At 68.4% G+C, this 48,994-nt stretch carries 37 protein-coding genes, 1 tRNA gene and 7 pseudogenes; 17 read left to right on the forward strand and 28 right to left on the reverse strand.

Going from position 1 to position 48,994, the window contains the following annotated elements; genetic code table 11:
• Positions 1-200: 200 nt before the first annotated feature.
• From ACFYXB_RS38315 to ACFYXB_RS38325, 3 genes are all read right to left on the reverse strand, one after another.
• Positions 201-2,051: a hypothetical protein gene (locus ACFYXB_RS38315; protein WP_389589610.1), complete on the reverse strand. Its 1,851-nt coding sequence runs from the start codon at positions 2,049-2,051 to the stop codon at positions 201-203.
• Between the two features lie 65 nt (positions 2,052-2,116).
• Complete coding sequence (locus ACFYXB_RS38320) at positions 2,117-2,329, reverse strand: hypothetical protein (protein ID WP_389589611.1); 213 nt, start codon at positions 2,327-2,329, stop codon at positions 2,117-2,119.
• Between the two features lie 44 nt (positions 2,330-2,373).
• On the reverse strand, positions 2,374-2,589 hold the full coding sequence (locus ACFYXB_RS38325) for a hypothetical protein (protein ID WP_389589612.1): 216 nt from the start codon (positions 2,587-2,589) through the stop codon (positions 2,374-2,376).
• Between the two features lie 358 nt (positions 2,590-2,947).
• Here ACFYXB_RS38325 and ACFYXB_RS38330 point away from each other — a divergent pair, with 358 nt between their 5' ends.
• Together ACFYXB_RS38330 and ACFYXB_RS38335 are read left to right on the forward strand one after the other, a co-directional pair.
• Positions 2,948-3,190 carry a hypothetical protein gene (locus tag ACFYXB_RS38330; protein WP_389589613.1) on the forward strand — a complete coding sequence of 81 codons (243 nt, stop codon included), beginning with the start codon at positions 2,948-2,950 and terminating at the stop codon, positions 3,188-3,190.
• Positions 3,191-3,583: 393 nt separating this feature from the next.
• Positions 3,584-3,907 (forward strand): hypothetical protein, encoded by a 324-nt coding sequence (locus ACFYXB_RS38335; RefSeq protein ID WP_389589614.1) that lies wholly within the window; start codon positions 3,584-3,586, stop codon positions 3,905-3,907.
• 408 nt (positions 3,908-4,315) lie between these two features.
• Here ACFYXB_RS38335 and ACFYXB_RS38340 read toward each other — a convergent pair whose 3' ends face one another.
• The gene (locus ACFYXB_RS38340; RefSeq protein ID WP_389589615.1) at positions 4,316-4,786 is read right to left on the reverse strand and encodes a class I SAM-dependent methyltransferase; all 471 of its coding nucleotides are present in this window, start codon (positions 4,784-4,786) and stop codon (positions 4,316-4,318) included.
• A gap of 486 nt (positions 4,787-5,272) precedes the next feature.
• Here ACFYXB_RS38340 and ACFYXB_RS38345 point away from each other — a divergent pair, with 486 nt between their 5' ends.
• Positions 5,273-6,235, forward strand: coding sequence for an alpha/beta hydrolase (locus tag ACFYXB_RS38345; RefSeq protein WP_389589616.1), 963 nt, complete (start codon positions 5,273-5,275; stop codon positions 6,233-6,235).
• Between the two features lie 100 nt (positions 6,236-6,335).
• Here the strand turns inward: ACFYXB_RS38345 and ACFYXB_RS38350 are convergent, their stop codons facing one another.
• The 3 genes from ACFYXB_RS38350 to ACFYXB_RS38360 form a co-directional block, all read right to left on the reverse strand.
• Entirely contained in the window at positions 6,336-6,758 is a 423-nt protein-coding gene (locus ACFYXB_RS38350; RefSeq protein ID WP_389589617.1) for a transposase, read from the reverse strand.
• Positions 6,724-7,242: a hypothetical protein gene (locus ACFYXB_RS38355; RefSeq protein ID WP_389589618.1), complete on the reverse strand. Its 519-nt coding sequence runs from the start codon at positions 7,240-7,242 to the stop codon at positions 6,724-6,726. Before ACFYXB_RS38355 ends, ACFYXB_RS38350 begins: the two co-directional genes overlap by 35 nt.
• Before the next feature lie 326 nt (positions 7,243-7,568).
• Positions 7,569-7,643 (reverse strand) — tRNA-Gln (locus ACFYXB_RS38360).
• 535 nt (positions 7,644-8,178) lie between these two features.
• Here ACFYXB_RS38360 and ACFYXB_RS38365 point away from each other — a divergent pair.
• Both ACFYXB_RS38365 and ACFYXB_RS38370 read left to right on the forward strand, forming a co-directional pair.
• On the forward strand, positions 8,179-8,652 hold the full coding sequence (locus ACFYXB_RS38365) for a hypothetical protein (RefSeq protein WP_389589619.1): 474 nt from the start codon (positions 8,179-8,181) through the stop codon (positions 8,650-8,652).
• A gap of 114 nt (positions 8,653-8,766) precedes the next feature.
• Positions 8,767-10,536: a S8 family serine peptidase gene (locus ACFYXB_RS38370; RefSeq protein WP_389589620.1), complete on the forward strand. Its 1,770-nt coding sequence runs from the start codon at positions 8,767-8,769 to the stop codon at positions 10,534-10,536.
• A gap of 170 nt (positions 10,537-10,706) precedes the next feature.
• On the opposite strand, the gene ACFYXB_RS38375 is transcribed toward ACFYXB_RS38370, so the two are convergent.
• Positions 10,707-10,856 (reverse strand): hypothetical protein, encoded by a 150-nt coding sequence (locus tag ACFYXB_RS38375; RefSeq protein ID WP_389589621.1) that lies wholly within the window; start codon positions 10,854-10,856, stop codon positions 10,707-10,709.
• A 343-nt stretch (positions 10,857-11,199) separates the two neighbouring features.
• Complete coding sequence (locus tag ACFYXB_RS38380; protein WP_389589622.1) at positions 11,200-11,796, reverse strand: hypothetical protein; 597 nt, start codon at positions 11,794-11,796, stop codon at positions 11,200-11,202.
• 490 nt (positions 11,797-12,286) lie between these two features.
• On the opposite strand from ACFYXB_RS38380, the gene ACFYXB_RS38385 reads away from it, so the two are divergent.
• A complete protein-coding gene (locus ACFYXB_RS38385) occupies positions 12,287-13,123 on the forward strand; it encodes a YhjD/YihY/BrkB family envelope integrity protein (protein ID WP_389589623.1) in 837 nt (278 codons plus the stop codon).
• Positions 13,124-13,393: 270 nt separating this feature from the next.
• Here the strand turns inward: ACFYXB_RS38385 and aac(6') are convergent, their stop codons facing one another.
• Complete coding sequence (gene aac(6'), locus ACFYXB_RS38390; protein WP_389589624.1) at positions 13,394-13,858, reverse strand: aminoglycoside 6'-N-acetyltransferase; 465 nt, start codon at positions 13,856-13,858, stop codon at positions 13,394-13,396.
• 109 nt (positions 13,859-13,967) lie between these two features.
• Here aac(6') and ACFYXB_RS38395 point away from each other — a divergent pair.
• Both ACFYXB_RS38395 and ACFYXB_RS38400 read left to right on the forward strand, forming a co-directional pair.
• Positions 13,968-14,354, forward strand: a pseudogene (locus ACFYXB_RS38395) (MnhB domain-containing protein); the annotation flags it as partial.
• Positions 14,354-14,566: pseudogene (locus ACFYXB_RS38400) on the forward strand (dehydrogenase); the annotation flags it as partial. The pseudogenes ACFYXB_RS38395 and ACFYXB_RS38400, both read left to right, overlap by 1 nt.
• 429 nt (positions 14,567-14,995) lie before the next feature.
• On the opposite strand, the pseudogene ACFYXB_RS38405 reads toward ACFYXB_RS38400, so the two are convergent.
• A pseudogene (locus tag ACFYXB_RS38405) lies at positions 14,996-15,237 on the reverse strand (cation transporter); the annotation flags it as partial.
• Between the two features lie 285 nt (positions 15,238-15,522).
• On the opposite strand from ACFYXB_RS38405, the gene ACFYXB_RS38410 reads away from it, so the two are divergent.
• On the forward strand, positions 15,523-16,998 hold the full coding sequence (locus tag ACFYXB_RS38410; RefSeq protein ID WP_389589625.1) for an MFS transporter: 1,476 nt from the start codon (positions 15,523-15,525) through the stop codon (positions 16,996-16,998).
• Between the two features lie 111 nt (positions 16,999-17,109).
• Here the strand turns inward: ACFYXB_RS38410 and ACFYXB_RS38415 are convergent, their stop codons facing one another.
• A complete protein-coding gene (locus tag ACFYXB_RS38415) occupies positions 17,110-17,661 on the reverse strand; it encodes an FCD domain-containing protein (protein ID WP_389589626.1) in 552 nt (183 codons plus the stop codon).
• A gap of 433 nt (positions 17,662-18,094) precedes the next feature.
• On the opposite strand from ACFYXB_RS38415, the gene ACFYXB_RS38420 reads away from it, so the two are divergent.
• Positions 18,095-18,703: a hypothetical protein gene (locus ACFYXB_RS38420; protein WP_389589627.1), complete on the forward strand. Its 609-nt coding sequence runs from the start codon at positions 18,095-18,097 to the stop codon at positions 18,701-18,703.
• A 110-nt stretch (positions 18,704-18,813) separates the two neighbouring features.
• Here ACFYXB_RS38420 and ACFYXB_RS38425 read toward each other — a convergent pair.
• The 4 genes and pseudogenes from ACFYXB_RS38425 to ACFYXB_RS38440 all read right to left on the reverse strand — a co-directional run.
• Positions 18,814-18,986: pseudogene (locus ACFYXB_RS38425) on the reverse strand (IS5/IS1182 family transposase); the annotation flags it as partial.
• Between the two features lie 13 nt (positions 18,987-18,999).
• Positions 19,000-19,440, reverse strand: a complete 441-nt coding sequence (locus tag ACFYXB_RS38430; RefSeq protein WP_389589628.1) for a hypothetical protein — start codon at positions 19,438-19,440, stop codon at positions 19,000-19,002.
• Positions 19,441-19,516: 76 nt separating this feature from the next.
• A complete protein-coding gene (ltrA, locus tag ACFYXB_RS38435; protein WP_389589629.1) occupies positions 19,517-21,322 on the reverse strand; it encodes a group II intron reverse transcriptase/maturase in 1,806 nt (601 codons plus the stop codon).
• 602 nt (positions 21,323-21,924) lie between these two features.
• Entirely contained in the window at positions 21,925-22,884 is a 960-nt protein-coding gene (locus ACFYXB_RS38440; RefSeq protein ID WP_389589646.1) for a transposase domain-containing protein, read from the reverse strand.
• A 224-nt stretch (positions 22,885-23,108) separates the two neighbouring features.
• Between ACFYXB_RS38440 and ACFYXB_RS38445 the strand changes: the two are divergent.
• Together ACFYXB_RS38445 and ACFYXB_RS38450 are read left to right on the forward strand one after the other, a co-directional pair.
• Positions 23,109-23,231, forward strand: a pseudogene (locus tag ACFYXB_RS38445) (transposase); the annotation flags it as partial.
• A pseudogene (locus ACFYXB_RS38450) lies at positions 23,228-23,783 on the forward strand (transposase). The pseudogenes ACFYXB_RS38445 and ACFYXB_RS38450, both read left to right, overlap by 4 nt.
• 209 nt (positions 23,784-23,992) lie before the next feature.
• On the opposite strand, the gene ACFYXB_RS38455 reads toward ACFYXB_RS38450, so the two are convergent.
• The 5 genes from ACFYXB_RS38455 to ACFYXB_RS38475 all read right to left on the reverse strand — a co-directional run bounded on the left by ACFYXB_RS38455 (position 23,993) and on the right by ACFYXB_RS38475 (position 29,553).
• A complete protein-coding gene (locus ACFYXB_RS38455; RefSeq protein ID WP_389589630.1) occupies positions 23,993-25,315 on the reverse strand; it encodes an ABC transporter permease in 1,323 nt (440 codons plus the stop codon).
• Positions 25,312-26,034, reverse strand: coding sequence for an ABC transporter ATP-binding protein (locus tag ACFYXB_RS38460; protein WP_389589631.1), 723 nt, complete (start codon positions 26,032-26,034; stop codon positions 25,312-25,314). The genes ACFYXB_RS38455 and ACFYXB_RS38460 overlap by 4 nt, the downstream gene beginning before the upstream one ends.
• Complete coding sequence (locus tag ACFYXB_RS38465) at positions 26,031-27,416, reverse strand: peptidoglycan-binding protein (protein ID WP_389589632.1); 1,386 nt, start codon at positions 27,414-27,416, stop codon at positions 26,031-26,033. Before ACFYXB_RS38465 ends, ACFYXB_RS38460 begins: the two co-directional genes overlap by 4 nt.
• Positions 27,417-27,433: 17 nt before the next feature.
• Complete coding sequence (locus ACFYXB_RS38470) at positions 27,434-28,348, reverse strand: hypothetical protein (protein ID WP_389589633.1); 915 nt, start codon at positions 28,346-28,348, stop codon at positions 27,434-27,436.
• Positions 28,349-28,671: 323 nt separating this feature from the next.
• Entirely contained in the window at positions 28,672-29,553 is an 882-nt protein-coding gene (locus ACFYXB_RS38475; RefSeq protein ID WP_389589634.1) for a DUF3152 domain-containing protein, read from the reverse strand.
• Between the two features lie 220 nt (positions 29,554-29,773).
• Between ACFYXB_RS38475 and ACFYXB_RS38480 the strand changes: the two genes are divergently transcribed.
• The 3 genes from ACFYXB_RS38480 to ACFYXB_RS38490 are packed head-to-tail and all read left to right on the forward strand — an operon-like array spanning position 29,774 to position 32,636.
• A complete protein-coding gene (locus tag ACFYXB_RS38480; RefSeq protein ID WP_389589635.1) occupies positions 29,774-30,463 on the forward strand; it encodes a response regulator in 690 nt (229 codons plus the stop codon).
• Complete coding sequence (locus tag ACFYXB_RS38485; protein ID WP_389589636.1) at positions 30,460-32,052, forward strand: sensor histidine kinase; 1,593 nt, start codon at positions 30,460-30,462, stop codon at positions 32,050-32,052. The genes ACFYXB_RS38480 and ACFYXB_RS38485 overlap by 4 nt, the downstream gene beginning before the upstream one ends.
• The gene (locus tag ACFYXB_RS38490; protein WP_389589637.1) at positions 32,049-32,636 is read left to right on the forward strand and encodes a hypothetical protein; all 588 of its coding nucleotides are present in this window, start codon (positions 32,049-32,051) and stop codon (positions 32,634-32,636) included. The genes ACFYXB_RS38485 and ACFYXB_RS38490 overlap by 4 nt, the downstream gene beginning before the upstream one ends.
• Positions 32,637-32,717: 81 nt before the next feature.
• Here ACFYXB_RS38490 and ACFYXB_RS38495 read toward each other — a convergent pair.
• The 4 genes and pseudogenes from ACFYXB_RS38495 to ACFYXB_RS38510 all read right to left on the reverse strand — a co-directional run.
• Positions 32,718-32,915, reverse strand: a pseudogene (locus ACFYXB_RS38495) (IS5/IS1182 family transposase); the annotation flags it as partial.
• Positions 32,822-33,199: a transposase gene (locus ACFYXB_RS38500; RefSeq protein WP_389589638.1), complete on the reverse strand. Its 378-nt coding sequence runs from the start codon at positions 33,197-33,199 to the stop codon at positions 32,822-32,824. The gene ACFYXB_RS38500 and the pseudogene ACFYXB_RS38495, both read right to left, overlap by 94 nt.
• A 150-nt stretch (positions 33,200-33,349) precedes the next feature.
• Positions 33,350-33,964, reverse strand: a complete 615-nt coding sequence (locus ACFYXB_RS38505) for a hypothetical protein (RefSeq protein WP_389589639.1) — start codon at positions 33,962-33,964, stop codon at positions 33,350-33,352.
• A gap of 13 nt (positions 33,965-33,977) precedes the next feature.
• Positions 33,978-43,127, reverse strand: a complete 9,150-nt coding sequence (locus ACFYXB_RS38510) for a DNRLRE domain-containing protein (protein ID WP_389589640.1) — start codon at positions 43,125-43,127, stop codon at positions 33,978-33,980.
• A gap of 627 nt (positions 43,128-43,754) precedes the next feature.
• Here ACFYXB_RS38510 and ACFYXB_RS38515 point away from each other — a divergent pair.
• Positions 43,755-44,234 (forward strand): hypothetical protein, encoded by a 480-nt coding sequence (locus ACFYXB_RS38515; protein WP_389589641.1) that lies wholly within the window; start codon positions 43,755-43,757, stop codon positions 44,232-44,234.
• A 157-nt stretch (positions 44,235-44,391) separates the two neighbouring features.
• Here the strand turns inward: ACFYXB_RS38515 and ACFYXB_RS38520 are convergent, their stop codons facing one another.
• Together ACFYXB_RS38520 and ACFYXB_RS38525 are read right to left on the reverse strand one after the other, a co-directional pair.
• The gene (locus ACFYXB_RS38520; protein ID WP_389589642.1) at positions 44,392-45,360 is read right to left on the reverse strand and encodes a helix-turn-helix domain-containing protein; all 969 of its coding nucleotides are present in this window, start codon (positions 45,358-45,360) and stop codon (positions 44,392-44,394) included.
• Positions 45,361-45,532: 172 nt separating this feature from the next.
• Entirely contained in the window at positions 45,533-46,246 is a 714-nt protein-coding gene (locus ACFYXB_RS38525; RefSeq protein WP_389589643.1) for a carboxymuconolactone decarboxylase family protein, read from the reverse strand.
• A 74-nt stretch (positions 46,247-46,320) separates the two neighbouring features.
• Here ACFYXB_RS38525 and ACFYXB_RS38530 point away from each other — a divergent pair, with 74 nt between their 5' ends.
• Positions 46,321-46,959 carry a TetR/AcrR family transcriptional regulator gene (locus ACFYXB_RS38530; RefSeq protein WP_389589644.1) on the forward strand — a complete coding sequence of 213 codons (639 nt, stop codon included), beginning with the start codon at positions 46,321-46,323 and terminating at the stop codon, positions 46,957-46,959.
• Between the two features lie 365 nt (positions 46,960-47,324).
• On the opposite strand, the gene ACFYXB_RS38535 is transcribed toward ACFYXB_RS38530, so the two are convergent.
• On the reverse strand, positions 47,325-48,770 hold the full coding sequence (locus ACFYXB_RS38535; RefSeq protein ID WP_389589645.1) for an NF041680 family putative transposase: 1,446 nt from the start codon (positions 48,768-48,770) through the stop codon (positions 47,325-47,327).
• Positions 48,771-48,994 lie beyond the last annotated feature (224 nt).

Here is a 48,994-nt window from a genome sequence, read left to right on the forward strand (position 1 = left end):
CCACGGCGATGCCGACACCGCTGGTGACCCGCGATCCGGTCATCGCGCCCGCCGGCGTCACGGTCGCGAGGCCGGTCAGGCAGACGGTGGTCAGCATGCCCAGGCGCATGGCCGTCCGGCCGGCTGTGCGGGGTCGTGGCTTTCGGTGGCTCACTGATGTTCTCCTTTTGCGGTCGTACGGGCGGCACGGGGCCGGGATGTCACGAGTCAAGGGGGCCGGGGAGGCTCAGGATGGGCGTCGGGAAACCGCTCTCCGAGGGTGAGATGGACGGTGTGACGCTGGGCGTTCCGGCCGGGGAACTGGGCGCGGGCGGCGGCGAGTTCTGCCCGCGACTCGGGCTGGGGCTCGCCGTCTTGGGCGACGGGGCGACGGAATCGGTCGGGGTTGCGGCCGAGGGAGAAGCGCTCGCCGTGGTGGCCTCGTCGGACGGTACGGCTGAGGGGCTGGGCGTGAGCGAACTCGCCTCCGGCGATGGGTCGGTGAGGACGGGCGGCTCGGGCCGGGCGTCGTCCTGCGGCGTCTCGGCCGGGGGCGAGGCCGGTGCACGAAGCGTGGGCACGCCGGGCTGGAGAAGCGGGACGATCGGCGGCTGCGGCGGCAGGGGCTTGGGCGTCACCCCGCCCACCCACGCCGCGCCGAGCGCGCCGGCCGCGGCCAGTGTGCCGGCGCAGACGGCCAGGCGCAGCCGCGTGTTCCCCTCGGTCGCCCGGAGGGTGGCCCGCACGAGCCGCCCCATCACGCGCACGCACAGATACGCCGCCCCGGCCAGCGGGCACAGCAGCATGAACTCGCCGATGACGCCGACGAGTCCGGCGGCGATCTCACCGTCGGCGAACGCGGACCAGGTCCCGACCGCCTGATCCGACAGCGAGCGCAGCCCGGTCTCGAGCAACCGCGGCAGGTTCCACAGGACGTAACCGAGTTCGGCGACGATCAGCGGCACCATGGTCAGCACCCACGTGGTCACGATGATCCGCGCGGAGCGCTTGAGACCCGCCGCCTCCGCGGGAACCGGCCTGCCCGGCAGCATGCTCAGCAGAATGGGCTTGATCTTGCCGAAGAGATCGGGGATCCCCGCGAGGTCGCCGAGGATGTAGTAGCCGTCCAGCCGGAGCGCCGGCATCAGCTGTTCGAGGATCTCGAAGTGCACCAGGTAGATGGCGGCGAGAAAGAAGGGCTGGCCGGTGACGACGTACGCACCGGCGAGCCCCAGGACGAACACGACGTTGAAGTAGACCCCGCCCAGGTCGGTGCGGATCCGGCCGGCCCGGTTGATGCGGTAGACGTCGGTGACGTCGGTGTACATCGACGGCCAGATCAGGAAGAGGCCGCACCCGATGCTTCCTGGTCGCGCGCCGCCGTATCGGCACGCCGAGGCGTGACCGAACTCGTGGAACACCAGCGAGGCCACGATCAGCACGAACACGGCCAGCATCAGCACCGGCTGCTCCAGCACCTGGAGCACCGGCTGCATCGCGCCGTGGTAGGCGAACAGCCACAGGTCCAGTGCGGCGACCGCCGCCAGGACCGGCACCACCACCGACGGCCGGTGCAACCATGCCAGCGCCTTCGCGATCCGGGCGACCTGTCGCTCCGGGAAGATCACCCGATGGCCCTTGAGGACCAGCAGCAGGTCGGACCTGGGGCCGGTGACGGCCTGGTCGTCCTCCTGCCCGAACGGGACGGTGAGGCCGAGCGGTTCGAGCTTCTGCTCCACGAGATACTCGACGTTGTCCGCGCTGATCTCGCGTCCGAAGCGGCCGCTGACCCGGTGGGAGATGCCCTCGGTGTCGCGTACGCCGTCGATGGCCTCGACCACCAGGTACAGCAGCGGGGACAGCTGGACGACCTGTCCGTCCCCCCGGCGGACCAGATACTTGCGCTCCCTGAAGCCGGATCCCTGGTACTCGCCCAGGCGTTGAAGCCCCGCACCCAGGCGCGGAACGGGGAAGAGCGGTTCGGCGCCTACGTCGCCGGGAAACGCTTCATCCGCGTCCCAGACCGCCGTCCCCGCGGGACTGGGGTCGAGGGCCCCCTGACCGTCGGTCACCGTGCTGTCCTCCCTCCCCGGTGCGGACCGCGCCATCTGAAACACGGTCCGCACACCTGGTGCTGTTACTGGCTGATGTTGATGGTCTGGTTGGCCTCGGAAGCCGCGATGGCCTCGGGGGAGTAGTAGTTCGCCGCGGCGGACTCGTTGTGCGCGTCGACGTAGGCGACGTGCTTGGTGACGTTGGTCGTCTTGACGAAGCTGAACTTCAGCCGGCCCAGGGCCTCGCGGCTGGGCAGCAGTTCGGCGGACTCGGCGTTGAGCTGGTCGTTGTTCATGGTGAATCCTCTTTCGATGAGCGTCGGTTATGGACGACGGAGGGTTACTGGACGACGGAGATGGACTGGTTGCCCGCAGACTGAGCGATGGCCTCGGGCGAGCAGGCGTTCAGCGCGAGCGAGTTGTTGTGCGCCGAGACGTATGCGACGTGCCGCGTCACGTTGGTCGTCTTGACGAGGCTGAACTTCAGCCGGCCCAGGGCCTCGCGGCTGGGCAGCAGTTCGGCGGACTCCGCGTCCAGCTCACACATGCCGAGCATGGTGATTCCTTTACTGAAGAGGGCATGGGCAGCCGTATCCGATCCGGAACGTCCATTCATGCCGGACGGTCTGTCTGACGAGGTTGGACAGTAGCCCGTCGTGAAACCCCCTACAACCACTTCACGCACATCGCCCCTCACCGGACACAACGCCCACCGAGAGAAACGGCAGGTGGGGACGGCTATGACCGGAAGCGAACCCGGACGGGGGGGACATTTCGCTCCCGCCCGATCGGGTCAACTTAGGGCTGTCCGGACCATGTTGCCGGGCTCCGTCGTGGCTATCCTCTCGAGCCTCAAGACGGTTGAACCGTCCGAAACCTCCGCGAGAGGGGTGCATGTGCTTGTCGTTCAAGGAGTGTCCGCGACCGCCGTCGTGCGGGGCAGGACAGGAGAGCCGGTAGTCCTGCTCTCCGGCGAACTGCCTGAGGCCCTCACCCCCTCCAGCCTCGACGAGTTGCTGAACCTGGCCGCCGCAGTGCTCGACACGGAGGAACTGGAACTGTTCCGAAGCTGCCTGTCCGCACTGAGCTGCGGAGAAAAACTCGAGGAGCGTCGCGTCGAGGTGAGCGGCGCCGTACTCACGGTCTACCGAAGCTGACCACGCGGCCGCCTACGCAAAATAAGGGGCGCATATGATCCAACGACACGAGATTTCCGCACGCCAGCCCCTTTTCGAACAACAAATGACGAAGAATTCGCCACCATTCTTTCCGGGGCACTCGCACCCACTTTTTGTATTTCGCAGAGGTCGACAAAAAGGCCACGACATGCCGAACTGGGATCACCTTGAAGAGTGTTTCCGCCCGCCCGCGACCGAGCCCGGAAAAGACCGAATAAGCAAAGCTCAAAGCGTGATCAGGCATCACAGTCCCCGCCGCCCATTGTGGTCCGGAAAGCCGTGGAGACCCGATCGGATGAATGAGCGAAGGAGAGCGGCCACGTAATGTCTGGCACGCCATCCGGCAATTCACCGAAACCAAGGAGAAACACGGTGAGAAAACTGGCACGCGCTACCGCGACGGCGGCCCTGACCGTCGCCGCGGTCGCCATCCCCCTGACGGGCACGGCCATGGCCTCCACCACCGCGGCAGCCCCGGCCCACTCCCAACGGCTCCTGCACAACACCCACAACAACCACGGCTGGTGCAGGGACCACCGGAACCACCGCGGGTCGCACTACTGGAGCCGGTGGGACGACTGCGACCACCGCTGGGACCGCTGGAACCGCTGGGACCGCAGGGGCCACTGGAGCAACCGGGACTACCGCGACTACCGCGACTACGACGACTACAGGGACTGCAACCGCCGCTACTGACCTGCCCTGACCGAGCCGTCACCCACCCTGGGGCTCCCGGGACCACCACCCGGGAGCCCCACGCCTGCCCGGAGCCGCCGGCTTCGGAACTGCGCTCTGGGGTGAGGTCTTCCCAACGAAATGATCTACGCGCGGGCGCCTCGGACAACGCCAGAACCTGCCACCTCAGCCAGGCCCTGCCCCGGGAGTGCGCGGCTCGTCTCTTCGCGGCTCAGGTAGCGGGCGCATCGCAAGAGCAGGTCCGCGCGATCCTTGCGGAGGGTCTGGGCGAGAGGTACTTCCGCGGCCGAGGCAGCCGAGCCCCGGGCCTGCTGGTGGAGTTCACGAATATCGAACAACTGGAAGTGCACTACTGAGGTGACGGGCAGGTTCGTCCCGCCCACGTCCGTTCACGCACGGCCGGGACGATCAGCGTCCCGGCCGTGCGCGTTGGGAGAACACCAGCCTGCCGCCCGGGCGCAGGCGCTCACGGACGGCGGGCAGCAGCCGGGCCGGATCGGGGAACCACACCGCCGCGTACACCGAGTAGACGGCGTCGAACGGCTCCTCGGCGCCCTGCAGGAAGCCGACCGTCCGCCAGGTGCAACTCGAGTCCCGGCGTCTGCCCCAGCGATCCCGGGCCACGCTCCGCTGCACCGCGGATGCGTCGACGCCGACGGCCCGCATACCGAGGACGGTCAGCTGCGAGATTGTTGCCGCCCTTTCCGCAGCCCAGGTCCAGGACGCGGCCGCCCGGCTCGGCTTCGAGGAGTTCGGCTCCGGGCCCGTGGTCGGGGTACCGCGTCCAGTTGAACCAGGTTGTCTCGCCGGGGCGTTCACCGATCGGCGCTCGGGCCGCTGCCATGCGCAGGCGTCCGGGGCGATCGCCGTGTCTGTCACGTGGTCTCCGCTCATAGGGCCGGCCGCCCGGCTGTGGCACCGGACGGCTGGAGTGTCGTACAGGTGGCGCTGTTCCGTCAGCCGGTCTTCGGGCTGTCGTGGCATCCGGCGTGGCACTGGTCGCAGTCGGCGGAGTCACCCCACCGTTCGGGCCGAACAGCGACCCCTGTCACCCCGCCCAATGGAATCAGCCTGGGACGACACCACGGCGCCCTGAGCCGAATCGTGCTTGCCACTGACCGGCTGCCGACATCACGCTGCATCGCCGGTTGATATTCCGAACCTCGGCGACCGGCGTCCGGCGACCGGCGTCCGAAGTCGAGGGTCGCAAGGGCCGCGACTACGCTGGGTGTGTGGCCCCATTGAGGGCTTGACCAGGGGCTTGGCCAGAGCCCGGGCGTGCGGCGGTGCCGACGCCCCAGGACAGGCATCATGCGCCTGCCTCTGTTCACCGTGGGCTTCTCAGTAGTGACAGGGAGCATTGTCATGACTGCTCGATTCCCTTCGATCGTCCTGGAGCGCCCGGCGCAGGAGCTGGCCGACGCGACCTCGAACCATCCGTTCCTGTACGAGCTGAAGCCGGCCGAAGCGCGTAAGGTCCTCGACGACCTGCAGGCCGCGCCGGTCGACAAGCTGCCGGTCGACCAGGAGTGGATTACGGTGCCGGCCTCCGTGGGCGATGTGCGGGTGCGCATTGTCAAGCCGAAGGGCGCCACCGGAACGCTGCCTGTCGTGCTGTACATGCACGGCGGCGGCTGGGTGTTGGGCAACGCCGACACCCACGACCGCCTGGTGCGGGAGCTGGCGGTCGGGGCCCATGCGGCGGTGGCCTTCGTGGAGTACACACCGTCACCGGAGGCCCACTACCCCGTGGCCATTGAGCAGGGCTACGCCACCGCGCAGTGGATCACGCGCGAGGGGGCGTCGAAGGGCCTGGACGCGCGGCGCATGGCGGTGGCCGGCGAGTCGGTCGGCGGCAATATGACCGCTGCGCTCGCCCTCATGGCCAAGGAGCGCGGTGACGTCACCTTCGTGCAGCAGTCGATGTACTACCCGGTCACGGACGCGGCCATGGACACCGCTTCCTACGACCAGTTCGCCAATGGCTACTACCTCAGCCGCAAGCTGATGGAGTGGTTCTGGGACGCCTACACCACCGACCCGAAGCAGCGGGCGGAGATCACCGCCTCTCCCAACCAGGCCACCACCGAGCAGCTCACTGGCCTGCCGCCCGCCCTGCTGATTGTCGACGAGGCCGACGTGCTGCGCGACGAGGGCGAGGCGTATGCCGCCAAGCTGCGCGGTGCCGGCGTTCCGGTCACCACGGTGCGCTACGACGGCACGGTGCACGACTTCATGATGCTCAACTCGCTCAGCCAGTCCAAGGCCACACGAGCAGCCGTCGACCAGGCCGTCTCCCTCCTGCGCGACACCCTCGGAACGGCATGAAGAGAGACGGGCATAGGCTCGGGGAGAAAGCGTTGACCAGCGGTGAGCAGGATGGCCAGTGGTCTGCCGCGGCCGTCGGCCGCGAGGTGGAGTTTGGTGGTCAGGCCTCCTCGGGATCGGCCAAGGGCATGACCCTCCGGTTCGTCCTGCCGGGGCTTCCCCCTTTTCGGCCAGTGGCGGCGGCGTGCTGATGGGCCCGGACGATCGTGGAATCGATCTGCACCAGCCAGTCGATGTCACCGGCAGAGTCTGCCCGGGACTGGATCTGCTGGAGAGCCGGGGTAAACACACCCGCCAACGCGTAACGACGGAAGCGCGTGCGCACCGTCTTCCACGGCCCGTAGCGTTCCGGCAGGTCACGCAAGGAGATCCCGGTCCGGATCTTGCAGACCATCCCGTTGATGACCTGCCGGTCCTCCACGCAAGGTCGACCTGTCGCGGCCCGCGGTATCAGCGGAACGAGCAACTCCCACTCCTGGTCGGTGAGTTCATGACGACGTGCCACCCCACCGTGATCCACCATCCGATGATCTTTGAAGACGGGCCCTAATGCCGGCGACGGAAGGCAAGCGCCCAGGCCCGCTGTGCCTGGGCGGTGGCGCGTTCGCCGGCCACGCCGTGCTGTTCGGCCTCGTTGCGGCGGCCGCGTGGGCCATGTCGCCCTGGACCCACCACACGTCGCTCTTGAGGCGGTGGTGGCGGCCCGGCCAGCCGAGCGTGCCCGCGACGTCCCGCGCGGTGGGGAGGTCGCCGGCGAGCCGGGCGAGGTGGGCAAGGCCCGCGCCGTGCGGCGGGGCGAGGCGGCCGCTGCCGTCGACGACCAGCTGCATGCCCTGGCGGGAGGCCTCGGTGCGGCCGAGTTCCCGCTCGGCCTCGGCCCGGTAGGGGACGGCCATCTCCTGCAGCTCGGCGGGAAGCAGACCAGTGTCGGCGACGGCGGCGAGATGGACGACGGTGCGTTCGCGGTGCTCGTGTTGTCGGCGGGCGAGCACGTTGTGCGTCTCCACCGGGGCGTCCGCCGGCGTCTGCCGACACGGCAGTCACCGAGGAGCCGCGGGACGCGGACGCGCAGTCGGCGCCCGGGGATGCGGGCTGAACGGTGCCCAGCAGCTTCAGGGCCTCGTCGCGGCTCAGCTATGCGCGCGGACGAATCGGGTTACGAGGGGTCCGGGGTCATGACCTGCCCTCGGCGTCCCCGTCCTGAACGGCAATCAATACCCGGTCTGCGGTGGTCCGCAGTGCGGAGCCAGAGCGCCGACCCGCCGCGTCGGGACAACCGGAACCGCACCTCTTCTGACTTCGTCGGTGCCTCCCGTGATGGAGGCGTCCGCGCTGGCTGGGATACCAGGACTCGAACCTGAACTAACGGAACCAGAAACCGTTGGGCTGCCAATTACCCCATATCCCATTTGCCCCGAAGACTGAGGGAGCTCGGTCGGCCGGGGCGTGCCTTACCCGCGCGATCACGACGCGGTCGGCTATTTGTCTAATCTATGCCTGCTTTCCGTGATGCTCGGTGATGTGCCGGGAGTGTCGGTCAGGATTTTGCGGTTTGTGCGGGTGGGGCTCGTCGATGACCCAGAGCGACCGCGTGGCTCTAGCCTGCCTTGCAGCCCAGTGCTCCGCTCGGTAGGACGGCCCGCCGCTTGGCCAACGGTGTCGCTGAAGAGGCGCCCGCCGAGGGCTTCGGCCGGCACCTGCACGCCGCCGGGCTTGAAGTCCCTGCCGTCCGCGCTGTCGTCCGCCGACTCCAGCAGCCCATCCTGCCACGCCGACGACGGATCGCCAGCCGCAGGATCCGATCGGGGGACTTCTTCCCTCCTGAGCGGCTCGCCCGATTGCGGTCGGGGTGGCGTCGCCTTAGCGTCAGCGCGTCGGAATCATTCCGAAAACCCTACATAACGCCTTATGTAGGGTTTCCCGCGGTATCGAATGGAGCATTCATGTCGGTGATGACCGGTACCCAGCCCCAGCAGCAGTTCGGCCAGCAGTTCGGCCAGCAGTTCGGTGGCCAGCAGCAGCTCGCGCAGGTAGTCCAGCAGTCCATCCAGCAGGCCTGCCAGCAGGCGAGCCAGCAGATCGCGCAGCGCATGCAGCAGACGCTGCAGCAGATCCAGCAGGTCCAGCAGCAGCTGCAGCAGCAGGGCTTGGCCCACCAGGCGCACCCGTACCTGGCTGTCGCGCTGCACCACGCGCTGACCCAGGGTGTGCGCAGCGCTGTGGAGCAGTCCGTGCAGCAGGCGCTGCCGACCGCGATCCTGACGCTGGTGCAGCAGAGCCAGCAGGGCCAGCAGGGCCAGCAGGGCCAGCAGCCGTGGGGCGGTGGCTTCGGCCAGCAGTCGTTCGGCCAGCCGTACCAGCAGCAGTACCAGCAGCCTGGCTTCGGCCAGATGGGTCAGCCCTTCGGTATCGGCTGATCCCCGGAGGCGCGCGATGCGGTGTGCCCGGGAGTCGTTCCCGGGCACACCGCATCACTGTGGAAGCGCGAGCCGCCCGTCATTTGGATTGGAAGCACAAAGACCGACGTAGGCATGGTGAAGGTGGACGTGATGGTCAAGGACAGGCCCGGAATCAAGCCCCGAAACAACCGCCAGAGCGAGTCCGAGGGAGCGGGTGCCGGTGGCGAGCTGGGCCCCGTGGACAAAGAAGCGGCGCCCAGCAGGAAAAGCGCATCGTCACCGATCGCGGTGCAGCCGCGCCGGCAGCGATACATGGTGACACCGCTGCCGCAGCAACTGCTCCCACCAGGAGTGCCCGAACTCGGCATGGACGCGGTGTGCGACCGGCTCAAGGGCATGCCCGACGTCACAGTGATCCGCAGACTCCAGCCGTCCGAGAAACTGCAGTCGGCCGGGGTCCTTCCCTCCTGCCCGGAGATCGCGGTCGTCGAGGCAGCCGAGACCCAGCTGCCGGCGATGCGGACACTGCACGTGCACATCGAGCCGGACCTGCCGCTGTCCGGCGCCGGGCCCGACGCCACGCTGACCCCAGGGATGCTCCTTCTGCGCGACCCGGGACTGGTCCAGGCGCTGGAGAAGCCCGTGGAGATCTCGCTGCGCGTCTGCGGCCCGGACGGCGAACCGCTGGCCGGCGCAGGGGTGTTCCTGATCGGGGCGACCTGGCCGAGCCAGGGCATCACCGGGACCGACGGGACGGTCACCGTCACCCTGGCCACCGAGACCGAACAGTCCGTCAAGTCCCTGTACGTCCGCCCCAGGGGCGGTTACACGGACCGCTGGATCCACCGCCCCGACCTGTCGGCGACCCGGGAGAACGTCGTCACCCTCACCCCGCTGTCCAAGGTGTACCCGGAACTGGACGAACGTCAGCAGTACGGCTGGGGCCAGCAGGCCATGCGGCTGGACCGGCTGCCCCCCACCTTCCGCGCCTTCGGCATCAAGATCGCGGTCATCGGTACGGGTGTCAGCATCGACCACCCCGACCTGAAGCAGCGGGTGCGCTCCGGGGTCGATGTCGTACGCCGCACCAACGAGGGCTGGACGCACGACCCGGCCGGCAGCGGTACCCACGCGGCCGGCATCATCGCCGGCGCGGACACCGGCAAGGGCGTCATCGGCATCGCCGTCGACGCCGAGCTCGATGTCTGTCAGGTGCTGCCCGACGGCCACTTCAGCGACCTGATCGCCGCCCTCGACCACTGCATCGAACGCGAGGTCGACCTCGCCCACATCCAAGTGGCAACCCCGTTCCCGTCGGCACTGGTCTCCCGCAAACTCGCCGACGCCACCGCAGCGGGCATCGCCTGCATCGCCCCGGCAGGCGATACCGGCGGGCCGATCGCCTTCCCCGCCTCGCTGCCCACCGTCTTCGCCGTCGGCGCCCTGGGAGCCTTCGGCACCTACCCGCCCGACACCTCCCAAGCCACCCACACAGGGCGGCAGCTGACACCCGAAGGACTGTTCGCCGCCCCGTTCAGCTGCCACGGCCCCGGCATCGACGCAGCCGCTCCTGGTGTAGCGGTCCTGTCGTGCGCGCCGGGGGGCGGCTACACGGCCCTGGACGGCACCGGCACGGCCTCGGCCCACGTCGCGGGCTTGGCCGCCCTCATTCTCGCTCATCACGAGGACTTCCACGGCCAGCTGCTGCCTCGCGGTCCCGGCCGTGTGCAGCACCTGTTCGACATCATCGCCGCCAGCTGCCGCCAACTGGCCGCCCCCGGCACAGCGGAGGCCGCCCGCACCGGCCGCGGCCTGCCCGACGCCCTCGTCGCCTTCGGCCTGGCCCCCGGCATGCAGCTGGCTCCGGCCCTGTTGTTCTACGCCCCCTCCATGATGGGCTAGGTCTCTACCCGCGGCCTTGAAGCCGGACGGCACACACCCCGAACACCCCGAGGGCGTGTGCCGTCCGGCTTGCAGGCCAGGCAGTCTCGAAACCGGGTCTTCCCGGGCGCCACCGTCCACCGGACGGGCTCGGCACGTTCGTGCCTCGGTGAGCGGTGCGGTGGGCCCGGTCAGGGGAGCACCAGGTCGCCGCTCCCTCTGATGTTGACCGGTCTGCGAGGCTTCTGCCGGGTTGGCTCCGTGAGCAGGTCGTACACGAAGTGGTGGAGGGCGAAGCCGAGGGCGCCGACCACCAGAGGGCGAGCGGCGCCACGATCCATAAGGGCCAGAGCTTGGGGGTGTACCTGCCGCGCGGAGCCTCATGTCGCCGGAGTGAGAGACCCACCTGCTGAGCATGGCGCTCGCCAGGGGCTCGCGGCGGCTGCCGGCCGCAAGTGGGAGCACGGCCTGTCGGTTACCAGGCCGCGGCGGCCGGGGCCTCGCGCGTGTGCGGACCGTCCGCCCTGTGGACTGCGGATGAGCTCCCCATATCCGGGGTCCACGGTGTGCCCCGTGCTGTGCACTATGGGGCGGAAGATGGGTGAGAGCAGGCGGTGAGGAACACACGTGTTGAAACTTGCGCTGCGCCTGGCGTCGGCCCGGCCCTCGTAGGCGGCCGCGCCCCTACGAATCCCGTGGGGCGTCGTCGAGGCCCCAGTAGTGATCACAAATAGTGAAGCCGAAGTCACCCGTTGCCTTCAGGTAGGCGGCGTTGGCCTGCCGGTAAAGGCCGACGCGGAGTGTGTAGCCGTCACGGTCGGCTGCCTTTGCTCGGTCAATCACGGACTCGAGGAAGGAGTTGGCGGCGAAGTAGTACGACTTGATTGAGCCTATGGCGGCGATGTCCTGCGAGCGCATGCCCGCCGGGTTGGCGTAGAGCCAAACGGCGCCCATCCCCTGGCGGGCGTTCAGGATCTCCAGGTCATCCGCGACGACCAGGGCCCAGCCGGTGCCTTTTTTCTTGTGCAGATCCCCGATGTCATCCTTGCAAGAGTCGTCGAGCCGGCTGACCGAGCTGTCCTTGAGCTTCTGGGCCTCATCCACAGGGTGACTGATGCGGCTACGCAGATCGGACCAGGTGCCGATCCCGAAGAAGAACGCCGCGACGGCCGTATACACGGTGAACGTGCCCCAGTAATGGGTCCAGTTATTTGCTGACTTGCGCTGTTCGTCCACGTAGGCGGCTATGCGGTCGATCTTCTTGTTGTCGGGCTCACGCACGCTGGGGATTCCGGGCTCGTGGTCGGGGTTGACATGAACTAGAAATATCGGTTCCACGGCTCCACAAGGAGATCCGTGGCGGCTTACGCGGATGCCGGCGAATGATCTGTGGCGTATCGACACCGCCAGCCACAGCACGGCGTACGCCGATACGGATCCGGAGAAGCGCAAGCCGAGGCAGTGGAGTCGGCGGGTGCCCACGAGCCTTCCCACCCTCACGCCCGGCGAGGGGCGCATCTGGAGGGCACGAGAAGGCCCGGATCCACCGACACTGTCCGGCGACTCGGTGATTAAGAACTCGCGCCGATCTACGCGACCTCTGAGCTCGCGGTCGACGAGAGCCCACCACCGAGATCGCGTATGCAACTTCGCCATCCGGCAGGACTGGCACTCGACAGAACCGTCTCTCGTCCCTGGAATGGGCTGTTTGCCGGATGACGGGCAAGGGGGTTGTGTTTCGCCGGAGGTCGGTCCGGGAAGCGGAGGTCGCATGACGGGTACGTCGGGCCGACCCCCGGAGAAACGACCGCGTCACCACCGCTGGCACGCCCGCTGGCAGGACTCGGCCGCCGGGCGGCTGTGGCGGCATGGCAGCGATATAGAACTGATGCACCGGTCCATGGGGTTCGCCGCACTGGCACTGGTCACGCTCACACCACTGCTGATCGTCGTGGCCGCGGCTTCCCCCTTCCCTCACCCCGGTTTCGCCTCCTGGGTGATCGACGGAATGAGCCTCGCAGGGCATCCCGCCGATGCCGTGCAGCGCCTGTTCGCCGCTCCCCGCACGGTGCTGAGCGCCACCAGCGCCTTCAGCGTCCTGGCCCTTGCGCTGTTCGGCCTCACCTTCGCGTCGAGCGTGCAGACCGGTTACGAGAAGGTCTGGAGCGTGCCCGCGGGACCGTGGCACGCCCTTTGGCGCCGCGTGGTGTGGCTCACGGCGCTGACTGCGTATCTGTTTGCCGAGGTGCAAAGCGGTGACGTTCTGGGGCAGGGCACGGCGCAGACCGTCGTACGCGTCGCGCTCACTGTGCTGTTCGGGGTGCTGTTCTTCTGGTGGGGTCAGCACTTCCTGCTCGGTGAGCGCGTGCCCTGGCGGGCTCTGCTTCCCGGGGCGGTGGCCACGATGGCGGGCTTGATCGGGCTGCGCTGGTTCTCCTCCCGAATCTTCTCCCCGCTTATCGCGAACAACGCGGTGACCTACGGCGCCGTCGGCACCGTCCTGATCGTGCAGTCCTGGCTCATCGGGGTCGGGTTCGTGGTGTTCGGGGGTCCCTTGCTGGGCCGCCACCTCCACGACGTCCGCGACAAACGCCAGTCCGATCAGTGATACAGGTCAGACGCTGAGGAGCCGGTTGTAGAACGAGCCACGGCGGTGATCCCGCCAGCCGCGCAGCCCTGCGCGACAGCATCGGGCGAAGGCGCTTCGCTGCGCAGACGGTGCCCCGCCCAGACGTTGTGGTTGGGGAACTGCAGCCGGTAGCGGCGCAGCATGGACGGGCTGACCGATTTCCCTCCCCGGCCGAGCATCCCCGTCTTCGCGAGCAAACCCGTGCGGCCCGTATCACGTCACTCTCCACGCACTTGACAGCCGACCACGTCAGGCCGGCTCATCTGCGAGCAGGTCCATCAGCAGCCCGTCCCGCCAGGCGCCCGTGCGGTGGTCGCGCTCGTACGCCCGCGTGATCCCTACGGGTTTGAACCCGACCTTGCTGTAACTGCGGATCGCCGCGGCGTTGGCTGTGGCGGGATCGATGGTCAGCCGGTGATGGCCGCGCTCTTGCACCAGCCACCGGGACAGTGTGCGCACCGTGTCGGCGCCAAGCCCCTGCCCGTGACGCTGCGCCGTCAGGAAGATGTCGATGCTGGCACGGCGGTACTCGAGGTCGGTCTCTTCGTCGAACTGGACGGCGCCGATGACAATATCCTCGAAAACGACAGCCAGCATGCCCTCGTAGTCGTCCGGAGGCGACCACCAGGCCGCGACCTCCGGTTCCCTGACGATCCTGTCGAGGACCTCGGCATCACCATCTGCCACCGGCCGCAGCACAACCCTGTCCCCCATGCAGTTCCATACCTTCATTCTCTCCGAGCGATGAAGGCACCCAAGGACCAGGTTCCAACGGCCGTACAGCCCGCACACGACCTGATGCGATCAATAGCCGACAACGTCGTATGTGATCGCCCACGGCCAACTCAGCCCTGGCGGCGTCGTTGTCGCCACCGCACTCCATCTGCTGTACGTCGCTGTGGACTACCGGGCCCTGCGACGCACCAGGCTGGTGGGGCTCCACGAGATCGGCGACGCGCTCGGCGAGACCACCTTCCTCGTCACGGGCTGGGCGGGACTGCTCGCGGGTTCGGCGTTCCTCGCCAACGTGCTGCCGCTGGGCACCTTCAACACCCTGTCCTCCGGCACCGTCCCGGCCCTGAACGCCGCCATCGGCGTGGAGGTGGCCTGCGCCGTGGCCGTCCTGCTGTCCCGCTTCCTCGACCAGGCCCTGCGGATCGAACCCGCCCGCGACGGGGGCGAGTCCTCCGGGCCGCCCCAGGGAGCCTGATGGGCGTCTTCCCCCATCTCGTCGCGGCGCGGATCTTTCTGATGGGCGGTTACGGCCTCGCCACCAGCCTGAACCTGATCGACGCGGTCGGCTGCCTCTCCGTCTGCCAGAGCTCGACGTACGTCCTCCTGCTGGCCATCGGCTACCGCGACGGCGCCACCGCCCCTGTCCAGTCAGACCTGCGACCTGGCGGCACCATGCTCGCCGTCCCCTCCGCGCTCCTGGCCGGGGCGCTCGCCATCGGTCGCGTACCGGACCTCGCGGACGGCGCGCTCCACGCGGTCCACTCCGTGGACGGCACCCCGCCCCACTGGGCCGCCCACGGGATCCTCCTCGGCCTGCTCTCCACCGCGTTGGCCTGCGGCTTCGCGGCCGACGCCAGCCACCGCCCGGCCCGCCTGCCGGAACCGGCGTGGGCGTGCGTGCTGCGACGTATGCAGTCCGGGCACATCGGTGAGTACGTCGCCTGGTTGCTGGTCGGCACGACGGTCCTCGGCGTGCTGGTCCTGTCGGGTGGTGCTGTCCGCGTGAGCTGACGGGCCGGTGGTGCTGCAGGGAGACGCGTCGGCTTCGAACGGCTCTCAGGACGCCGGTGATTTCGCGAACTCCTGTGTGAACGCGGTGGTGAAGTTCTTGAGGTCGAAGGGGTGCCGGGCGTCCGGGGGGCGGCGGCTGCGTCGCAGCGCCACCAGCAGGAACACCTCGTTGAGACTGTCCGCGACCGATGCGCGGCCTCCGAGAGCAGCGCGGGGGAGGCGGCCAGCAGATCGGCGACCGCCTTCGCGGCGGCGATCACCAGATTCGCGCCGAGGGCGACCAGAACCGTCACCCGCGTCCGGCCGTCCTGCTCCCGGCCACTCCGTCCCGTCCGCTGTGCTGTCACGCCGTACCGTCCCGTCCTGAGTCTCGTTCGCGCCCGACGGGTACCTGGTCCGGTTCCTGCTTGCACGCGGAGCGCAGACCCGCAGTGGGCTGTGGGTGCGCAGGGCTGTCGGGCCGGGGCGAGGGCGGTGTTGCCTGAGATACCGGCCGTGCCGCGCCGTATCCGTGCGACGGGCCGGTTTGTGTCGTTCGCTGCGGTGGTACGCGTGAGCGGCGTGGCCTGGGCCACGCGGGCCGTGGGCGACCACGGCGGCCGCCGTACGGCCGATCGACCTGGAGGCGGACGATGAGCGGGGACGTACATGGCACCGCGCGGACCCCAACCGTGACCACCCGCGTGCCCGCCCGGCTCGACCGGCTGCCGTGGTCACGGTGGCACTGGATGATCGTCGTCGGCCTGGGCACGGTGTGGATCCTCGACGGCCTGGAGGTGACCGTCGTCGGCTCCATCGCCAGCAGGCTCTCCGAAGAGGGCAGCGGACTGCCGATCACCGACGCCCAGGTCACCGGCGTCGGCGCGGCCCTCTACGTCGCGGGGGCCTGCTCCGGCGCCCTGTTCTTCGGGGCGCTCACCGACCGCTTCGGCCGCAAGAAGCTCTTCCTCGTCACCCTGTCGGTCTATCTGGCCGCGACCGCCCTGACGGCGCTGTCCTTCTCGGCCTGGTGGTTCTTCCTCTTCCGCTTCCTGACCGGCTTTGGCATCGGCGGCGAGTACGCGGCCATCAACTCCGCCATCGACGAACTGATCCCCAGCAAATACCGGGGCCGCGTCGACCTCGTCATCAACGGCAGCTACTGGCTCGGCGCGATGGGCGGCGCGCTGCTGTCCGTACTCGCCCTGGACACCCACCTGTTCGCCCTCGACGTCGGCTGGCGGCTCGTTTTCGGTCTCGGTGTCGTCCTCGGCCTGGTCATCCTGCTGGTACGCCGTCATGTGCCCGAGAGCCCTCGGTGGATGCTGATCCACGGCCGGGACGAGGACGCGGAGCGGCTCGTCGACGAGGTGGAGGACAGGATCGAGCGGGAGACCGGCGGGCCACTGCCGGAGGCCCTCGGCGAGATGACCGTCCATCAGCGCGGCACCGTCGGCTTCGGCGAGATCGCGCACACCGTCTTCCGGGGCTACCCCCGGCGCGCCACCCTGTGCTTCGCGCTCTTCACCGGGCAGGCGTTCCTCTACAACGCCGTCACGTTCGGCTTCGGCTCGATCCTGGTGCGGTTCTTCGACGTACCCAACGGTGTGACCGGCTACTACTTCGCCGTGATCGCGCTCGGCAACTTCCTCGGCCCGTTGCTTCTCGGGCGCCTCTTCGACACCTGGGGACGGCGGCCGATGATCGCCGGCACCTACATCCTGTCGGGGCTGCTGCTCGTCGGCACCGCCTTGCTCTTCGACGCCGGGGTCCTCGACGCCATCACCATGACGGTGTGCTGGTGTGTGGTTCTCTTCTTTGCGTCGGCGGGCGCCAGTTCGGCGTATCTCACGGTCAGCGAGATCTTCCCGATGGAGACCCGGGCGATGTCGATCGCCTTCTTCTACGCCCTCGGCACGGCCGTCGGCGGCATCACCGGGCCGCTCGTCTTCGCCGGCCTGACCGAGAGCGGTGTCGTCTCCGACGCGGTCCTCGCCTTCTGCGTCGGCGCCGCGCTGATGCTCCTCGCCGGGCTGGTCGCAGTGTTCTTCGCGGTCGCGGCGGAGGGCCGCTCCCTCGAGGACATCGCGACACCGCTCTCCGCGCTGGGCGACGAGGGCCCGGCGTAGGCGCGCGCGGACGTTGATGCGCGCGGGGGATGGGTACCCGGCGGTGGAACGCGGTGACCGGCATCGCACGAGCATGAACGGAGCCCGTTGTGGCTCACGACGTACGCGACATCATGACCAGCTCTCCCATGACTGTCGAACCGCGGGAACCGATCGACGTTGCGGAGTTGGCCCACTGCTACGGGCCACGCGTGAACGGCTGGACCATGCCGTCGTGGATGACCAAACGCGACCGGCTCGGCGGTGGTGTTCACCGGCGACGTCACGGTCGAAGTCGTGGCCGACGGGCAGCGACCACCGGCGGTAGAGAGTAGCCGCATCGCGAAGAGCGAGGGCAGCCGCAAGCAGTCGCGCGTTGCCGCAGCCTTCGAGCAGCGCCAGATCGAAGCGCTCGTGGACCGTCAACCACTCGGGGTTCGCCTGTCCGTCGGACCCTACGGCGGGTGTGCCGGCGAGATGGTGGTGCGCTGCGACCACGACCGCTTCCCACTGGATGTCGCCGCTGCTGACCGCGCGCCGCAGAACCAGGGTCTCGATCTCGATGCGGGCATCGGTGAGCATGTTCAGGTCGTCCAGTGACACCGCGTCACCACGCTGAAGCCCTGGCATCGCCCCGCCCACCAGGCGCCGACGCGTCGCCCGGTGGACCCGCCACGGGTTCATCCATCAGGCAGGCCCTCGCCTGAACGTCCGTTCAAACCCCTTGCCGCCAGGACGGATACGGTAACGGCCCGACCCGTGGGCGCGGCCTTGGCCGTGAACGCCGGCGGGCAGGGCCTTCCCCCGTGGGGGTCTCATCCTCTGGAGGAGATATGTCTCCTCGCACCGGCGGTTTCGGGCGCCGTGCCGCCGAAGGGGTGACGAGTCGTCAGCCAGTCAGCCTTAAGAGCTAACTGACCGTCAACCCCCTTATGTCTGAGGAGGTTTGATGCCTGGTCAACTGGCTGGGAGGTGGCGTTCCGGGTGTCCCGGATACCCCGTTCGGCTCCCCGGTAACGGCTCTTTCGATATGCCCGATATGACAGTCTTGATAGTGGTTCGTATGTTCATCATGCGTCGGCTGCCCGGCCGACCCTGCTCAGACGGGAGAAGTTGCATGAAGATGACCCGTTCCACGGCTGTCACCGCGGCCGTCGCGGCCCTGGCCGCGTCCGGCCTCACCTACGCCTCGGCCTCCGAGCCGGCTGCCCGGGCGGCCCCTGCCGTCCGGCAGGCGGCCCCTGCCGTCCAGGTGCCCTTGGGCACCGACCCCCAGGGCGTCTGGGGCAACGCGTTTGAGAGCATCTGGGGCATCTGGGACAACGGCGGTGAGGACGACGAGGGCAACGGCGGTGAGGACGACGAGGGCAACGGGGGCAGCGAGGGCAACGAGGGCAACGAGGGCAGGGGCGACGGGGGCCGGGGGTTCCACGAGGACGGCCGGATCCAGATCAACGAGCGGTCGTTCTCCTCCCATCCGGGCGACTGCATCACCGTCATCAGCGGCCTGGGCGCCAAGACCCTGAACATCCGCAACGACAGCCGCAAGACCGTTGAGGTCTTCCGCGGGGCGGTGTGCGACAACGGTGCTCCCATCGCCACCGTCGGCCCCCACAGCCAAAGCGACGGCGTGGACCCGCAGGAGGTCGACGGCATCTTCGTCAAAAACGGTGTGGTGGGCAGCTTCCGGGTGATCGAGGACCACGGGCACGGGGACTGGTCCTGAGCCGGCTGCTTGACGGAAAACCCTGGCTCGCCGGAATCGGGCCGGGGCTTCCGTCCAGGCACCGGGAGGACCGGGGTGTGCGTGGCCTTTGACATTCCCCGGCGGTGTCTCCTCCCTTTCGCTGCCCGCATGTTCACCGAGTCGATCGCGCACTGTGACCAGTCCGGCTCGCCTCGGGCGCCAAGCTCGTCCAGGATCAGGCGATGGAGCTTGCCCCCCGGACGCGGGCCCGGCTCCACTTCGTGAACCGTCGGTGCGCGGTGGGCCCGGACGGGCTAAAGCCCAAGGCCATGAAGTTATGGGCTGTTGGGTGCTGTCAACAGGATGTCGATGCTGATGGTGGCTTTGTAGGTGCGTCGATCGACGCGCAGGCTCTTGTAGGCGTAGCGGGACAGTGGCCGTTTGACGGCGCGGGGGCTGAGGCGGAGTCGGCGGGCGGGCATGAGGTGGTCCAGGACTGCCCGGCCGATGGTGCCCACGAGGTCGATCGTGGTGTCGGCGATCACGCCCGCGGCCTGGACGATCTGGTCACGAGCGGTGTGGAGAGCAATGGTGAAGCTGGCTCGGTCCGGGTCGGCTCCGGGTACGGTGCTGGTGGCGTCTGCGATGGCGATCCTGATCGCCTGGTAGACGGTCAGGAGTGCGTAGATCTCTTGCGCGATGCCCGGCAGGGTGCGGGAGCGCAGCACGCGTCGGCCGAGCATCGAGTGCTTGACCGCGAAATAGGCGGACTCCACTTGTCGGGTAGGTGCGGCGCATTGCTGCGCCGCACCCCCCTAAGAACCGGACTTGCCCGCTTTCCGGGCATCCGGCTCAAGCAGGCCCTGAGGGCCCACGGGCAGCCAGAAGTGCTGGTTTCCTGGTGCCATTGCCGCCGCGCCAGCGGTGGCAATGGGCATGGATCAGTCGGAAGGCGACGAGGTCGTCAGACTTGCCTGCGCCCGTTTCGACGGTGATCGCGTTCTTGCGGACCGCCATGCGGGTTGCCCGCAGCCACTGCTCCCATTCCTGGGGGCTTTGCGGCTGATGGGCGGCGTGCAGGAGAAGACTCCCGCAGAGTGGACACCGTCCGTGCTGCGTCTGGAGCAGACGCGACACGGACGGACTCAGCGGGGGTTTGTTCCTGCGTCGCCGTGAGGCCCAGTACTCGGTCAGTGCTGGGTCGTCCACGGACGCGCCCTTGATGACCAACTGGTGTCTGACGATCTTGGTCCAGGCGAACTTGGCGAGATAGCGGCCGGTTTCCCGGTCGCCGAACACCCACCGGTCCTGCCTGGAGGTGTTGAACCGGCCGAAGTACCGGGTCGTGACCCAGCCCCTCGGCTTGTTCGGGTGCGTGTGCCTGGCCCACTTGTAGACCAGCCTCCACACATGGTCGTCCAGCGAGGTGAACACCTCGCTGGAGACCACGCCCCGATAGTAGGCAGCCCAGCCCCGGATGATCGGGTTGAGCTTGGCGATCACCGCTGCCGCGTTCTGCCCCCTAAGGGCCAGCACTTCGGCGGTGAGCCGTGCCCGGATCCGTCGCACGCCCGCCTTGCTCGGCTTGATCAGCAGCATGCCGTGGTAGCGGCGGACGTTGAACCCCAGGAAGTCGCAGCCCTCGTCGAGGTGCGCGATGCGCGTCTTTTCCTCGTTGAAGGCCAGGCCCCTGGGCGCCAGCCACGCGGCGAGCCGTTCCTTGACCTGCTGGGCCTCGTCACGGCTGTGACAGAGCACCACCAGGTCATCGGCGTATCTGATCAAGGTCGGTGAGCCCACTGCCAGTTCACCGGCACGAGGGCCGGAGGTGCGGTAGCGGACTCCGGCGGCCTCTTCCATTCCATGCAGGGCCACGTTCATCAACGCGGGAGAGATGATCCCGCCTTGCGGGACCCCCTCCTCGGTCGGGGCGAGGCAACCACGGTCGACCACTCCCGCCTTCAGCCACTGCTCGACCAGTCCCCGCGCGGGGAACTGTCCGACGGAGGCGAGAAGGTGATCATGGTCGATGCGGTCGAACGCCGCCGCCAGGTCCGCGTCAAGGATCCACTGCCGCTTCGGGCTCTTGCCCTTGGCGGCCAGGAAGATCGCTCCGATCGCGTCATGACAGCCACGGCCGGGACGAAATCCATAGGACCTCGGCTCGAACCGTGCCTCCCACTCGGGTTCCAGCGCGTTCAGTGCCACGGCTTGAAGACACCGGTCGATGATCACGGGAATTCCGAGGCCGCGCCGACGGCCATTGGCCTTCGGTATGAACACCCGCCTGACGGGCAACGGCCTCCACGGAGCCGCCCGATGCTGCATCCAGTCGGCCAGTTCGGCCTTTCCCTGGGGCAGCAGGACGACCCGGCCGTCGATCCCCGCCGTCTTGCGGCCAGCGTTGACCTCCGTCACCCGCCGTACGCTCACCAGCGTGTTGGAGCGGGAGCGGAGCATCAGTTTCTGGAGATTGCGGACCCTTTTGAGGTCCCCTGCCTGTGACGCCGTGAAGATCCGCTGCCTCAGCCGTCGTACTTCGTCCTCCGCGCCCTGCCAGTCGATCGACTGCCAGTCGGTGAAGTCGTCCTCCGGTCCGTTCACCGTGGCGACGGCGTCGTCCCGGGCGGTGTCCGCCACGGATGAAGATATCGCCACGGTGTCCAACTTGCCCTTCGGTTCCAGCGCTGATGGTCATCAAGTCCTCACAGGCCCACCTGACCCGTGTCAGCACCCTTTCGGGTCCGGGCAGAGCCCGTATCCGGCCGGTTATGCGGGGCGACCAGCGGAGGCGCTGGCCACATGCCCCGGTTTCCCGCTGCCTTTCGGCGACCGGCGTTGGCTTCTCGGGTCATCCTGCGCCCGCTGGGGAGCTGGGCCTTCCTTGCGGTCGGCTTACCGGCGTCCTTCGGAGCCGGACCCCAACGGGGTTTCCACGTTCCACACGAGTGAGATACGACCGGGGTGGGTGCCCCCTAAACTCCGGGACGGCGATGCTCTCCCGGCTGATGTTGGGTCCTCAGCCGGCGCCTGCCGCTTCTCAACGGCCAGTCCTGCACCCCGCTGGATCAACCCATCGGCGGGGCCCACGATCACGAAGCATCGTCAGGGGTTCACTCACGTTCACCCGTCCGGTCTTCCCCTTGCCTGTGGCCCCCGGATGGAACAGAGGCCCTTGGGCTTCTCCTCCGAGCTTCACACCCCGCCGTTACCGGCGACGCATGTCGAAGTGGGGACGGGCCTTGAGCACTGGCCCGGAACTACGCCGTCGACATCAAGTCGATCCTCCTGTCAGGTAATTCACTCAATCTCGTGCGACTTCGTGTCGCACCCCAGCGCTTGTGATAGAGGTGCACGAGGCGGTCGGCGGGGTAACGGCGGGCGTCCAGGAGCGTGGTGGCCAGACGGTAGGAGCCCTCGAAGTTGCTGCCATCGGTGCAGCTGACGCTCACCCGGGCTTCGATGATGCGCACCGGGACGCCGCCGATGACCCAGAGGTAGGAGGAGTCAGCGAGCGGCTGGAGGACCGATGGGCGGCGGCGCTGGCGAATGCGGCCCAGGACCCGTGCGCCGGTGGCGTGCACGGCGGCGAGGAAGTCGTTGCCGTCGAAGCCCCGGTCCCACAGCACCAACATCTCGGGGCCCAGATGGTGCGACAACCTGGTGGCGTATGAGGTCTCGCCCTCCCGGGTGGGGCCGAAGACCGCTCCGATCACGGCCCGGGTGCCAGTCTCGACCAGTGTCATCAGCTCGACCTGGGGATAGCCGCCGTGCGGGCACCGCCCCAGCCAGCCCCGGTTGCGCTCGCCGTCAGGCACCTTGATCGAGCTGCAGCCGTCGAACGACACCGTCCGATACGGGTCGAACCGTACCCCCGATGTGGTCGGCTGGGCCAACGGCCCGGCCAGCACCTCGAACAACGCCCGCACCGGCGCGCTGCCGAGTCTGCGGCGCAGATCTCGTAGCGCTTTCGTGCTCGGGCAGACGGTCGGCATCCCCGACAGGCCGGCGGTCAGCTTGTCCCAGACCAGCCGGTAGCCGATCTCGGGGAACAGGCACATCGCCAGGAGGAAGTATACGCCGATCCGCGAGGGCAGATCACGCAACCGCCGCTGCACGGTCCCGGTCTCGGACAAGACCGCGTCGACCAGCTCGAATGGCATGATCGGCGTCAGTTCTCCCAGATGTCCGGGAGCGAACCGGCCCGCGGCCACAGTCACCGTAGGGGTGATGGCCGTCAGCGCCGACGGCGAGACACAATGAACAGGCAACGGAGCTCCTTGCGGGACAAGCTGTCTCGGACGACTGCCTGTACCAACGAGCTCCGTTGCTCCACGTCAAGAACCCGTCAACTCCCCTTGCATGACCTGCAGAAACGCTAACTACCCGACCTTGGGGAGACTTCAATCGCCATGGCTGGTCCTGGCAGAGCCCGGCCCGCCGCGCACTGGAACGCGACGAGCATGCAGTCGAACTCTGGAAGAAAGACGTGTGGCCGCAGGTGGAAGGACCGCGGCGGCGCTCGGGGCCTACATCGTCTTTGAGGACGAGGCCGGCTTCGCGATGACGCCGCCACGCGCCCGCACCTGGGGCCGGCGCGGTCACACACCCGTGGTCAGGGTCCAGGGCCGTTCCCGACGCCGGATCTCGGTGGCGGCCCCGTGCTGCTACCGTCCCGGCGAGACATCGCGGCTGATCTACCGCCCACGCTTCCATCTGCCTTTCAAGGGAGCCGTGAAGAGCTTTTCGTGGACGGACTACCGTGACCTTCTGGTCCGTGCGCATCTCCAGCTCGGTGCCCCCGTGGTGATCGTCTGGGACAATCTGAACACCCACAGGACGGCCGGACTGCGCCAGTATGCGGCTGACCACGACTGGCTCACCGTCTTCCAGCTCCCGTCCTATGCGCCAGATCTGAACCCTGTCGAAGGCGTCTGGTCGCTGTTGCGGCGAGGGCCCATGGCCAACACCGCGTTCACCGATCCCGAACACCTCGAGCGCACACTCCGCCGCGGACTGACCCACATCCAACGGCACCCCGACCTCATCAACGGCTGCCTCACCGAAACCGGCCCTGAACATCACCACACAACCGACACCAACACGAAAAGGTCAGTAGCCAGTCGACCAGGAGTGTCGTCGCGCCGTACAGGAAGGCAGTGCCCCCGATGACAAGGATCCATCCCACGATCTTGTTGATGACGCGCTGAGCGTCCTCGTCCCGCGTGCGAGTCGCAATCTGGCTCGACAGCCCCCGGTAGTCGCGGACGAAGGCCAGTCCGAGGCAAAAGCAGAATGCCCCGGTGGCGAAGAAAGCCAACAGCCACCTTAGGAGCCCAGAGCGTCGACGGGCTCCATACGGGACGCCCGCAGTGACGGGTAGAGACCGGCCAGAAGTCCGACGAGGGCTCCGGCGACCGGGGCTCCGAAAGCGAGACGGACGTCCAGGACCGGGGTCCAGTCCCTGACGGCGGAGACGGCCACCACGATGACCATGCCCAGGACGGCGCCGATGACGCCGCCAAGGAGTCCGATGGTCGTCGACTCCACCAGGAACTGGCCGGCGACCTGTCGTCGCGAGGCGCCGAGGGCGCGGCGCAGTCCGATCTCCCCGATCCGCTCCATGACCGTCACTAGCGTCACGTTGGCGATACCGATGGCCCCGACCACCAGCGAGACCAGTCCGAGTACCAGGAACAGGCCGTTGACGTCGCCCTGCACTCCCTTGCGTGCCTTGGTCGGGTCGGGCGGTGCCGTGACGGAGAGGGCGTCCTCGGCTCCGGGAGCCAACGCGATCGGTGCCTGGTGGGCAACCTGCTTCGCCGCGCCGAGCGCGGTGTTGATCAGTACCCGGGTCACCGCTCCCAGGCCCAGCTGGTCGTCGGCTGTCGTGGGCGGCAGGATCACCGCGGTGGAGAGCTGCTGTTCCCGCTCGACTCCGCCGAGAATCCCGATCACCGTGTAGGCCTGGCCCTTCAGGAAGACCGCGGGAGAGTCCTGTACCGAGGTGATGCCCAGGAGCCGTGCGGCCTGGTCGCCGAGCACCGCCACCCGGTCGTGTCTGGCGATGTCCCCGTCGTCGAAGAAGCGCCCGGCGGTCATCCTGCCGCGCACCGCGGCGGGCAGCGTGGGGGACGCGGCGAGAACCGCCATGGTCTGGCCGGTGACCTCCCCGGGGGATACCACGTCATTCGCACGGACCTGGACGCTCGCGGTTGCCTGGGAGTCGGCGATCGCCGCCACCGAATCGACCCCGGCGAGCCTCCGGACGGCGTTGACACCCGACCAGTCCACGAGTGGGACGGGGTCGGCCGACGGGGGCGGCGGGGGTACCACCACCGTGACCGAGGTGGCGGTGAGGGCGTCGAACCGGCCGACGATCTGATTGCCCGCCGTGGCCGAGACGCCGATGGTGATGACCAGGGTGGTGATGCCCAGCACCGTGCCCAGAGTGGTCAGGGCGGAGCGCACCGGACGGGCGAGCGCCCCCGCCAGCGCCTCGGTCCACAGGTCCCTGAAGTCCATCCAGGGACGCTCGATGACCCTGGCCCTGCCGCGGCGCCGCACACGTCCCCGGCGAGGTGTGTGCCGGTCGGCGGTCGGCGGGTCCACCGGGGCCGCCGGCTCCAGGACGCGTGCCCGGGCCCTCATCGGTTCTCCTCGGTGAGTCGTCCGTCGCTGATCCTTACCCGCCTGTCGGCCCGCTTGCTGACCGCCTCCTCATGGGTGATCACGACCAGGGTCATGCCCTGCTCGCTCAGTTGGTCGAAGAGGTCCAGCACCGACTCGGTGTTCTCACTGTCGAGGTTGCCGGTGGGCTCGTCGCAGAGCAGCAGAGCGGGCTCGCTCATCAGCGCCCGGGCGATCGCCGCACGCTGCCTTTCACCACCGGAGAGCCTGTCCGGCCGGAAGCCGAACCGGTGCGCCAGGCCCACCCGTTCCAGCGCCTCCTTGGCCCTGGCGCGGCGGCTGGCACGGGCCCGCCCGGGGCGCGGCCGACGGTAGGCCTCGGCTAGCATGACGTTCTCGTCCACCGTCCGGTAGGGCAGCAGGTGGAAGGACTGGAAGACGAATCCGATCCGGCTGCCGCGCAGCGAGGTGCGCTCTGGGTCGCTTAGCGTCTTGGTCTCCACCCCGTCGAGCCAGTAGGCACCCGAGGTGGGGCGGTCCAGCAGTCCCAGGGTGTTGAGCAGCGTCGACTTGCCGGAGCCGGACGGGCCGACGATCGACAGGTGTTCGCCGCGCCGGACGGCCAGGTTCACGTCCCGCAGGGCGTGCACCGGCGGTTCGGAGTCGAAGGTCCGGTCGACGGAGACCAGTTGGATGACCGTATCCGCGTCGAGCACGACGGAAGCCAGCAGGCCGGTCATTGCCCGATCACCACTTGATCGCCCGCCTTCAGGGCGTCACCGGACGGCGTGACCTCCACCTGCCCTTCCGCGGAGAGACCCGCCTTGACGGAGACATCCACCACTGTGCTGCCTCGCCGGACCTGCACCTTGGCCGGCCCGTCGGCCGATGTGTGGAGCGCGGCGATGGGCACCGTCAACACCTCACCGTGCGACGAGCCCACCTTGATGGTCACCTTCGCGGATCCGTTGGCGTTCTTGGTCAGCTCCCCCGACGGCACAGAGATCTGTACCGGAACAGGAGCCGACGCGTCGCCGCTCCCGCCGCCCGATGTCCCCGCCGGGTTCTCACCGTCCCCCGGATCGCTCTTCGGCACATCGTCGCCAAGCGCCACCAGTTCCCCCTCCACCTTCTTGCCGTCGGGCGTCTCCACCTGCGCCGTCATGCCCTTGTGGAGCAACTTGGCGTCGTTGCCCGGCACCACGGCCTGCACCACGACCTGGGAGCTGGTCACCGTGCCGACCGGTCCGGACGGGGTGTCACCGATCTTCACGGACACCTTGTCCAACCGGGCTGGCAGATCCGGCAGGAAGACCACCTCACCTGCGGGGATCTTGGTCCCGTAGCCGGCCTGGAAGGCGGAGAGCGCGGCGTTGGCCGCGTCCAACTGCTGCTGTGCCGCCTTGAGCTGCAACTTTCCGGCCTCACCACCGGCGCCGGTACCGTCGCCGGAGCCCTCGGAACCGCTGCCCTGATCCTGGGCTTGGAGAAGGGCCTGCTGCGCGGTGGTCACAGCCGCTTCGAGCGTTCCCAGCTGCTGCCTGTCCGCGAAACTTGGCTCCTCCGCGTGGAAGCCCTTGCTCTTGTACCAGCGGCTCACCGCCGCGGCGTCCGACTGCCCGTACGTCCCGGTGGCTCCATCGGGGTTGAAACCGAGCCGGGTCAGGGCCTTCTCGAGCTGCTTGACGTCGTCTCCGGACGCGCCCGGACCGAGCGTGCGGTACATCGGAACGGATCCCCGCAGCACCAGAACCGGTCGGCCGCTCACCTGCATCAGCACGTCGCCCTCCTTCACCTCCGATCCGGCGGCCGGTGCCTTGGTGACCCGCTGTACGACGGCATCGCCGGCCCCGGACCCCTCGGAACCGGAGTCCGGGGACCCGACGGGCCCGGCCAGGGCCAGGCTCTGCGGTGAGGCGAACTCCACCGAGCCCTGGGCCACCACACTCGCGGTCAGCGACCGCCGCTCGACCGCGACGGTGACCGGTCCGGCCTTCGGCGGCCGGTGTGCGGCAGCCGCGTCCGCCGGAGACTGCATCTGCGATCCGGCCAACCAACCGCCCACGCCCACCAGCCCCACCGCGGCGACGATGATCCCCAACTGCTTGGGACGGCTGCTCACCCGGTTGCGGCGCTGCCTCACCCGGCACCGCCACCGCTGGTCGGGGCCTTGAAGAACTTCGGGAAGTAGGCGGCACGGAAGTCCTTGCCGCACTCCAGGTCCTGCATCGCCAACCCGATGTCCTTGGTGAGCAGGGGCAGGGCCTCGTCCTTACTCATGGGTTTCACCTGGGTCCCGTCGGGGTTCACCGCGGCGGGACGCCCGGCGCCGGGGGAAGCCGTCATGCCCGCCCGGAGCCTCACCATGTCCCCGATGCTGGTCGGTTGCGTGGTCGTGACGGGGATGCCGTGCTCCTTCAGGCACGATGCAAACGACTGCGCCAGATCGATCAGCTTCGGATCACCGTTGAGCGCCTGCGCGTTCGCCTGGTTCCGTGCCGCGGTCGTAACGCTTCGCTCCTGGTCCGACACGGAGCCGTAGACCTCTTCATTGGCCGACTTCATGCAACCGGCCGGCTCCTCACCGCTGGCCTTCGCCTCCGCGCCCGCGACTCCCAGCGCCTTGTCGTAGGCGGCCTTCTGCTCGGAAGTGAGTGTGGCGACGTAGTCCGCGTTGGGCGTGTCGGTCGAGTCCTCCCGGGACGCCTTGCTGCCCGGTGCCTGGGGATCGTTGGGGTAGACGATGCCCGAGTAGATACCGAAGCCGTACTTCTGCCGGTACTTCTTCGTCAGCTTGTAGTCCGCCCCGTCGGTGGCCCAGGAGGCCACGGGATCCTCGGGGGCTACGGCGGTGTAGATGAACCCCTGCTTCTTCATGCAGGACGCGATCGCGTTCTCAAAGAGGTACTGCTTCTTGAGGTCCGCGTCGGCGTCCGCGGGAACGTCGAGTTGCCCCGACGACCCGGCCGAGAGCTGCCCGCCGCCAGCCGAGTGGGATGCCGCCTCAGTGCCGCAAGCCGCCAGCAGCGGCAGCAGACTCACCGCTACGGCCAATTTCCGAACAGTGGGGGATCCAGACATGCTCTTCCATCCGATCGAGAGAGGGGGTGTCGCCTGCAGGCCACGGGGAACCGCGGGATCGTGGGGCTCTGCCCACGCCGACAGCACCGGCGCACGGGGAACACGGCACCGCGAGTGCCTGATGGCCTTGACGACCATGGGGCTGTCGCTGAGTTCGAGACTGGCGTCCGCAGGTGATGGCGGCTGGCCCGGACGATGACCAAGCTGTAACAGCGGTTCTCCGGCTGCCCGCCGGCCGTGATCGTCTCCCGCCGGCCCCGCGGCGTCAGAGGGAGACGGCCGGTCGCCGTAACGGTTCACGGCACGTGGGGCCCGGAGACGAAGTGACCGTTCTTGTCGTAGGGCCAGGCGTTGGCGACGCATCCGTGCAGGCCCTTGATCTGTTGCATCATCACGGGGGCCGGTTGGCCGGGGCCCGCGCAGGTCATGTGCGTGTAACCCAGGAAGTGCCCCATCTCGTGGTTGATGATCAGCGCCCGGTAGTCATGGATCGGACCGTCGAACGTGGGCGAGCCCTTGATCCAGCGCTCAAGGTTCACCACCACGCCGCCCGGGATCTCGCAGTTGTACTCGCCTTGGGTGTCCTGATGGATGCCCGCCCAGCACAGGGCGTCCGCCGTTCCCGGTGTCGCGATCTTCACCTTGAGGTCGTAGGGCTGTCCCTCGCTCACCAGCTGGAACAAGTTGGCCCCGTTGTGGGTCCAGCCCCGGGGAGCGGCGAGTATGTCGGCGATCTCGTTCGCCGCTTGGGCCGGCGAGATGTCGAGCCCGGTCTCGACCTGCACCGCATAGCGGAGCAGACGCGTACCGTGACCGACCTTCGCGCCACTGGCACGCGCGGTGACGAACGTACCGGTGCCGGTCGAGGGGACGTCGATCTCGGTGGGGGTCGGCGTGGGGGTCGGGGTGGGCGTAGGGGTGGCGGTGGGGGTGGGGGTGATGTGCACCGTGCTCCGCTGGCGCGGCGCGGCGCTCGACACGTCGCTTCGTCGGCCGTCCAGGAAGAACGCCGCGGAGCCGAGCAAGCCCGCGGCCACCAGCGTGCCCACCAGGTAGCTCCGGCCCCGGCGGCGCGGACGGCCGCGGCGATGGGAGGACCGTTGCTGACGGCCACGACGGTGGGAGGCCACTGCGCTGCCGGTGGGCGGTGCGGATTCCCGCTCTCGTGCCGAATGCATGGCAGCTGAGACTGGTCACGTCGGATGATGGCCGTTGGTTCGGATAATCACGAAAGGATAACGAGTGGTTTTGCGGCGACTCTCGGCGTTTCGGACCCGGCTGCCTGCCGGGCGGAAGGCGCCCCGCGCATCCCCATCCAGTGTGATCCTTCTGTAACGGCTTCCGAGAGGGGACCTTTCCCGGGGCGGGCACCGAAAACGATCTGTGCATACTGTCGATATGCCCCGCGTCCTGATTGTCGAAGACGACCCAGATGTCCGTAAGGCTGTCCAGCTCGCGCTGCGACATCAGGGGCATGACGTCCGTGCCGCCGAAACGGGTGAAGAGGGATTGGAACAGCTCCACCCCTTCCATCCGGACGTCGTCGTACTCGACCTCATGCTGCCCGGTATGTCCGGCCTCGACGTATGCCGGCGGATTAGGGATCGCGACCAGGTGCCGATCATCATGGTGACCGCCAAGGGCGACGACATCGACGTGGTCGTGGGGCTGGAGGCCGGCGCGGACGACTACGTAGTCAAGCCCGTGCAGGCCCGGGTGCTCGACGCGCGAATACGGGCCGTACTGCGCAGGCAGGATGCGTCGGTCTCCGACGCCGTCCGGCCCAGGGCGGAGTCGCACGGCGAGCTGGTCATCGACCGGGCCGGGCTCGTGGTGACACACCGTGGTGCATCCGTCGCGCTCGCCCCCTCCGAGCTTCGGCTCCTGCTGACCCTGTCGGCCTCGCCCGGACTGGTGTTCAGCCGCCAGCAGTTGCTCGAAGCGGTCTGGGAGCACAGCTACTACGGCGACATACGGCTCGTGGACGCCTGCGTGAAGCGATTGCGCGGCAAGCTCGGTGAGCTGGGCGGGGATCCCCGGTACATCCAGACCGTACGCGGCTTCGGTTACCGCTTCTGTTCCCCGTGAGCGGCCAGAGATCCGTCCGGGCACGCAAGCACATACGCAAGCGCGAGGCCGTCTCAGCCGGGCAGGGCCCCAGGCAGGCGAGGTTTTATCGGGCGGTCCTGGCGAAGGTCCCGCTCCCACTGAGGGGCCTGCGCTCCCGCCTGGTGGTGGCCTTCGTCCTGGTGGCCACGGCCAGTGCCCTGAGCACCGGAGCCGTCGCCTTCCGGGAGGCGCGCACGGGGGTGCTGCAGCAGAGCCAGGACTCCGTCATCCGGCAGTTCCGGACCAGTGTCGACGCAGTGGCTGTTGAGACGCCCGTCGCGCCGAGCCTGGCCCGGTTGCAGAAGGCGGTGAACCAGGTATTCCAGGCCAACCAGTCACAAGGGCGGCGGGTACTGGCCACGTACGGCAGCCTCCGCGCCTACGCGCCGAGTGCCGACTTCGACAAGCTCAGCCCGGAACTGCGCCGGTCCGTGGACACCAAACGCGCCGCGGTGTTCCAGCGGGTGAACGACGACGGGCATCCCTGGCTCGTCGTCGGAATGCCGGTCACGTACAACTCCGGCGAGGGCACGGAGTCCAAGCTCTCGGGGCTCGTGATGTACCTGGTGGTGCCGCAGGACACTGAACAGGCATACGTCGAGGCGATGGTCAGCGCCATCGAGCACGCCACCCTGGTGGCGCTGTGCCTCGCCGTCGTCCTGGCGCTGCTGGCCGCGAGCGGCGTTCTCCGTCCCGTGCGGGCGTTGCGCGGGGCCACGCGCCGGATGGCCGAGGGGCACCTGGGCGTCCGGCTGGCCGTCAACGGCTCCGACGAACTGGCCGACCTCTCACGATCCTTCAACCACACGGCGGCCGCACTGGAGGAGTCGGTCGCGGAGTTGCGCCGCTTGGAGGCCCAGGCGCGCCGCTTCGTCGCGGACGTCTCCCACGAACTGCGGACGCCGTTGGCGGCGATGTCGGCGGTCACCGACGTGCTGGACGAGAAGGCGCTGCGCTTGGACGAGGAGACCAGCGAGGCGCTGCAGCTCATCAGCGAGGGGACCAGTCGGCTGAGCGTGCTGGTGAACGACCTGATGGAAATCTCCCGCTTCGACGCGGGCGCGGTCGAACTCAACCTGGACGAGATCGACTTGGCCGAGTCCGTACAGCGCACCCTCGCCTCTCGGGGGTGGCAGGGCCGGGTGGAGACCCACTTGCCCCGGCCGGGCGTGCTCAGGACGCGTGTGGATCCGCGCCGACTCGACGTGGTGATGGCCAATCTGATCGGCAACGCGCTGCGGCACGGGGCGCCGCCGGTGCGGGTGAGCATGGGCGTGAGGGAGGAGCGAGCGGACGTGGCGTGGGCCCTCATCGAGGTGACCGACGGCGGACCGGGGATTGCCGAGGAAGCCATGCCGCACATCTTCGAACGCTTCTACAAGGCGAGCACCACACGGACCAGAAGCGAGAGCAGCGGACTGGGCCTGGCCATCACGGCGGAGAACGTGCACCTGCACGGAGGACGCATCAGTGCGGCGAACCTGCCCGGAGGCGGCGCGGCGTTCACGGTCGAACTCCCCCTGCACCGCGACACCGCAGCCGCCGCCGACGCCGGGAGTGCCCGGTGAAGGGCTCGCGCGTACCGGCGCTGCTGGTCGGGCTCACGGCCGCGCTCACGCTGGCGGCGTGCGGAGTCCCCCCGTCCGACGTCATCCAGGCCGGCGAACCGGCGAGCGGCATGCGCTCTCCCAGTCCGAAACCCTCGGTGCCAACCGTCATCCCCCTCTATTTCCTGCACAACGGTGATCTGACGCCTTATCCCCGCAAGATCGGCGACCCTGGGGACTTCAGGGCCGTCGTGCGCTTGCTGTTCGGCGGACCAACCACGAGCGAGGCCGTGACGGCCACCACGGAGCTGCCCCGCCTGACGGATACACCGGACGTATTGATCGGCAGCGACCACACCTTCTCCATCCAGCTCCCCAAAGATGTCCCTCCCCTCAGCCACCTGGCCATGCGGCAGTTGGCGTGCACGGTGACTCACGTGGCTCTGCCGCTCGCCGGGCAGCCCGCGGACGCGGATCGGGACGGCGCCCCTGCGGCTCCTTCCGTCGATGCGCAACGCTCCCCACACACGAGTGTCCAGGTGCTCGGGGACGGATGGACGATGACACAGTCGGACGGCTCGTGTCCTGACCTCCCGCAGCCGTAGGAGGAGCCCAGGCACGGCCCTGGTACAGGTAGAGATCATTGTTCGACTGGTCCGTATTAGAGATCGTTTTCTCCCGTTGTTTCATCCCGGGATTTGTGGTTGGTGTCGCTTTGCCGAGTCACGCCAGGAGATGGTGTTCTCCCCGGTGAGTCGGCGGGCCCTGAGGTCGGCCATGGCCACGTAGATCATGGCTTCGGACCGGGCGGGACGGTTCTCGTAGTCGCGGGCCGGGCGGCGGTGGAGCATGAGCCATCCGTAGGTCCGCTCCACCGTCCAGCGTTCGGGGTGGGCCTGAATTGAAGTTTCCCCGAGATCTTGGACACGGTCAGCTTCCGCAGCCGCTTCAACTCCTCGTCCCGAATGTTGCCGCCCGGCCCCGACAGCCCGGCCCCGGCTTCGGCCTCTTGGGTGGCACGGGCCTTCTTCACCCAGCCCCGCAGGGACTCCGAACTGATCCCGAGCTCCCGGGCGACTTCGGTCACCGTTCGGCCCGACGACCGCACGAGCTCGATCGCGTCCCACTTGTACTCGTCCGAGTACCGATTCGAGTACTTGCTTCCCACCTGACACTGCTTCCTCTGGAACCTCAGATCCCAGTCTTCAGGTGTCCACGATCAAGGGGAAGCTTCAGCCGCGGCCTCGTCGAAGGCGAAGACAGAGAAACGGCCCTCGAAGGCGGCTGCGCCTTCGAGAGCCGTACCCCTGCTGAGCCATCAGAGCTGGACGGGGATGCCCAGCGCCTTGGCGTACTCCTTGGCCCACCGTCCGGCCGAGCTCTGGATGTCCAGAACCCGGCCGTGCGACAGCTCCACCGGCTCGCCCGCCAGCCGCTCCAGCGCCCGCTGCTCGAGCTCCGCGGAGCCGAGGTCCCGGGCGAGGATGAGCGACTGCACGAGGCGCGCCGGATAGTTCGCGATGGGAAGCCACGCGTACAACCCGCCGCGCGCGACATCGCCCTTCTCCTGGAGCAGCCGGCACAGGTCCGCGCGGTCCTCGACGAAGGTCAGCGACTCTCCGAGCCCGTCGCGCAGCCAAGCCGCGACGTCCTCGGTGAACGCGACCGGCCACTCCAGCGACGGGTCGCCGATGCCGCGGATCGGCACGGACAGCCGCCCGTACTCCTCCATGGCATCGCCGAACTTCGCGTCACCCGTGTTCGTGTGCCACAGCAGCCGGCCGGTCTTGTCCTTCGACAGCCACGCCACCCATGCCAGGACGCCGTCGTCCCACTGGGCCACCCCTTTGCGCGACACCTCGGCCGAGTCCGGGATGATCCCGGCCGAGATTGCCGCCCTCAGGATGCTTGGGGCACTCATCGCACGTGCCACGCGGGCCTCCATCTCAGCGCCACTTCAGCCATCGGAACGGGCTCTTCGGTATCGCCGTCAAGCTGAAGGCCACCCCGTCCTGGGTGAACTGATAAGTCCACAGCTCACCATAGTCGACACCCATCGCCTTCATGTACCGGCGCAATTGCCGCGTACCGGCCCTGATGCCGCTCTTGGTCGCCGGCTTCAGCTCCACCGGGAACCCGGCGTCCGTGAAGCCGTCCGGGATGTTACCGGGCGAGACCTCCCGGCCGGGGCTGTAGCCCAGCGAGTCCAGGTGCTCGGCCCACTCGGGGCCGTTGTGGACCGCTGTGCCCTGGGCCGCTGCGGGGCTGTTGCCCGAGTTCAGGTTCGGGCAGGTGTTGTGGACCAGGACCGGGATCCCGCCCGCCAGGACGTAGTACGTGTGGAGTTCCTGAACGGTGAGGTTGTACCGGTCGGCTGCTCCTGGTGTGGAGGTTACCGACGTCACGCGCACCCCGGTACCGCCATCCGGCGTCTCGAGGACGTGCCCCTTGACGAACTTGCCGGCGGACACCCAGCTCCGGGTGGTCTTGTCGTAGAACGGGTGCTTCGAGGTGGTGTGCAGGGTCGCGGTGTGCCCGTGCCCGGTGTCCAGGGTGACATCGACCAGGTCGGAATCGTGGTTGACCAAAGTGGCCAGCACCGTGCGGGCGCCCTTGTCCTTGCCCGTCTCCGGGTCCGCGGACTCGACCTTGTCGCCGGGCTTGAGCTGCCCGATCGGCTTGGTCTTGCCGTGGTCCATGAGGACCGGCGTGCTCGGGGCGAAGCTGCACGTCGCGCCCTCGGCCGCTTGCTCGGCCTTCGACTCCGCGGTGGCCTCGGCCTGCGCCTCGGCCTTGGCCTCGGCCCGGGCCTGCGCAGCGGCCTCTTCCGCCTTCCTGGCGGCCTCCTCCCGGGCTGCCTTGTCCGCGGCGGCCTGTTCCTGCCTCGCCTTCTGCGCCGCCTTGTCGACGTCCGCCGCGTCCTCGCCGGCGTGCTCGAGGGCCTTGGCGTCGTTGACCAGGTGGTCGGCGTTCTTCAGGCCCTGCAGGGCCTCGGCGCCCTCGGCCGCGTACTTCGCGCCCTTGACCGCCATCCTGGCACCCAGCGCGGCGTCGCCGATCACCGGGATGGCCCCGGCGAACGAGATACCGGCGTCCAGGTAGTCACCCTCGGCCGCGTACCAGGCACCGTTGGCGACGTCCGCCACCGCGCCGACGACCGGGACCATGCCGGCGACGTCCAGGGCCGCGTGGCCCAGGTCGGAGAGCCAGCCGTGGCCATCGAGCTCGATGTTGCTGATCGGGTTGCCGCCGGCGAAGGCGTAGCGGTTGCCGGTCAGCGGGTCGGACACCAGGCCCATGTCACCCAGGGCGCCGTTGTACATGTCCCGCGACAGGAACCGGTTCAGGCCCGGGTCGTAGGTGCGGAAGCCCATGTTGTACGTGCCCGTGGAGCCGTCCACGCGGTCCGCGTTGAAGCGGTAGGCGTTGTACGGGTCGGTCGCCGAGCCAGTTCCGGGCTTGTCCGCGCCGGTGTCCTGCGAGGAGTCGTCCGAGCCGTAGGCGGTGTAGCCGTACGTCGACTTGGTGTCGCCGCCTGCGTCGGTGACCGCCTGGACGTTGGAGTGCGCGTCGTACGAATAGTACGTCGGCTCCTCGGTCCCGTCCGACTTGATCTTCACCTGCGACAGCCGCTCGCCCCACGGCGAGTACTGGTAGGTCTTGGTGACCTTGCTGTTCTCGGTCTCCGACACGACCGCGCTCGACATGGCCAGGTAGTCGAAGACGGTCGTCTTCTCCCCGGTCGCGCCCGCGTTCTGCGTCTGCGAGACGGTCCGGTCGAACGGGTCGTAGGTGAAGTTGGTGGTGTCGTACCCAGTGCCGTTCTTCTTCTGCTCGCTGGAGATGTGGTCGAAGCCGTCGTACGTGTAGCGCTCGATCACATTGCCGCCGGTGGTGACGTTGTCCAGGCGGCCGTACGGGTCGTAGTGGTATCCGGAGGTGACCCCGCCGACGACGGTGGTCGCCAGCCGGTTGCGGTCGTAGTTCGACGTGGTGGTCTGGCCGCCGGACGTCGCCGACGTCACGTTGCCGTTGCCGTCGTAGACGTACGACTCGTTCTGCCCGCCGCCGGTCTTGGTCACCGAAGCGACCTGATCGCGCGGCGTGTAGGCGTAGTCGAGCGTCTGGTTCTTGTACGCCGCGTGGTCGTCGGCGTTCTGGACCTTGGAGGTGTCCTCGGTGGTGTTGCCGTCGGGGTCGTAGGTGTAGGTGTGCTCGGCCACCACGGTCGAGCCGTCGGACTTCTTCTCCAACTGGTGCTTGAGCACACCGTCGAGGAAGTAGTCGGAGGTGGTGACGTTGCCGTTCGCCTTGGTCTCCGTGGCGACCTGGCCGCCCGGGGTGTAGGTGAACTGCGTGACCTTCGGCGACGTATCGGTCGCCGTCTCCTTGTTGGTGACCTTCTGCAGCAGGTTGCGGACGTCGTACTGGAAGTCCGCGACCGTCGCGTCATGGCTGCGCGAGAGCGTGTTGCCGTCCGCGTCGTAGGAGAACGACGTGGTGTGCACCGCGGAGCCGGACTTCTTCACCTCCAGCTTGGAGAGCAGGTTCACCCCGTCGAAGGTGGCGGCGTAGTCGTCGTAGCGGGCGCCAGGGGTGGCATCGGCCAGGTCGACGAGGTTGCCGCTGGCGTCGTAGGAGTAGGTGAAGGCGGTCTTCTCGTTGTCGGTGTCGGCGCTGTTGTCACGGACGATCTTGACGGCGTCCGCGGCCACGGTGCCGCCGCTGTTCTGCGCCAGCGTCACCTTCTGCGTGGTGTCGGCGGCGGTGAAGGCGTACGAACCAAGGCTCACCCAGGTACCGGTGTTCTTGGTCTGGTCGACCGCCTTGGTCGCGGTGCCGCCGTGGTAGCCCACCGTGTACGAGGCGGTGGTGGCCGCACCCGTCACCTGCGGGTACTTCACGTACACCTGGTAGGTGCCGTCCTGCGGGACCGTCAGGTTCCAGGTGAACGAGTCCGACCCGGTGCCCGCCGCGTGAGTGGCGTAGTCGTAGCCCTGGTGGTCGCTGCCGGAGTTGGCCGTCGGCCAGGAACCGGTGGTGGCCACGCTCTGGACGTCGGAGTTGTCGGCCAGGTCCACCTGCAGGCCGACCGGGACGCCGTTGTCCGTGCGGGTGTGGATCATCCCGTCCGGGTAGTACGTCCAGTTCATCGTCCGCGCCTGCGAGCCGCCGGCGGACGTGATGGTGCGGGAGGTCTGGTCGCCCATCTCGTCGTGGTCGTAGGACGTGGTGATGTCCCACGGGTCCGTGGACGTCTTCGCCTGGCCGTCGTCCCAGTAGGTATAGCTGGTGTCGTTGCGGACGCTCTGCCCGGCGGACGGCGGCGCGGACACCTTCTGCAGGCGGCCGTCAGCGTCGTACGTGTTCTCGGTGTAGACGTTCGCGTTGTTGTAGCGGGAGTCGTTCGGGTCGTACGCCTGGTACGTGCGCTTGACCCGGTTCAGCTCGTCATAAGTCGTCTGTGTGGTGAACGCCGTGGTGGAGTTCGCGGCGACCGCCCGCGGCGAGTAGACCTTGGTCTGGTTGCCGACCTGGTCGTAGTCGTACTTCGTTGTGTCGTACATGATCGGGCTGGAGCCGTCGTGTGGCGCCTGCACCTGCGACACCATGCCGCGCTCGTCGTAGGTGTAGAGGGTCTTGTTGCCGTCCTCGTCCGTGGTCGAGGTCTGCAGCCCGTCCTTGTCGTACCCGGTCTGCTTGGTGTGACCGGCCGCGTCGGTGACGGAGATCGCCTGGTGGTTCAGGTTATAGGCGTACTTCGAGGTGTAGTCGGTGGAGTCGGCCGTCAGGTTCTTGAGCGGGTCGACGACCTGCACCGAGTTGCCGACGTTGTCGTACATCGTGGTGGTGACGTGGCCGGCCGCGTCGGTGAGGGACACCGGCCGGTTGAGCACGTCGTAGCCGGTGGTCGAGGTGTAGCTGCCCGGCGTGGCGCCCGGCAGGTTGCCGTTCGGAGACGTCGAGGACAGCAGGTTGCCGACGTGGTCGTAGGTGTAGGAGGTGATGCGGTCCGGGTCGGAGGAGTTGTCCTTCGGCCCGGTGTTGGAGGTCAGCTCGTCCGCGTTGTCGAAGACCGCGGTGGAGACGACCCCGTTGGGCGCGGTGGCCTGGGTGACGTTGTCGTTCGCGTCGTAGACCGGCGCCGGAGCGGTGATGTACGAGCCGGCGGCCTGGTCCTTCGGGACCTTGGACACGAGCGGACGGCCGTAGGTGTCGTACGTCTCGGTCGTGGTCTTGTTCAACGCGTCCGTGACGGACAGGACCTCGCCGCGGACGTCGTACGCGGTCTGGTTGACATCACCCAGGGCGTCGGTCTCGGTCTGCGGGTAGCCGTTGGCGTCGAAGGCGCTGTAGTTGGTGGCGTGGCCGTTCGCGTCCGTGGCGGTCTTCAGCTCGCCATAGGAGTCGTACGCGTACGTGGTCGTGTAGCCGGAGCCGGCCGCGACACCCTTGGGGTCCTGCACCGAGGTGAGGTTGCCGAAGCTGTCATAGCCGAACTGCCACTTGCGGCCCTCCGGGGAGGTCTTGGTGAACAGGTCGGCGCTGTAGCCGTCCAGCCGCGTCTGGTACGTGTAGACGCTCGCCGGCCAGCCGTTCTTGTTGGCCTCCGCGTCTTTCATCGTCAGCGGGTAACCGGTCTTCGGGTCGTACGTGTACGTGGTGGTGGCGCCGTTTTCCTCGATCACCGAGGTGACGTTGTTGTCGGCGTCCCAGGTGAGCTTCGTGACCTCGTTCTTCGCGTTCGTGGACTGCACCGGACGCGAGAAGTCGTCCGTGACGTACTTCGTCACGTGGCTGTTGGCGTCGGTCATCGTCGTGTCGGTGAACGCGTTGTTCGACGCATCCACCGCGTAACCGATCGACGTGTTGTTGTTCAGCCGGTCGGTGAGGGTCTTGGCCCACCAGTGGTACTTGGGGTTGTCACCGGTCTGCGGGGCGTAGTAGTTGAGCTTGGTGTCGTGGCCGCGCGGGTCGGTGATCGTGACCAGCTTGACGTTCTTGGTGCCCTGGGTGGCGTCGTAGGTGAACTTGAACACCTTCGGCTGCGCGGATCCGGCCCCGTCCGTGAGGCGGCCCATCAGGCCCTGGGTGGTGTAGTTGAACATCACCTGACGGCCCGAGATGTCGGTCATCGACGCGAGGTGGTCGATGATCTTCGGGTTGGTCAGGTTCGTGTCCGAGACCAGGTTCCCGGTGCCGTCGACGTAGCTGTAGTTGTCACCCTTGTTGTAGTAGGTGACCGTCAGCGTCTGCCGGCCCGCCGGGTCGGTGATGTAGCTCAGGAAGTGCGTCGGCTTGTTGTTCGACCTGCGGATCGCGTAGGTGAACGTCTCCGTGTTGCCGTTCTTGTCGACGATCGAGGTGACATAGCCGTCGCAGTCGTAGAAGAACCGCGTCCCGTCCGGCTTGGTCATCGACCACGCGTCCGGGGTGTCGTCCTTGTCCGGGGTGCAGGTGACCCCACCCCTCATTGCGAGCAGGAAGTGCACGCCCGCCGGGGCCTTGAAGGTGCCGTCCACTTGCTTGGTGAACACCGACGCGGTGCCGTCACCATCGGTCAGCGTGACCTCGGTCGGGTTCGGGTTGGGGTGGAAGTCCAGCGCCGCGCCGAGGCGCACCGGCGCGCTCGCCTGCGCGGACCAGCCCGGGCCCATCACGGTGTCCGAGGTGTCCAGGGAGTTGTACGCGAACCGTGTGAACGTCCCAAGACCGCGCCCCGGGTTGGAGAAGGCGTTGTACGAGAAGACGTTGTTGCCCGACGCCAGGTTCGTCATCACCGACGAGCCAGCACCCGTGGCCATGCCCGTGTAGGAGTAGAACTTCTCCAGGCCGATCTGGTCGGAGGTCGGGTCCTCTACCGTCTCGGCCTGCGCCAGGCCCGCCACGCCGCCGCTCGCGGAGTTCCAGGTGCTGTTCGTCTTGTTGAAGACGTCCCAGGTCAGCGTGTACTGGGTGCGGGAGTTCGTCGGGTTGCCTGAGTCGGCGTTCGTGGGCGCCTTGACCTGCGCGTGGATGGTGACCGTCTGGCCGGGCACCAGATCGCTGGGCAGCGCTGTCTGGATCTGGTTGCCGCCGTTGGTCACATCGGTGCCGTCCGGCAGCGTCCACCGGTACGACACCACCTGATCGGCCGCCGCCCAGGTGGTGTTGGTGGTGTTGGTCAGCGACAGGTCCACGTTGTACGTGGTGCCCGGGGTCATCCGCTGCGGCACTTGCGGCGCGTAGTACGTCGAGTTGGTGGTGGCGTCCACGTAGGTGACCACCAACTGCGGGCGCAGCTGCGGCTCGCTCGTCTCCGAGGAGAGGAACACCGACCGTTCCTGCGGCCCGGTGGTCGACTCGTCCCTGACCTTGATCAGTACGCCGTGGTTGGAGGACGGCGTGTTGATCCAGCCCTGGGTCAGCGAGGTGGCGTCCCACCAGTGCCGAACCGGGTCGTTGGTGAAGCCGGTGTCGGCGTCGTTGACCGTCGCCGAGTAGTCACCGCCGGCCGTGGTCCAGGCGGTGGTGGAGGTGGCGTTGTTCCAGGTGGCCGTCGCCTCGTCGAAGTCCTTGGTCAGGCCGTGCAGCTCGTAGGAGGCCGAGCCGCCGCCGGTGTTGGTGGTGATGGTCGACTCCGCCTGCACCTGGGCGTCCAGCACCCGGGCGGTGGACGGCAGCGAGCTGGTGGGGAACTTCAGCACTGCACGGGTCTTGCCGTAGGTGGCGGAGTTGTTGCCGACCGTGAACCAGTTCTGGTTCGCACCGTCGGAGGCGATGGTGTCGTGCGCGGTGGTCGGCTGGGCCGAGGACAGGGTGGCGTCGCTCTGCCCGGACTGGATGATCTGCCGGGTCTGGCCGGCCTTCGGCAGGTCGGCCAGTTGCACCGGGCCGCCGATGACCTGCCCGCCCTTGGTCTTGACGGCGACCTCGTAGTAGACCGCGTGGAAGTCGTCGGGGGCGTCCGCCGGGGTGGGTACCGCGGTGGTGTCCGTGAACGACGTCGTGCCCGCCGCGACCGGGGCCACCAGGGTCGCCGAGGTCGGGGTGAAGCCCTGGTAGACGGACCGATGGACCTGGTACTCGGCCAGATCGTTCGCCGGGTCCCCGGTGGTGTTGGTGTACGCCGGCCAGGACAGCTCCGCGCCGGTGGCGTGGATGACCGTCGGCGGGTTCACCGCCACGCCCGGGGTTCCGTAGACGACGGTCAGCTTCGGGTAGGTGGCGGTCTCGCCGCCGTAGGCGTACTCGCCGGCCTCGTACAGTGGGCCGCCCTGGCCCAGCGTCGACTCGTCGGCCGCCTGCAGCACGAACCCGTTGTTCGTCGTCCCGTTGACCCACTTCTGCACGGTGTCGGTCACCGCGAAGTTGTGCCACTGGTCGTACGAGCCGGCCGCCTTCGTCAGCGTCGTCCCCGGCTCGACCAGCCGCACCGCGTCCGCGATCACCGAGGTCGTTGTGGACGCCGGCCCGTCACCGAGCACGATCTTGCCCGCCGTGCCGGCCGAGAACGGCAGCGCCGTCCCGTTGTTCAGTGACCGCCACACCCCGCCGCTCCCGGCGGACTGGTCGATGGTGCCGTTGTAGGTGCCGCCGTTGTACGTCACCGTGTACGGCGCGTTCGTCGCCCGGTCGCTCGCCGGGATCGAGTGCACGTCCACCCGGTACGAACCCGCCTGCGCAACGGTCGGCTGCCAGGTGTAGGTGTCCCCGGCCACCGCATCCTTGTTGTAGGCGTAGTCGCCGTTGACCGCGTACTGCGTGTAGGCGGAGTTGGTCGAGTACGGCCACGAGCCCTTGGCCGCCGTCCCGGTGTCACCGTCGTCCAACTGCACCGTGGTACCGGACAGTTCGCCGGACAGGGCGCTGGTGCTGTTCCATGTCGCCGTCGAGGCATCCCACGCACCCGTCGCCCGATGCGCCTCGATCACCACGCTGTTGGTGTTGGAGGTGTGGACCTGGTTGTAGTACACGCCCAGCTTCGCCGAGGTGATTTTCGTGTTCGAAGGGATGCCCGTCAACGGGAACTTCAGCAGCGACCGCAGCTTGCCGGTCGCCGTCGTGCCCACCCCCAGCTGCCACGTGCCGTTGAGGTTCGTCGTCGACTGCGTGGAGTCCACCATCACGTCCTGCGAGGTGGACGGGGTCGGCGCCAGCACGATCGTCGGGTCCACGGTCACCGGGAACCGCCGTCCGGGAGCGGCCAGCCACTTGGCGTCCGGTGTCAGCGTGATCCGCCAGGACGATCCGTGGCGGGTGAGCTTCTGCACGACCCGGCCGTGTGTCAGATCCGCCACCGGAGCATCGCTGTTCGCCGGGGCCTGGAACATCACCGCCGCCGGGATCACCAGCACCGGGCGGCCCGATTCCCTGCCACCGTAGAGCCCGATCGAGCCGTCCTTCAGCTCCTTGGGAGTCAGCCCGCCGGTCTTGAGGGTGAAGGTGAACGAGACCGGGCTACTCGGGGCCCGGTTCAGGACGATGTTCTCCTTCACCTCACCGCGCCCGACCCGGTAGTCGACATCGGCGCCGCCGGCCAGCCCCCGGTAGGTGACGGTGTCGCCCTTGGCCACCGGGGAGACGGACTTGTCCGCACCGGCCAGGCCCAGGGTGACGGCATGCTTTCCGTCGGCCTCGAAACGCAGCAGGTTCCCGCTCCGGGAGCCGAAGTATGAGCGGGCCAGGTTGGTGGTGTTGGCGTACCGGTAGCCGGCCCGGCCGGTTGCGGCGACCTTCGTGTCGATCGCCTTCCACCCGTGTGCCGAGTGGTACGACAGCGGCACCGCGGAGACCTCCGCCTGCGTGGTGCCGTCCGACAGCTTCCAGTACCGCGCCGACGGGGTCCGCTTGGACGTCAACTCCCGCACCAGATGCGCCTTCGGCGCCTTCTTGCCCGGCGGCAGCTTCTGCCGGTCGGCTATCGCGTCCTTCGGACCGGTCGGCGGCTTGGGTGCGGAATGCCCGCCGCCGAACCAGCCCTTGACTGTGCCGATGATTCCTGGACCGCCGCCATGGCCCGATGACGGCGCGGAGGCGAATGCGGGGGTCTGTATGAAAGAGCCCAGCAACGCTCCCGCCACCAGCGATGCGGCTATCCGACTTCGTCTCGCCACCCAAAACTCCTTGTCACGCGTGATCGACAATCGCGACACAAGCGGCCGCGTCTGCGCGTGATTTCCGGAGCGCGAATATCCCGAGGCATGCCGAAATGGCCATTCCGGCATGCCACCCACTTCTGGGGACTGTTGCCGGCGAACAGGACACAATGAACCGCAGCACCGTAAACCACGTACGTAGACGCGCCCGCACAAAAACGGCCATGGCGGTTCCATAGCCGTTGATGCGACCAGTGCTGGGGGACACCGAATCAGCGGCGGAACTGTGGCACGACGATCACGGGAAGGTCTAGCGAGAGTACAGTTCGAGCAAAATTAGGGCGAACCATCCATCCAGCCAGCCGAATCACCTGGTTCATCCGTTTCATGGACACAGATTCAGCCACCGGCTACACACAATTTTGGGATCGGCTTTGTCTTTACGGTGGGCGCTTTACCGAGTGATGGCAGCCACTTAACTGCGCTTCGGGGATAAGTCGGCCCGGAAGTGGTGGGCCGCAGGCACGAAAGGGGCCTTTCGGTCCGACACTTGCGCCTTTCCGCCGCCTTGGCTCTAATCGACAGGCACGCTTCGAAGAACTCGAAACCAGGCGTTCGCGCCCATCTGCGCAATGGAAGTCGGCGATGGAAATCCAGACAGCAGCAGGCCCCGAAACACCCGAAAGTAATGAAACCGCCGCGGCTCCCGCCACCCGGCGCCGCGCTCGCCCTCTCGTATTCGGCGGTGCCCTCCTGTGTGCCGTTCTCGCCACTGTCGGCGTCCTGCTCGCCACCCACAGTGGGGACGGCAAGAACGGCGCGGAGGCCAGACACCAAGGCCCCACCATCCCCGTGACCTACCAGATCACCGGCCGCGGCACCGCCCAGATCAGCTACGCCGGGCCGGACAGAAGGCTGCACACCGTCAGCGCCCACCTGCCCTGGCGCGGCGGCGCCGAGCTGACCGCCGGCGCCCCGGCGGTCGTCTCCATCGTCCTGGGCAAGGAGGGCGGCAACGCCACCTGCTCGGTCAGCCTGCACGGGAAAGTGGTCCAGCAGGCCACCGCCTACGGCTCGTACGGACGCGCCAACTGCCGGACACCGCTGGCCCGCACCACGCCATGATGACCGTGGAGAGCAGGCCAGGAGATCTTGGATACAGAACATAGAGGCGGCGTGAGCTTCGACAGGATCCTTCTAATCGTCTCGGTGGCGATCTCCACAGTGCTGGCCGTGCGACGGATCCGGGCGCGTCTCCAGGAACACCGGAAGCAATGACCCTTCAGTTGGAGATCGTTCGGTCGGGCTGTGGGTCGCCCACGGAGGCGAACACCGGCTGTACGTCGGCGCCGGCCTGTCCGCGCAGTACGTCCAGGGAGCGGCGCCGCAGGTCACCGGGGAGGCCCGGGGCTCCCGTGCCCGCTGCGCCGAGCAGCTCCAGCGGGGAGCGCTGCCGCAGGTCATCGGGGAGGCCGTCGGTCCCCGTGCCCGCTGCGGCCACCAGCTCCAGTGGGGAGCGGTCGTCGGCCCGGTCCCAGGAGCGGTCGGAGGCGGCGCTGCGCCAGCGCTCGGCCAGTTCGCCCTCGCCCGGGGCCGCCAGGCGGTCGGCGACGCCCGCCGAGACGGCCGCCACGCCAAGCACCAGGGAGCGGCTCGCCTCCAGACACGCGATCGCGTCCTCCGTGAGACCGGCACGCAGCGCCCAGAAGGCCGCCCTGCGGCCCCGGTCGGCTGCCGCGCGGACACGCTGGGCCTTGGCGCGGAAGTCCGGGTCGCGGATGAAGATCCAGGACCGGTACTGCCAGGGCTTGAGCGCGTCCTCGCGCAGCCAGCGGCGCACCGTGGACGCGGAGACGGTATCGGAGATCCCGCTCGCGGTCAGCTCGGCAGCCAACTCCGGGCACGACCAGCACGCCAGCGCTACGCCGGTCTCGTCGGGTAACTGGCAGGCCAGCGCCTTGGCCTCGGCGACCTGCACGGGAGTGAAACGGGCGGGGCGCCCCGAGCGCTTGCAGTCGGCCAGGGTCGGCAGTCCGCCGGCGGCGAACCGGCCCCGCCAAGCGCGCACCGTGTCCAGGTGCAGACCCGTCTCGCGGGCGATGCGCGCGTTGGAGCGCCCCCGCGCCGCGTGCAGGACAACCTGCGCGCGGACCCGCAGCCGGTACTCGATCTTGTCACCGTAGGCCATCTTCTTCAGCCGCTCGCGCTCGGCGGCGGTCAGCAGCACGGGGCGGGCACAGGGTATGCGCACGGCGGGAGGAACGGCCGATCTCGCGAAGTGGATCACTGACGGGCGTGCAGCCTGCCGCGCCGCGGTGGCGTCGCCAGCTCGCCCAACGATGCCCTGGACCGCACCTGCGTCCCGCACTGTGACGGACCGGCCCTGCAGTCCGAGTCGTGTGCGGGGTGCAGGCGACAGGCGGTCAGGCGTCCCCGGCCGTCTGCTTTCCCTGCAGTTCATCCTGGTCGGCCAGCAGCGCGTCGAGGACGGTCAGGGCGCGCCAGGTCCGGGTCATCCCGAACGTTGCGGTGGCGCGGACGGCGGCGCGGACCTCGTCGGGCGTCGCCCCCGCGCCCAGCGCACGGCCGACGTGGGCGCGGAAGCTCTCCTGGAGGGTTTGGTAGAGGACGTCCACGGTCATGGTGGCGAACGCCCGCTCACGGACGCTGATCCGGGACATGCCGGCGCGGATCCGCGACTGCAGGTCCATGTAGTCGGCGAAGCCCGGGTCGAGGGCACGCACCTCGGCGCGCATCGCGGCGGGAAGGGGGCTGCCCATGCCGTCCGCGTTCACCTGGTGGCCCTGGCCGGTCGGCCCGGGCAGGCCGTGCTCGCGCTCGATCTCAGCCAGCCGCTCCAGGGCGGCCAGCGCCGCCGGGTAGCCGCTGTCGTAGGAGATGAAGCGGAGCAGCTCGCGTAGGTCGTCGGCGTCGAGGCCGTTGTCCAGGGCGGCCCGCACGTGCAGTTCGTACGGCATGCCGAGGACCTGCTCGCAGACGTCGGCCACGAGGTTGAGCAGGATCCGCTCACGCGGCGTCAGTCCCCTTGCGGGTCCGACGAGTTGGAAGCTTGCGGCGGCCATCTCCGCGAACACGGGGTCCAGGTCCTTGACCGTGGTCTGGGTCGGCAGCGTCATGGCGATTCCCCTTGAGTGAACGGCTGTAGGGCTACGACTGTAGCCCTACAGCCCGTCCAATACAATGCCGAATCATGGATGCGACCACCCCGGCCCCAAAGACCGCCCGCACCGCGCAGCGCAGCCGCAACCCGCGTGGCCAGGGCGAGCGGCTGCGCGCCGAGATCGTCGACACGGCACTGCGGCTGCTGGACGAACTCGCCGACGACCAGACCCTCTCGCTGCGCGCGGTCGCCCGCAAAGTGGGCATCGCCGCGACCTCCGTCTACATCCATTTCGCCGACCGCGACGCGCTAGTGCTGGCCGCGCTGGAGCACTGCCACGCGGACCTGCTGCGCGCGGTGGACGACGCTGAGTCGGGCGCCGCCGACCCAGTGGCCGCACTGCGCGCCCGAACGGCGCTGCTCGGCGCGTGGTCCCGCGAGCACCCGGGGCTGTACAAGGTGCTGCACGAGAGCACGCTCAACCGGCGCACAGACATGTCTTTCAAGGAGGAGATGGCCAAGCGCACGACCGCGGCGATCCGCCGCTGCATGGACGCCGGGCTGGCGCCGCGTGGCGACGCGGAGACCGTCTCCCTGGACCTGCGCACGGCCGTCCACGGCGCGGTCTCGCTGCGCGTCAACCAACCCGAGCTGCCCTGGCCCCCGCTGGAGGAACAAGTGGACCGGTTCCTGGTGAAACTGGTCGGCGTCCCGCCTACGGAAGGGTGACGGCGGTGTGACGTGCGGCGAAATGGCTCGGTGCCGCGCCACGGGAGCCGATCCCGGAAGGCCGGGCTTCGCGCTCCGGACCCGGCGCAGGGCTTGATCGGGTCCTGGGCGAGCCGCTGGCGTACGGCGGAGGCGGATGCCGGGGCCGGAGATGCAGCGCGCGGTGAGTTTCCGCGGCCGGTTTCGAGCAGCTCCAGTGCGACAGCGGAGTGTCGGTCTCCGCGGCTTCGCCGGCCCTCTTGGCAGGGGGACTGCACCTACGGCGTCTACCTCGCCGGACCGAACCTGCGATCCGCGCCCCGCACACGGCCTGACCTCACGTCAACCCCCGAAGGATTTCCGGAGCCCACCACTTAGCTTGACGTTTAACGTCGGTGAGCTTGATGTTCCTTGATCGACTCGGCGCGTTTGACCGTTTTGCCGACGTCGTGACGCTTGGCCCGGTGCTTGTTCTTCGAGCCGGGAGGCCGTCCAGGGCCTGGTCGTGTGGGTTTCGGTGCGGCCGCCGGTCTCGTGGTCGTGGCGCGGAGGTTGCGAAACCCACGCCGGACGCGGGCTGGGGTGAGGCGACGGGGTTCGGTGCGGCGTTCCCAAGGCCGGCGGAGGTCTTCAGCGAGGGGCCGGGCGAGTCGGAGCTGGGTATGCGCGGCGATGATGAGCCAGGTCCACAGGTCGGCGGTGTCCGCGTGGCGGATCTTCGGGGCGGTCCATCCGAGCGTCTGCTTCATCAGCCTGAACGTGTGCTCCAGGTCGAAGCGGCGGAGGAACGAATGCCACCAGCGGTCCACGTCCGCCGGTGTGGCGCCGGCGGCCGAGGACCACAGCCAGACGGGTTTCGGGTCGCGGTCGCCCGGCAGGCGCTCCACCTTCAGCCGCATCAACGTGCCGTGCAGGATGGGCAGTTCCTCGTGCGCGTGCTCCAGCCAGGGGCCGCGGTGGGTGAGTCTGGGGTGCATCCGGTCCCAGGCCGTCGCCTCGGCGGTGCCGTAGCGGGTGGTGTCCGTGGAGGTGGTGACGTCGGGCTGGTGCCAGGTGTCGGGCTTGGCGAGGGTGAGGACGCCGCCGTGCCTGCGGGGCCGCCCGCCCTTCGGCCCGGAGCGGGCGGGACCTGCGTCGCGGAGCATGACGCGGTCCGAGCGCAGACGTCCGACCAGCACGACCGGCAGGTCCGCCAGGACGTGGGAGAGGTAGGCGACGTCGTAGCCGGAGTCCATGACGATCAGGATCTCGGGGTCACCCGGCCGCCAGTGCCCGGCCATGGTCAACCGTCCGACCACTTCCCGGAGTTGGCTGGCGGTGACCTGGGTGGCGTCGTCCGCCTGGCCCAGGCGGACCGCGTCCAGAAGAGCGACCCAGGAGGTGCGGCCGGACTCCAGGGCGGCGACGAAGGAATACGGCCAGCCGGGCACGAGCTGGTCCGAGCTGCGGTCTCCGCGTCCGTAGACGTGGCAGAACAGCCGCTCGTTGCTGGTCGGTGCATCGGGCCGCAGCCAGTGCGACACGTCCACAGCGAGCACGATCCGTCCGTCGGCCGCCTTCGGCAGCGGCAGGCCGGCCAGGGCGCGGCGCAACCGCGCCGGCTCCAGCCAGCCCCGGTCCAGGGCGGCGTACAGCGCACCGTGCCCGCGCCGGTGCTCGGCCGCCAGCGACAGCTCGACCAAGGTCTTCACCGGCCCGTCCGCGCACAACACCGCATCGGTGAGCTCGAAGAGCGCGTCCGCGCGGGCGTAAAGACACTCGTAGAACTCGACCCGAAAGCGGGACAACAGGCCCAGCGCCTCACTTCCGGGCACATCGACAGGCAGACTCATGGGCAGCGGCCGTTCCTCGCGTGCTTCGTTACTCGACATCTCGAAGCGTGAAGAACGGCCGTCTCATATGCCCCAAGATCCCAGCGATCTCAGCAGGTCGAGTGACCAGCGACGTTAAACATCAAGCTTAGTAGCTGTTGTCGTACCGATCTTGGGGTTTGTCGATCGAACCGGAGTCCCGATCGGGTGGTCGCGAGGTGCTCGGCGCATACGAGCAGGGCCTC

The sequence above is a fragment of the Streptomyces sp. NPDC002619 genome (genome assembly GCF_042889305.1).
Lineage (GTDB): Bacteria > Actinomycetota > Actinomycetes > Streptomycetales > Streptomycetaceae > Streptomyces.

What these genes read in the sequence shown, in the direction of transcription:
- ACFYXB_RS38455 (WP_389589630.1), bottom strand. Translation starts at nt 25,315, where the DNA reads ATGAGGGCCCGGGCACGCGTCCTGGAGCCGGCGGCCCCGGTGGACCCG.
- ACFYXB_RS38375 (WP_389589621.1), bottom strand. Translation starts at nt 10,856, where the DNA reads ATGGATCGTGGCGCCGCTCGCCCTCTGGTGGTCGGCGCCCTCGGCTTC.
- ACFYXB_RS38385 (WP_389589623.1), top strand. Translation starts at nt 12,287, where the DNA reads ATGACGGGTACGTCGGGCCGACCCCCGGAGAAACGACCGCGTCACCAC.
- ACFYXB_RS38415 (WP_389589626.1), bottom strand. Translation starts at nt 17,661, where the DNA reads ATGAACCCGTGGCGGGTCCACCGGGCGACGCGTCGGCGCCTGGTGGGC.
- ACFYXB_RS38365 (WP_389589619.1), top strand. Translation starts at nt 8,179, where the DNA reads ATGTCGGTGATGACCGGTACCCAGCCCCAGCAGCAGTTCGGCCAGCAG.
- ACFYXB_RS38475 (WP_389589634.1), bottom strand. Translation starts at nt 29,553, where the DNA reads ATGCATTCGGCACGAGAGCGGGAATCCGCACCGCCCACCGGCAGCGCA.
- ACFYXB_RS38325 (WP_389589612.1), bottom strand. Translation starts at nt 2,589, where the DNA reads ATGCTCGGCATGTGTGAGCTGGACGCGGAGTCCGCCGAACTGCTGCCC.
- ACFYXB_RS38535 (WP_389589645.1), bottom strand. Translation starts at nt 48,770, where the DNA reads ATGAGTCTGCCTGTCGATGTGCCCGGAAGTGAGGCGCTGGGCCTGTTG.
- ACFYXB_RS38525 (WP_389589643.1), bottom strand. Translation starts at nt 46,246, where the DNA reads ATGACGCTGCCGACCCAGACCACGGTCAAGGACCTGGACCCCGTGTTC.
- ACFYXB_RS38370 (WP_389589620.1), top strand. Translation starts at nt 8,767, where the DNA reads ATGGTGAAGGTGGACGTGATGGTCAAGGACAGGCCCGGAATCAAGCCC.
- ACFYXB_RS38410 (WP_389589625.1), top strand. Translation starts at nt 15,523, where the DNA reads ATGAGCGGGGACGTACATGGCACCGCGCGGACCCCAACCGTGACCACC.
- ACFYXB_RS38515 (WP_389589641.1), top strand. Translation starts at nt 43,755, where the DNA reads ATGGAAATCCAGACAGCAGCAGGCCCCGAAACACCCGAAAGTAATGAA.
- ACFYXB_RS38320 (WP_389589611.1), bottom strand. Translation starts at nt 2,329, where the DNA reads ATGAACAACGACCAGCTCAACGCCGAGTCCGCCGAACTGCTGCCCAGC.
- ACFYXB_RS38420 (WP_389589627.1), top strand. Translation starts at nt 18,095, where the DNA reads ATGAAGATGACCCGTTCCACGGCTGTCACCGCGGCCGTCGCGGCCCTG.
- ACFYXB_RS38350 (WP_389589617.1), bottom strand. Translation starts at nt 6,758, where the DNA reads ATGGTGGATCACGGTGGGGTGGCACGTCGTCATGAACTCACCGACCAG.
- ACFYXB_RS38345 (WP_389589616.1), top strand. Translation starts at nt 5,273, where the DNA reads ATGACTGCTCGATTCCCTTCGATCGTCCTGGAGCGCCCGGCGCAGGAG.
- ACFYXB_RS38480 (WP_389589635.1), top strand. Translation starts at nt 29,774, where the DNA reads ATGCCCCGCGTCCTGATTGTCGAAGACGACCCAGATGTCCGTAAGGCT.
- ACFYXB_RS38530 (WP_389589644.1), top strand. Translation starts at nt 46,321, where the DNA reads ATGGATGCGACCACCCCGGCCCCAAAGACCGCCCGCACCGCGCAGCGC.
- ACFYXB_RS38460 (WP_389589631.1), bottom strand. Translation starts at nt 26,034, where the DNA reads ATGACCGGCCTGCTGGCTTCCGTCGTGCTCGACGCGGATACGGTCATC.